The sequence below is a fragment of the Burkholderia sp. Ac-20345 genome, from assembly GCF_017104825.1.
Taxonomy (GTDB): domain Bacteria; phylum Pseudomonadota; class Gammaproteobacteria; order Burkholderiales; family Burkholderiaceae; genus Burkholderia; species Burkholderia lata_B.
Window position 1 is genome coordinate 1 of sequence record NZ_JAAGPO010000007.1, and the last position, 55973, is coordinate 55973.

Genomic DNA, 55973 nt, shown 5'->3' on the forward strand with positions numbered 1-55973 from the left:
TGGGGCCGCCCGCCTTCAGGAAGCCGCGCCGCGCGGGGCGTGGTGGCTGGTTGGAATCGTCTGCCATGATTGGCTCCATTACTTCGCGAGCAACAGCGTGTTGACGTCGTCCGCGACGTAGTAGAAGCCGTCGCCTTCAGGCGTCATTGCGATGCCGAACAGGTTGCCGTTGCCGGGGGGCGACTGCGCCTTGTCGGTATTGATCCAGCGCGCGTAGATCTGCTTGCCGGCGACCGGATCGATCTCGACGACCTGGCCGTTCTGCCCGTTGGTCGTGAGCAGGTGGCCGTTCGGAGCGGTTGCGAGCGCGAGCGGGCGGCGCAGGAAGCCGTCGGCGGTGATCTGGCGGCCGACGCCTGCGCTGGTCTCGCGCGTGAGCGGGTCGTCGATTTCGACGATGCGGTTGCCGATCGCGTCCGACACGTACAGCTTCTTCTGGTCGCCGGACAGCGCGAGGCCGGTCGGGCCGACCAGGAACACGCCCTTGTCGGCTTGCGCGCCGAGGCCGCTCGCGACGACCGTTTCCTGCTTGATCACGGGCGGCTTGCCCGCCGGCACGTCGAGGTCGAGACGCAGCACGGTCGCCTGCTTGTAGACGGGCGGATTGCCGTCCGCGCCGCCGACCCCGAAGCCGGCCATGCTGACGAACAGCGTCGCGCTGTCGCCGCGGTCGACCACAGCCATGTTGCCCCACGGGTCGTTGATGTTCGGGGTCGACCACGTCGATGCGATCTTGCCCTGCGGATCGAGCACGATCAGGCAGCCGGCGCCCTTGGTGTTGGTCGTGCCGTCGTTGCTCGGCGTGCTGCCGACGATCACCCAGCCGGATTTCAGCATCGTCATCGCCGTCGACAGGCCGACGCCGCCCGGGCACGCCTTCAGGTCGCGCGGGATCGATGCGAACAGGCTCAACTGCTTCGTCGACGGGCGGTAGTTGACGATCGTGCTGCCGGTACCTTGCAGGTTCGCCGAGTTGTTGAAGTTGTCGACGAGCACGTCGCCCGCCTGGATCGTGCCGGCCGACACCGGCGCGACCGCGATCGCGTACGGGTTCTGGTCGCCGTTGTCCGGCACCGTGTTGACGAGCGTGGCGTGGCGATGCAGCGTTTCGAGGAAACCTTGCGGCTCGGCGAGTGCGCCGGCGGCGGCCGTCAGTGCGGCGGCGGCCAGTGCGCCCGTCGCGAGGCGGCGAAGCGGGGCGGATTGAATCATGTGAGTCTCCAGGGAGGCGCGCCGTCCGGGCGGCGCGCGAAAATAGGCAGCGTGGGCGCGTCGCTCAGAACGTGATCGTCGTACGCGCGCCGACTACGAACGTGTTGCGCAGCGGCTGGGTCGCGTCGCTCGGGTTCTGGCCGGCGCCGGCATTGAACGTGTACTGCGCGTCGGCCTGGACGATCCACCACGGGTTGACCTGGTACTGGTAGGTCGCTTCGAGTGTCGTCTCGCGGGTGCGCACGCCGTACGGGCCGGTCGCGAACGTCCGCGCGGTCTGGTCGAGGTCGGTCACGTGGTTGCCGACCTGGATGTACGTGACGCCGAGGCCGACGCTGTCGTTGTCGCGGCCTTCGAACGGCGCCTTCAGCACGATCCCCGCGTTGGCCGAGAAGCTCACCAGGTTGCGGTCGCCCGGCGCGCCCATCACGCGTGCGAACACGCCGAGGCTTCGCGGGCCGGTCGGGTCGGGGCGCCAGATCATCTGGTCGGCCACCGCGTAGAAGCTGTAGTTGCCGTGACGCTGCTGCGCGTCGCCGCTCGACGCGGGATCCGAGAGCGACAGCCCGTCGGTGCCGACGTTCTGGTCCGCGAAGCGGCCGTTGTGATACCAGACACCGATCTTGTAGGTGCCCGGCAGCCCGTTCGAGCGGCCGGTGTCCATTTCGCCGTCGGACGGCTGGTTCAGCGCGTACTGCAGCTCGCCGATATAGAGCGCGCCGTTGTGCAGGTTGAAGTTGGTGCCGCGGAGGTTGTTCGGGTTGTTGCCGAGCGGATCGCCGTCGAACACGCCTGCGAGCGCGGTGAGCTTCGGCGTGATCTGTGCGCGCACGCGCACGCCGAGGCCCGCGAGCGGATAGGCGGGTCCGCCGTTCGGCAGGTCGTACGACGGCAGCGCGGGCCAGCCGAACATCGTGTTGATGAACGTGTTCGCATACGTGCTGACCATGAATTCCTGGTCCAGGCTCTGCTGGCCGATCTTCACGTCGACGCGCTTGTCGAGGAACGACTGCTGGTACCACAGCTCCCACAGGCGCGTCGTGCCTTGCGCCTCGATGCCGCTCGCGGTGTTGAGCGTGCCGAGGTTCCGCGCGCTCAGGTTGGTGCCGTGGATCTGCAGCGCGCTGACGTTGAACGTGCCGCCGGGCAGGCCGATCGCCTTCTGCGTGTCGACCGTCAAGGTGGCCGTCGTCAATCCGTCGTACGCGCCGCCGCGGTTCAGGCCGCCGCGCAGGTTCGCGAGGTATTCGCTGGTTTCGGTGATCTGCAGCGTCGCGCCGTACTTGCCGAGCCACGGGCGGATGCCGCCCATGTCGCCGAGCAGGCTCTGGCGCGTCCAGATGCCGGTCCACATGTTGGTCGGCTTCGCCTGGATCGCCAGATCGGCCTCGGGCGCTTCGGGCTGTGCGTCGACCGACACTTCGGCGAAAGCCGCGCCGCTCGCGAACGATGCGCACGCGAGGATGGCCGCGCACGCGGCGGGGCGCATCCGGGCCCGGATGTTGTCTCCCTGGAACGACGCAAACTTCATATCAAATCCCTGGTTTTATTTAGTCTGGAGTCCTGCTTTTAAGGCGCTGTCCGCAGGGGCGGCGCCGATCGGCCAGGGCACGAAGATGACTGCAATCCGGCGCATCGTAGGAGTGTCAAATGGGAAAGTCAATGTAAACGAGAATGATTCGCATCTGAATTACTGAATGTAATCCGGCGGCTTACGGATAGGGCGCGATGCGTGTTTAGCGGAGAGGTAAACCGTAAATATCGGTTAATGAAAATGAATGATTTGATGGGGTTCGATGGATCCGTGGGGCAGGGACTCGAGCGCATGCGAACCCGGGCTCGAATGTCGAGCCCGCCACGCGTCCGGCGACCGATCGGTGGAAATTCTCTCGGGTCGGAAACAGGACACCATCAACGGCGGATCCTGGTTTAGGATGGTCGGCTACCCGCTCTCGGTTAGCGCCACCGGTTCGATCGCGCCGCAGCAACGCGCGCCCGGGGCCTGTTTACATTCGATGATCTGTGCAGCATGAAGCCCCTGGATCTGACACGTTTCGATCTCAACCTCCTGGTTGTACTGGAGGCCCTCTGGGCCGAACGGCACGTCGGCAGAGCCGCTGCAAAATTGCATTTGTCCCAGTCCGCAACCAGCCACGCTTTATCGAGGCTGCGTACGGCTTTCGATGATCAGCTTTTCATTCGCAACCCCCGCGGGATCGAGCCGACGCCGCTGGCCGTCGAGTTGATGCCGCAAGTGGCGGCGGTGCTCGAGTCGGTGAGGCTCGTCGTCAGTCCGCGTGGCGCGTTCGATCCCGGTCGTTTTCAAGGGATGCTCTCGGTGGCAGCCACCGATCACGCCGTATTGACGATCATCAGCCCTGTTCTTGCCAGGATCCAGGCTGCTGCGCCGAGCGCGGTGCTGAAGCTCCGGCCGGCCGATTCCGAATCCGCCCTGCGCATGCTGGACAGCGGCGAACTCGACATCGTGTTGGGGGCCGGCTCTTTCTTTCAGGTTCCGCAGCGCTTCGAGTGCCAGATCGTCCATAAGGAGCGCTTCGTCGGCATTGCGCGCAAGGGGCACCCGGCGCTGGTCAAGCGAGGTAACAAGCTGCACATGGACCTGGACGACTTCGTTCGGCTGCCCCACATCCTGGTTTCGCCGCGCGGCGATGCACGGGGTGCCGTCGACGATGCGCTGGAGTCCCTCGGTCGTACCCGCAAGGTGAGCGCCACGTGCCCGAGCTTTCTGGCGGTTCCGTTCATGGTTGGCGCGTCGGAATCGATTGCCGTCGTCGCCGAGCGGGTCGCACTGCGGTTGCAGGACACCGCTCAAATCAGCCTTTTCGAGCTCCCGCTGGCGTTACCGACTTGGGAGGTGCTCGTGATTCGGGCCCGAGGGCGCGCCAATGAACCCGTCGTTCAGTGGATTACCAGCATGATGATTGCGGGCTGAGCATCGGCAGGGGCTCGCTGTCGTTGGTGCGGCCATGAGGCCATGAATCTCGTGCATCGACATCGTGTGCAAATGCCATTGGATCGAACGCCGCGGTCCTCCTAGAGTGGGGTCATCGTTTATTCAACCCGCCAGGAGTACCCCAATGAAAGAGCCCACCTTGGTCATGATTCCCTGCTTTTCAGGCGCCCCGTGGCATCTTGACGAGATGACCGCCTTGCAGAACCGCGCCATGCGCACCCTTCGTTTGCCGAACGACGTGAGCGAGCTGGAAACGTTGGCCGACTTCATCACCGACCAGACGAAGGACCTCGAGAGCTATGTGCTGGTTGGCGACTCATATGGCGCCGTCTCCTCGATCGCGGTTGCAACGCGGCGGCCGAAGGGCCTCAAGGGTCTCGTGCTTTCCGGTGGTTTTGCCAGGAGCCCGATCACGTCGCCCTTGCTCAAGACGCTGGCCGCGCTCGCCCCGTTTTTCCCCGGGCCCTTTTACCGACAGACGACCCTCCGCGTACACGCAGCGCAGTTGGCTTCGTCGTTTGACAGGGATGGGGAGATTTCATGGTCGACCGGAAAGACCCGCGCGCTCTTCGTCAAGGAGACGCCGCACAAAGCCTACGTCAACCGCATGCGGTCGATCGAAAAGGCGGACTATACGGCCCAGCTTAAAAATATCGACGTCCCCACGCTCATTCTGACGCCCGCGGATGACAAGCTGATCGGCAAGGAAGCCGCGGGGATCCTCCTGGATGGCATCAAGCACGCACAGGAAGTCGTCATGCCGCGCACGGGCCACATGTTCAGGTTTTCGCATCCTGGCGCCTACTCGCTCGAGATCAGAAAATTCATGGAGCGGGTGTCGCTATAAGGGCCCTCGCTACGACGGCCATTTTCCACGTGCTTTCGTTCGCATATCGAAATATAAACCGAACCCGGAATAAAAGCGCCGAGTAGCAAATTCGAATTTACCCGTGCCGGGTACACGTCTCGACTGCCAGTCCGATGCCCGGGTTCGTCGATGAGGAAGCGGGATTGGCTTGATGGCCCGTCCCGACAATGGCGAACACGGGTTGATCTTGATCGCGGCGCGCGCGTGTTCGGACAGGATAAGGCGGAAAGCCATGCGTATCGGGCGCGCTGGACATCAATAGCGACTGACGCTGAGTGAATCGGCAGGCAAACGGGCATAGGTGTGCCTCATGGCGACGATTGACCGGATGTCCGCCGATTCGAAACGCAGGCGACGTACCGAGTGGTGACGCAATGAACATCTTGTTGATTGAAGACGATCCGATTCAAGCATCGGTTTTCGAAAGAGCATTACGAGACCTGGATCAGGAGATATGCCGTGTGCGTGATGGTCGGCATGCCGTACGGTTTCTCCGGACCCGGAGTGTGGAACTGGTCGTGCTCGACAGGCATTTACCTGCGATGAGCGGTATCGAGGTGTTGCACTGGATCCGCGCGAATCTCGGCAACGAACCCAGCGTGCTGTTTCTGACTGCCCGGGTTCTCGAGACGGACGTCGTTGCCGCGCTCGAGGCGGGGGCCGATGCGTACATTGCCAAGCCGTTTCGGGAAGTCGAACTTGCTGCGCGCGTCATGGCGCTGTTGCGTCGACGCGGTCACGGACGGCGCCATACGACCTCGACGCGGATTGGCGCTTACGTGCTTGACCCGGCGGCACAAAGCATTTCGCGTCACGGCGAGACGATCGAATTGACCGCAAAGGAGTTCACACTGGCGCGGTGCTTGTTCGAGAATCCTGGCAGCTTGATGTCCCGGGACATTCTGGAGTCGCTGGCGTGGGGGAGGACTCACGGCGGGACATCGAGGAGCCTCGATACCCATATCTATCGACTTCGGCAAAAGTTGATGCTGCGTCCGGAAAATGGTCTTCGTCTGAGTGCCGTGTACACGCACGGCTATCGGCTCGATGAAATTGACGGAATGTCTTTGGCGGCCGATTCGGCAGGTTCAATGAAGAACAACAGAGGCGAAATTGCGGAGGACGCGCATCCTGTTTCGAGGCCGGGTATGTTGCATGCCGCATGATCCGGAGCGCGCAGCGTTGTCGAACAGTAAGCGCCGTCTGCCGTTCGCTCAAACGACACTTGGCGGCCGATCGTAAAGCGCGCGGCAGCGCTTCTCCTGGTCCCGCCACGCCGGCAGAACGAACCAGTACGTCGAAGGTGTGCCCGGACGGACCGAAAGCGCCGACGCTCTTTGCTTTAGTGCGGCGACGTCAAGATGCGCAGCCGCCGATCGGCGCATGAACTGCGGGCGTTGATTTCCCGCATGTACACAACGATTCACAGGGGCGGCACGGCCAGCCCGCCCCGCGTGCTTAGTGGCGGTTCATCGTGTGGTGGTGATGGCGATGGTGATGATGCACATCTGCCGCGCTCGCTACGCCAGCAAATGCAAAGGCGATAGCGGCAACGACGGTCATTTTCAGCAGCTTCATGGCAAAGGTCTCCGGCAAGTTGATCGATCAGACACGACGCTGTGTCTGATCGATCAACGATCCGCCGTTCGCTCTCGTTGACGCAAAATTCCCGCTTGATATTTGTTGTCAATGTACGCGCCTGCGGCCCGCTCGACGTACGCTCTCGCGGTTGTTCGATCGCACGGTGCCGACGAATGATCGACCCGGAAAATGATCAATATTACTAATTGTGACAATCGTTCAAATCTCGCCGTGTGCGGGCGGGTACCATCGTCACTGCTCTGTTGCTGGGGCACTTCCCCTCGGATTTGACGCCAAGCTCGCGCTTGGCTTTTTTCGAGCCGGTGAGTGATGCCACCGCAGATGCGATTGAGGTTTGTCGAAGGAACGGGTTTGTCGTCGCGACGCGCGAGCGTACAACGCGCGCACGTCACGTCATGCTGACGGTAGTTTCGTCGCAATCGGCGGCACCCGGGGCGATGCACCGGGGACCAACGCGCGAAGTGTCGCTGGCGATTGGGCGAACAAATTGCCTCGAGGCTGCCCGGTGCGATTCGAGAGTCCGTGATCTGATTCGCCAGTGCGAATCGATCGAAACATTTGGTCTGACGATGCAGTGACGACGCAATGAATAAAGCGATGCTCAGCCTGTGCGGTCTGGTGATCGGTGGACTTGTCGTGACACTGGTGATCGTCCTCGAAACGGTACCGACACCGCAGGCAAAAATCATGCAGGCTGCGGCAAAACAGGTGAAGGTGAAGTGACGATGCGTGTTTTGTTGACACTGTGGGGGAGCGCAATCGCACTGGCCGTCTGCGTGGCCTGGCTTGCCGATCGCCCCAGGCACGGTGAGCCCGCGCCGCTTGCGTCCCGACTGATTCAGGGCTCGACGAAGGTGATCACCAGGCCGCCGCGCGAGCAGGCCCGGTAACGACTGCCTGTACCGTCTCCCGCGCCGGTCGCGATCGTACCGATGCCGGAAACGCTGCTCTGATGTGAGGTTGAAAAATGCAACATTCCCTGTATCGAATTCTGAGCGTCACGGCGCTCGCCTGGAAATTGGCGGTACCAGCAGAGACGGAAGCCGTGGTCAATGGCGCATCGATCACTGATGTCGGCTGCCGTATCGTGCAAACAGCGCATGGCTTGCGCGGCGGTCAGCGTGACGCCATTGCCTGACCGCAAGCGCCCTTGCTCACCGGGCGGCCGAATCGCCGGTGGCGGCGCCAGGATCACGGAGGGCCGTCGCCGGCCCGGGTTGCCGGCAGCCGCTATTCGACATCGTGCGAGTGGTTGGCGTCGAGCAACTCCAGTCGATAGCCGTGATTGTAGACAGCGCGAAGTCGAACACCATTTTCGGGGCCGAGACGCAGTTTCGACCGCACACGATAAATATGTGTATCGAGCGTCCGGGAAATATGGTCGCTATGGCGCCCCCATATCGACTTGATCATTGCGTCTCTTGGTATGGCGCGGCCGCAGTTCTGGAACAGGGCAACGGCGACGTTGAATTCTCTCGATGTCAGTCTGATCGGCTCATCGCTCAAGAATACGGTTTCGGTCACAAGGTCCAGGCGATAACGACCAATGTTGATCGACGTTGGCGTCGAGTTCACTGGGTAGGCCCGCCGCAGGAGAGCACGTACTCGCGCGATCAACTCATGGCGACGGACCGGTTTGACCATATAGTCGTCAGCCCCTGCATCGAGTGCGACGACAAGCTGCTCCTCACGCACGCGATTCGTCAGGAACAACACCGGGAGATCTCTGCCGACTCGCGCACGAATCCAGGCGAGGACTTCCAGTCCAGAAATATCCGGCAGGTTCCAGTCGAGTACGACCAGATCGACGGTATCGGTTTCGAGGAGGCGTATGGCTTCTGCGCCCCGGGTGGCGCTTCGTACATCGAACCTTTCGGCGATCAGGGAATCGCGGATGAACGCTGCCTGTGCTGGCTCGTCGTCAACGGCAAGAATTTTCATTGGCACCATTTTTATCGTGTCGCTTGTATCCGTACATACCCTCGTGCATGGGTAGGTTGAAGTGTCGGACTTAAGCGAAAGTAAATTGAAACCATCCGCCTGAGCGTCGTGTGGCCGAAAGGCAGGATTGATTTTCGAAATAGAGTGGCATTTCCAGACTGTTCTTTTGTCAACTTTTTTGAACGAGCTGGATTTTGGGGTGCAATTGGTTCGTGACAAATGTTGTCAATTTTAAATATTCGTCCATATAGCATGCTTCATATGGATTGTCGGGTCGGGCGCGTTCCGGGTGTTTTAGTGATTGGAATTGTTTGCGCGACGGAGCAGGCGGGAGTCATTCGCTATCGCTGATATTGAAACTTGCCGCGATAGATGGCGAGGGTCGGAGCGAGGGGCGAGATGTTTTCGGGTTGTCGGCTCGATCGGTGCCTCATTTCGTGAATGGTGAGATGTAACTATATAAATGCGTAACCTGGACTCGTATCGGCGGTATTTGGAGAGTAGGGCGAAGCTGGAATCTCGGATTGCCGAAGAGCGGCGAGCCGCTGCCGAGGCGATTTTGCTTGAGATTCGATATTGTGTTCGCGAGTTTGGGTTTTCTCCTGAAGATATTTTTACAGTCGATACCTTGCGTCGAGCGACCAAACGGCGGCCGCGTTATTTCGATCCTGTCAGCGGGGCGACGTGGTCCGGGGTAGGGCGTGCGCCTGATTGGATTCGCGACAAGGATCGCAAGCAGTTTGAGATATCCGGTTTTGATCGCGAAGATTGAGTAATTTGATTTACGCAATGAAATGAAGGTCGAGTGGTTCGTGCTCGAGACATTTGCGTTATTTGAGAAATCGGGCGGCAGACTTTGTAACGCTGTCGATCGATCGCCTGTATCAGGAGATGCGTGCGCGGGTAACGGCTCTGCTGATGCTTGCGGACGGCAAGCTGCACCCGATAGCTGTTGTCGAGAAATTCGGCATGAGCGGTCAGTCGGTCTGCTGTTGGGGCCACATGTGGTGCTAACGGCGTGTGATTGGACTGATGGCCACGAGCCGTCGTTATGGTGGAAGGGCCGCAGGCTTTGAGCGACGAGATGATCGCCCTGATCCTGCGTATGGCCTTGGTCGAGACGCCGATGCGTGAGCAAATCGCCCGGTGCCTCGAAGCTGGGTTCAATTCGTTGTGGTTCAGGCATTTCGATACGCCGAGCGTAGTGCTCAACTGGGAGGGCTTTATGGTCAAACACAACAGGCTGTTGCACAAAGAACGCGACCAACAGGTATTTGTCGTGGAGCAGATCGGTCTCGACAAGCTATAGCGGGCCGTGCATGGCGCCCCATTCGCCGGCTCTATCTCCAGAGGCCAGCTTTTGCGGATCGTCGTAGGTTCAGCGCAGTTGGTTCTCGGGAGGCTTGCGTCAAGAAATCGAACCACACGAACTACCGACGTATTGTTCCTGGCGCTCCAGACCACGGCGCGAACGCATTGCTCCGTGCCACTCATGTACGCAGCACATCAAATGTCTCAACGTCGTCCGCTTCATTGGCGATCTGCTCGCGGCGGATGATGACCGTCCAACCGTGATCGTGATCGATCACGGCGTTGACGAAACGACCGGAAACCATTTGACGTTAATTAATAAGTTTTCCTGATTTGTAAGTGTGTCAAAACCACCGCGTCATAAAGATTGAGATCGTGTGGCGGAACTCGAAATACAGATGGTGACGCGTCACCCCATGAACCAAGAGAGCCGTTGACGCCGAGCATGCCGATCCGATGATCGGCCAGGACGTCAAATTCTAATAATGTAATATCGGATACCTAACAATATGAACAAGATCTATCGAAGCATCTGGAATGAAGCGCTCGGTGTGTGGGTGGCGACGTCCGAGTTGACGCACGCGCGTGGTAAGGCTTCCAAGAGCGCCTGCTTGCAGGAAAGTGGGAATGCGTCTGGTCAGAGCGCATCTTGCGTGCAGACGATGCGGTTCAGGCAGGGCGTCTTGGGATTCCTGGCCGTGGCGGGAATCTTGACGGCGGGAGTGTTGCCAAATGAGGCGTGGGCGGGTGCTATTGCGAACTGTAATGGCAATTCCGCGTCCACGACGAATCTTCAAGGGACAAACACTACTTTGACGACCGGTGGCTTTACCGCGGGTGAGGGGAACTGCGGAACCGGGACTGGGGTAATCATCGCGGAGAGTCCAAATGCGAATGCCGGTACATCTGGCACTAGTGCCTACATGTGGGTTGGGGCGACCGGAAATAATGCCGCGGGCGCGATTACGCTGTACGGCCCAAGCGGGATAACGCTGAATGCCGGTTCGAGCGGGACGATTACGCTGAAAAACACGACGTCGCTGAACAACAACAAGATCACGAGTTTGGCGGCGGGTACGAATCCGACCGATGCAGTGAACTTTTCTCAATTGACGTCGTTGTCGACGTCGACGTCGACGGGTTTGTCGTCGGCTGTTAGCTCGATCACGTCGTTGTCGACGTCGACCTCGACCGGTCTCTCGTCGGTCAGCAGCTCGATCACGTCGCTGTCCACGTCGACGTCGACGGGCTTGTCGTCGGCCAGCAGCTCGATCACGTCGTTGTCCACCTCGACCTCGACCGGTCTCTCGTCGGCCAACAGCTCCGTCTCCTCGTTGTCGACGGGCCTGTCGTCGGCGAACAGCTCGGTCACCTCACTGTCGACGTCGACCTCGACGGGTTTGTCGTCGGCGAATAGTTCGATCACGTCGTTGTCCACCTCGACGTCGACGGGTCTGTCCTCGGCGAACAGCTCGATCACCTCGCTGTCGACGTCGACATCGACGGGTTTGTCGTCGGCGAACAGCTCGATCACGTCGTTGTCGACGTCGACGTCGACTGGCCTGTCCTCGGCCAACAGCTCGGTTTCCTCGTTGTCGACGGGCTTGTCGTCGGCAAACAGCTCGATCACCTCACTGTCGACGTCGACCTCGACGGGTTTGTCGTCGGCGAATAGTTCGATCACGTCGTTGTCTACCTCGACGTCGACGGGTTTGTCCTCGGCTAGCAGCTCGATCACCTCGCTGTCGACGTCGACCTCGACGGGCCTGTCATCGGTTAACAGCTCGATCACTTCGCTGTCGACCTCAACGTCGACGGGTTTGTCGTCGGCGAACAGCTCGATCACGTCGTTGTCCACCTCGACGTCGACGGGCCTGTCATCGGCCAACAGCTCGATTTCCTCGTTGTCGACAGGCTTGTCCTCGGCCAACAGCTCGGTCACCTCGCTGTCGACATCGACCTCGACCGGTCTGTCGTCGGCGAATAGTTCGATCACGTCGTTGTCCACCTCGACGTCGACGGGATTGTCCTCGGCGAACAGTTCGATCACCTCGCTGTCGACGTCGACCTCGACGGGCCTGTCATCGGCGAACAGCTCGATTACGTCACTGTCCACCTCGACCTCGACCGGTATCAGCTCGCTGTCGACCGGCCTGAGCTCGACGGACAGCACGGTGTCGTCGCTGTCGACCTCAACGTCGACGGGCCTGTCGTCGGCCAACAGCTCGATCACGTCGTTGTCCACCTCGACGTCGACGGGCCTGTCCTCGGCGAACAGCTCGATTACGTCGCTGTCGACCTCAACCTCGACGGGTTTGTCGTCGGCGAATAGCTCGATCACGTCGTTGTCCACCTCGACGTCGACGGGCCTGTCCTCGGCGAACAGCTCGATCACGTCGTTGTCCACCTCGACGTCGACAGGGCTGTCGTTGGCGAATAGCTCGATTACGTCGCTGTCCACTTCGACCTCGACTGGTATCAACTCACTGTCGACCGGCCTGAGCTCGACGGACAGCACAGTGTCGTCGCTGTCGACGTCGACGTCGACGGGCTTGTCGTCCGCGAATAGCTCGATCACTTCGCTGTCGACGTCGACCTCGACCGGTTTGTCGTCGGCGAATAGCTCGATCACGTCGTTGTCCACCTCGACGTCTACGGGTCTGTCGTCGGCCAACAGTTCGATCACTTCGCTGTCGACGTCGACCTCGACCGGTTTGTCGTCGGCGAATAGCTCGATTACGTCGTTGTCGACCTCGACCTCGACCGGTATCAGCTCGCTGTCGACCGGCCTGAGCTCGACGGACAGTACGGTGTCGTCGCTGTCGACGTCGACATCGACAGGTCTGTCGTCGGCGAACAGCTCGATTACGTCGCTGTCCACGTCGACCTCGACGGGCCTGTCGACGGCGAACAGCTCGATCACGTCGTTGTCCACGTCGACGTCGACGGGCTTGTCGTCGGCGAACAGCTCGATCACGTCGTTGTCCACCTCGGCGTCGACAGGGCTGTCGTCAGCGAATAGCTCGATTACGTCGCTGTCCACCTCGACCTCGACTGGTATCAGCTCGCTGTCGACCGGCCTGAGCTCGACGGACAGCACGGTGTCGTCGCTGTCCACGTCGACCTCGACGGGCCTGTCGTCGGCGAACAGCTCGATCACTTCGCTGTCGACGTCGACTTCGACGGGTTTGTCGTCGGCGAATAGCTCGATCACGTCGTTGTCCACGTCGACGTCGACCGGCCTGTCGTCGGCAAACAGCTCAATCAGTTCGCTGTCCACCGGTCTGAGCTCGACGGACAGCACGGTGTCGTCGCTGTCCACGTCGACCTCGACGGGCCTGTCGACGGCGAACAGCTCGATCACGTCGTTGTCCACGTCGACCTCGACGGGCCTCTCGTCGGCGAATAGCTCGATTACTTCGCTGTCCACTTCGACCTCGACTGGTATCAACTCACTGTCGACCGGCCTGAGCTCGACGGACAGTACGGTGTCGTCGCTGTCGACCTCAACGTCGACGGGCCTGTCGTCGGCCAACAGCTCGATTACCTCGCTGTCTACGTCTACGTCGACGGGCTTGTCGTCGGCGAACAGCTCGATCACTTCGCTGTCGACGTCGACTTCGACGGGTTTGTCGTCGGCGAATAGCTCGATCACGTCGTTGTCCACGTCGACGTCGACCGGTCTGTCGTCGGCAAACAGCTCAATCAGTTCGCTGTCCACCGGTCTGAGCTCGACGGACAGCACGGTGTCGTCGCTGTCCACGTCGACCTCGACGGGCCTGTCGACGGCGAACAGCTCGATCTCCTCGCTGTCCACGTCGACGTCGACGGGCTTGTCGTCGGCCAACAGCTCGATTACGTCGTTGTCCACCTCGACCTCGACCGGTATCAGTTCGCTGTCGACCGGCCTGAGCTCGACGGACAGCACGGTGTCGTCGCTGTCGACCTCAACGTCGACGGGCCTGTCGTCGGCCAACAGCTCGATCACGTCGTTGTCCACCTCGACGTCGACAGGACTGTCGTCAGCGAATAGCTCGATTACGTCGCTGTCCACGTCGACCTCGACGGGCCTCTCGTCGGCGAATAGCTCGATCACCTCGCTGTCCACTTCAACGTCGACGGGATTGTCGTCGGCGAATAGTTCGATCACGTCGCTGTCTACGTCGACCTCGACGGGCTTGTCTTCGGCCAACAGCTCGATCACGTCGTTGTCCACCTCGACGTCGACAGGACTGTCGTCAGCGAATAGCTCGATTACGTCGCTGTCCACCTCGACATCGACAGGTATCAGCTCGCTGTCGACCGGCCTGAGCTCGACGGACAGCACGGTGTCGTCGCTGTCGACGTCGACGTCGACGGGGCTGTCGTCGGCGAATAGCTCGATCACCTCGCTGTCCACTTCAACGTCGACGGGCATCAGCTCTCTGTCGACTGGCCTGAGCTCGACGGATAGTACGGTGTCGTCGCTGTCGACCTCGACGTCGACGGGATTGTCGTCGGCGAATAGTTCGATCACGTCGCTGTCGACGTCGACCTCGACGAGCTTGTCTTCGGCCAATAGCTCGATCACGTCGTTGTCCACGTCGACCTCGACGGGCCTGTCATCGGCCAACAGCTCGATCACCTCGCTGTCCACCTCGACCTCGACAGGGCTGTCGTCGGCGAACAGCTCAATCTCGTCGCTGTCGACTGGCCTGAGCTCGACGGACAGCACGGTGTCGTCGCTGTCGACGTCAACGTCAACCGGTCTGTCCTCGGCGAACAGCTCGATCATGTCGTTGTCCACGTCGACGTCGACGGGCTTGTCCTCGGCCAACAGCTCAATCACGTCGCTGTCCACATCGACGTCGACGGGTCTGTCTTCGGCCAATAGCTCGATCAGCTCGCTGTCGACCTCGACGTCGACGGGCCTTTCCTCGGCTACCAGCTCGATCACGTCGCTGTCCACATCGACGTCGACGGGTCTGTCGTCGGCCACCAGCTCGATCACCTCGCTGTCCACCTCGACGTCGACAGGCATCAGCTCGCTGTCGACTGGCTTGAGCTCGACGGACAGCACGGTGTCGTCACTGTCGACGTCGACCTCGACGGGGTTATCGTCGGCCACCAGCTCGATCACGTCGCTGTCCACCTCGACGTCGACAGGCATCAGCTCGCTGTCGACCGGCCTGAGCTCGACCAACAGCACGATCTCGTCGCTGTCCACGTCGACCTCGACCGGTATCGGATCGCTGTCCACGGGCCTGAGCTCGACCAACAGCACGATCCTGTCGCTGTCCACGTCGACCTCGACCGGTATCGGCTCGCTGTCCACGGGCCTGAGCTCGGCCAACAGCTCGATCACGTCGCTGTCCACGTCGACTTCGACCGGCATCGGGTCGCTGTCCACCGGCCTGAGCAGCACGAACAGCACGATCCTGTCGCTGTCCACGTCGACCTCGACCGGCATCGGCTCGCTGTCCACGGGCCTCAGCTCGACCGGCAGTTCGATCACGTCGTTGTCCACGTCGACTTCGACCGCAATCGAAGCCGCGAAAACGCACTACTACAGCGTCAACGATGGCGGTGCGCAAGGGGCGAACTACGCGAACAGCGCCGCGACGGGTATGTACTCGCTGGCCGCCGGCGTAGCCGCAAATGCCGCGGGCGCAAGCAGCGTAGCCGTCGGTTACGGTTCGAACGCGCAATCGGACGGTGCGGTCGCGATCGGCCAGAGCGCATCGGCAACGGGCGGCAAGGCCGTGTCGATCGGCGCCGGCAATACCGCGAGCGGTGACGGCGCGGTCGCGATCGGCGATCCAAGCGTCGCGACGGGCACCGGTGCGGTCGCGATGGGTGCGGACGACACGGCGACCGGCACTGGCGCGGTTGCCCTCGGCAACGCAAGCACGGCAACCGGCAACAGCGCGCTCGCACTTGGCAATTCGAGCCAGGCCACTGCGGACAACACGATCGCACTGGGCAACCTGGCCACGGCCAGCGCCATAGGCGCACAGGCCTACGGCTCGGGCGCCACGGCCAGCGCGGCCAACGCGCTCGCGCTCGGATCGAACGCCACCGCGAACGTCGCCAACTCGATCGCGCTCGGCGCCAACTCGGTTACGGGCAACGCGGTCGGTGTGTCGAGCGTCACGGTCGGCGGCGTCACGTACTCGGTCGCCGGCGCCAATCCGGTGGGTGTACTGAGCGTCGGTTCGCCGGGTGCGGAACGCCAGATCACGAACGTCGCTGCCGGCCAGGTCTCGGCAACCAGCACGGACGCGATCAACGGCAGCCAGCTCAACGCGACAAACAGCGCGGTCAGCACGCTGTCGACGGGCCTGAATGCGACCAACAGCAACGTGACCGCGCTGGCCACATCGACCTCAACTGCGATCAGCTCGTTGTCGACGTCGACGGCGGCTAGCATCAGCGCGCTGTCCACAGGCCTGAACACGACGAACGCGAGCGTGGCATCGTTGTCGACCGGTGTGACGAACATCAACAACCAGCTGAATCAGTTATCCACATTGATGAACAACACACCGCAAACCGGGAACGCCGCCGGCGTTGCCGCCGACATGAACGGCACCGGTACCGACAAGCCGACCGTCACTGCCGGTTCGAACTCGGTGGCGATCGGCGCGAATTCGAGTGACGGCGGCCGCCAGAACGTGGTGTCCGTCGGCAGCGATACGCAGCAGCGCCAGGTCATCAACGTGGCGCCGGGTACGCAGGGCACCGATGCGGTCAACGTGAACCAGCTGAATGCGGTGCAGTCAACGCTGTCGACGGCACTGTCGGGCCAGCAGGCGCAGATCAACTCGCTGGGTTCGCAACTGCAGCAGACCGACCAGATGGCGAAGCAGGGTATCGCGGCCGTCGGCGCGATGGCCTCGATCCCGCAGCTCGATCGCGATGCCAACTTCGGGATGGGCGTGGGTACGTCGACCTTCCTCGGCCAGAAGGCAATGGCGGTCAACATGCAGGCCCGCATCACGGACAACCTGAAGGCGTCGATCAACGGCGGTTTCAGCGGCGGTCAGAAGGTGATCGGCGCCGGCATGCTGTACCAGTGGAAGTAATCGCATGTTCATGCACGGCCGACGGAAAGCCCGGAGCGGGAGCAAGGTCGTATCAGCAGGCACTGAAATCTTGAGTGCCTGCATTGGAGATCGCTGTGGATGGTACGGCCGTGCGTTGCAACACTAATGATCTTGTCGAAGACGCGGAGCGTGGATTGGTTCGGAAGGAGTTCTTCTTTGCCTATCAACCCAAGCTTCGCCTTCAGACCGGATTGCTGTCCGGATTCGAGTCTTTAATACGCTGGCATCATCCGGAGCACGGTGTGTTGATGCCGGCAGCGTTCATCGACCTTGTCGAGAATTCGCATCTGACATGCCGGTTTACCGACTATGTGATCGCGGAGTCCTCACGTGTGCTTGCCAGGTGGGCTAAGCTCGGTTATCGCGATTTATCTCTGTCTGTAAATTTGCCCGCTCATGAAGTTACGCGACCGGAGATGGCAGGAAGACTATCGCGTGTTCTGGATTCCTATGGTGTATGTGCCGGGAATTTTCAAATTGAACTGACGGAGTCCATCGATCCCGGTCCGATCGACGCACTTGCCGCTGCGGTGGCATCGATCCGGGATCTCGGAATGAGTGTTGCAATCGACGATTTTGGTTCAGGATGCTGGTCGCTGACCAAATTGCATTGTCTGGCAGTCGACACGCTCAAGCTGGATCGATCCTTCATGCGCGACGTTCATGAAAATGCTGAATCGAGAGCGATGGTCGAAACGCTCGTCGAGCTCGGGGTTCGCTTGAAGAAGAACGTCGTCGTGGAAGGTGTCGAAACCAGGGCGCAATTCGAGTGGCTGCAAGCATTCGCGCAGATTGATTGCCAGGGATACTACATCTCTGAACCCGTTCGAGAGGATCAGATGAATCGATTGATCGAAGGGTGTGGAATTCCGCGGTGAGGGGAGGCGTCGCGGTTCCGGGTGGGTAGGGATGGCGGGAAGGGGAGTAACGGATTTGGCACTCGGCCAGATGGATCGGCATGGGCGGAGTGTCCATGCGATCCCGCCGGAAGTGATGATGTCGTGCCGATACCGGCATGTGCGCGATCGATCTTGCGCGGCATTTGCCTGCCGTAAGTGCTTGCTCAATTCATCGAAGGCGCGCGATCAAATGTGCGATGTGGCGCATCAAAACACGCGGCGCAACCCTCGGTCGATATCGCAAATCGAAGCCGAAAAGTACGATCAGGCCGATGCTCGCGAGCGATGTGGCTCAAAGTCACGCGTAAAGCAGTCGCGTGTAAATGCGTCGATGTAGTCCATCATCATGTCGGATGCGCGTCCGGCTTCCTGTTCGTCACCGTCAGCGACTGCACGCGCGACTCTCGTGTGCTGCAGGCTTGCTGTCGGCAAATCATCCAGCTGCTTGTGATACATGAAATAGAAGCGCCGTGACAGCGCATGTAACGGCGCAATAGCCTCGGCGGCGAAGCGATTCCGAGAAAACTGCGCGATGAGCTGATTGACGGAATAGACGCCTCTCAAATAGCCGACGACGTCTCGTGATTCGCCTGCCGCGTCGAGTTTTTCGGCGATTTCGCGGATCTGCTCGCGCTCCTCGGGCAATGCCCGCCGTGCAGCGCGTTGTGCAATGAGACGTTCAAGTTCACGCCGCGTCTCGAGCACGAGCAACTGATCGTGAATATTCGGGACGGTGATCATGATGCCGTGTCGCGGAACGATCTGAAGGAGATGCGACGCGGCCAATCGTTGTGCGGCCTCGCGAACCGGCGTTCTCCCCGTATTCAGCTTTTCTGCGAGCGATGCCTCGGACCAGACGCTGCCGGGCGCAAGCTCGAGCGTGACGATGAGTTCTTCGAGGTTCTGGTGAGCCTGTTCGGCAAGGGTGCTGCCCGTCAGTCCGTTCATGTGCGTAAGTGATCGCTGCAGGAATATCACTAACATATTAGTCCGGTCGTCCCCTGTTTTCAACACAAGGTAAAAGGGGCACGGTCAAGGAACGGGTTTACCCCTCTTTGATCTTCGACAAGCGATTCGATATTCTACTGATATGTTAGTAACATCTGAGTGACATGCCTGATGGGTGAGCCATGTCGCGCCACGCCGCGGTGAACCTCCCGGCTCGTTGACAGCCAGTCAGGGTTGGAAGGTTGCGTGGCGATTGGGTTGTGAGGTTGGTGTTGAGGTGAGGTTGGTTTCAATCGATCGGCAGCGATTAAAAATAAGACGTCATGTTTGTACCTGTGTATGCAGGCGATCGATTTGGAGTGCGATGCAAATCATTCGAGTCGACGAAGGCTGGGGGTGTTATGAGTATCTTGTTGGTGGAAGGGGATCCGGGGCAGGCGTCAGCGTTTGAAATGGCGCTGCGAGGGGCGAATCGGGAAATTTCCCGCGTGTGCGATAGCGCGCGAGCCGTCCAGTTTCTGAAAAGGGAGATGGTCGAACTCATCGTGCTCGATTGGCGGATTCCGGATGCCAACGGCCTGAATTTATTGCACTGGATCCGGGCTAACGTCGGAGGCGAACCGGCCGTCTTGTTCCTGGCTGCGAGAACGCTTGAAGCAGATGTCGCGGCCGCGCTGGACGCAGGCGCCGACGAGTACATCGGTAAGCCGTTTCGCGAGATCGAGTTGGCCGCTCGCGTCAATGCGCTGTTGCGTCGAAAGGGCCGCAACAAAAAACTCGATAGCAGGGTCGAGGTCGGGCCGTATGTTCTGAATCCGCTTGCGCGCACCATCGCGCTGCACGGAAAAATCATTGATTTGACGGCAAAGGAATTTGCGCTGGCAAATTTCCTGTTCAATAACATCGGGAGCGTGCTTTCCAGGGATTCGTTGTCGACGCTGGCGTGGGGGCGGGCGCTGGATGGAACGTCGCGGAGTCTCGACACTCACATCTACCGGCTTCGACAAAAACTGGCGCTTCGTCCGGAAAACGGGCTGCAACTGTGTGCCGTGTATACGCATGGCTACCGGCTCGACACGGTCGACGAATGTTCGGCGGTGGAGAATTTTGCGGTCCCTGGCCAGGTGTCGCAGCGTGCCATTTCCGAGAGTCCGGCGCCCGCGCTGCTGTAGACAGTTCCGGGATATTCGTCCGTTCAACGGGGCGAGGGTGTCGCCGCGCGCCCACAGCGTGAGCGTAACGGAGTGTCCGAACCCCATTTAATTTGCTTGGGTGCACCTTGATGCACGGGATTTCCCTGAGGTACCGTGGTCGCCGGGGGAGATCCGTGACGACGGCTCGAGCAAGCGGCTCAGGGCATCTTCCAGGCTCGCTCTGGCTCTCGGGCGCGCGGCTCGTTAAGTAATTGTTTTTGCTGGATATGTTGCCGATTGCCTCGCGTCATTCAGAGCGTCTCAGGCACTGGCCCAAGTGAGCAAGGCTCAAGGTTGAGCGAGCCTCGCCGGCCCGAAAAAAACCGTCAATCCCCCTTCTTGAATTTGTCAAAACCCGTCCATATAATTAGCACTCGCTGCACGAGAGTGCTAACAATTCTCTGCCGGGCGATAAGCCGGGCAGATTCCCTAAGCGTTCTTCAATCTCAGTCAAGAGAGGAGTGAATATGAACCTTCGTCCTTTGCACGATCGCGTGATCGTCAAGCGCCTGGATCAGGAAACCAAGACCGCCTCGGGCATCGTGATCCCCGACGCCGCTGCTGAAAAGCCGGACCAGGGTGAAGTCCTGGCCATCGGCCCGGGCAAGCGCGACGACAAGGGCGCCCCGATCGCGCTCGACGTGAAGGTCGGCGATCGCGTCCTGTTCGGCAAGTACGCAGGCCAGACCGTGAAGGTCGACGGCAACGAACTGCTGGTCATGCGCGAAGAAGACATCATGGCCGTGGTCAACGCGAACTAAGCGTCATCCGACGGTACATATTCCCAAGAATTCAAGGAGTTAGAAGATGGCAGCTAAAGACGTCGTATTCGGCGATTCCGCCCGTTCGAAGATGGTCGAAGGCGTGAACATTCTCGCCAACGCAGTCAAGGTCACGCTGGGTCCGAAGGGCCGCAACGTTGTGCTCGAGCGCAGCTTCGGCGGCCCGACGGTCACCAAGGACGGTGTGTCGGTCGCGAAGGAAATCGAGCTGAAGGACAAGCTCCAGAACATGGGCGCGCAAATGGTCAAGGAAGTTGCTTCCAAGACCAGCGACAACGCAGGCGACGGCACGACGACGGCAACCGTCCTCGCGCAATCGATCGTCCGCGAAGGCATGAAGTACGTCGCATCGGGCATGAACCCGATGGACCTGAAGCGCGGCATCGACAAGGCAGTCGCAGCGGCTGTCGAAGAGCTGAAGAAGATCAGCAAGCCGTGCACGACGAACAAGGAAATCGCACAGGTCGGCTCGATCTCGGCGAACAGCGACACGTCGATCGGCGATCGCATCGCTGAAGCGATGGACAAGGTCGGCAAGGAAGGCGTCATCACCGTCGAAGACGGCAAGTCGCTGGCCGACGAACTCGACGTCGTCGAAGGCATGCAATTCGACCGCGGCTACCTGTCGCCGTACTTCATCAACAACCCGGAAAAGCAAGTCGCCGTCCTCGACAACCCGTTCGTGCTGCTGCACGACAAGAAGGTGTCGAACATCCGTGATCTGCTGCCGGTACTCGAGCAAGTCGCGAAGGCTGGCCGTCCGCTGCTGATCATCGCTGAAGACATCGAAGGCGAAGCGCTCGCAACGCTGGTCGTCAACAACATCCGCGGCATCCTGAAGACCGTTGCGGTCAAGGCACCGGGCTTCGGCGATCGTCGCAAGGCGATGCTGGAAGACATCGCGATCCTGACCGGCGGCCAGGTGATCGCGGAAGAAACCGGCCTGACGCTCGAGAAGGCAACGCTGGCAGAACTGGGCCAGGCGAAGCGCATCGAAGTGGGCAAGGAAAACACGACGATCATCGACGGTGCAGGCGAAGCCGTGAACATCGAAGCACGCGTGAAGCAAGTGCGCGCGCAAATCGAAGAAGCGACGTCGGACTACGACCGTGAAAAGCTGCAAGAGCGCGTGGCCAAGCTGGCCGGCGGTGTTGCAGTGATCAAGGTCGGCGCAGCGACCGAAGTCGAAATGAAGGAAAAGAAGGCACGTGTCGAAGACGCACTGCACGCAACGCGCGCAGCTGTGGAAGAAGGCATCGTGGCAGGTGGCGGCGTTGCGCTGATCCGCGCTCGCACCGCGATCGCAGGCCTGACCGGCCTGAACGCCGACCAGAACGCCGGCATCAAGATCGTGCTGCGCGCGATGGAAGAGCCGCTGCGTCAGATCGTCACGAACGGCGGCGAAGAAGCCAGCGTCGTGGTGGCGGCAGTTGCTGCAGGCACGGGCAACTACGGCTACAACGCAGCGACGGGCGAGTACGTCGACATGGTCGAAGCCGGCGTGGTCGACCCGACCAAGGTCACGCGCACCGCACTGCAGAACGCAGCTTCGGTTGCAGGCCTGCTGCTGACGACGGACGCAGCTGTCGCAGAACTGCCGAAGGAAGATGCACCGATGGCGGGCGGCATGCCGGGCGGCATGGGCGGCATGGGCATGGACATGTAATCGACTTCGATCGATTGTCCGGAGCGCGCAGCGATGCGCGTTCCAGCCAAAAGAAAGACCCGCAGCGATGCGGGTCTTTTTTTATGGATTCGCAGGGCGATCGTAATCAGAAGCCCGGCAGGTAGCACGAAGTGTCATCGTCTTCATCGTGAAGGCCGTAGCTGCACGCGAACGGATCGTGCCAGCCGTTGTTGCGACCGTTGTAGAGATAGACGGTGTTGTCGTTCGATGCCCATGTTAGCGACGCAGTGCCGCTGGAGTACGCGCGCCACCTCCCCGAACTACCGTCCGGGAACGAAATCGTGCCGTCCGAAAAGCAGGGCGAGTAGTAATCGTGGGCGACAAACTTGCCGTCAATTGGCGCGGCTCTCGAAAAGAACCGCTTCAGTTGCGCGACGGTCGGTGTGAAATTCTTGCACGCGCCCCTGGTCAGCGGGTCGTTCGGGGTCGACGTTTGGCCGGATTGCTCGACAGTCACGGCGCTCACCTCTCTGGCATGGCAGAGGGCGATCGGGACGCACAACACAACCGCTGCGACACATTTGGCTCGAACCATTGCGTTACTCCCACAGTGCCGTGCTTGTCTCGGTGGCGTTCTTGCGCCCGACTTCCGGATGCCGATATACCTCTCTCATCTCGACATTCAGCGTCTCGGACAATTCGCGAACTAGCCATTTGAGCGATGAATTCTGTTCGGTCGTGACGCTTTCATAAACCGGTTCCGCGTTTTTCTCGTCGGGGTAGTACATGCCAACGAGTTCGATTCCGATTGCGTCAGAGTTGGATGGATAGCGGTCTGGAAACGCTTTCCGGGATTCGTAACGATGGGACGCGGCGGGGCCGGTCTGATACGCACGCCTTGCCGCCCGGAGGTCAGCGGTCGAGCACTTGAGTGTGCTGATGCAGCGTGACTGCAACTTGCCGACGTGATTGGTGATTCTGTTCAGGGATGCGGTCTGATAGATCGTCCCATCTTTGTCGATCAGGAAATGGGCGCCGTTTGGTACGTGCTTGGCGTTGCTGTAGCTATTGAAGGTGCTTGAGACGGTGGCGCCTCCAGTTTGATGGACGACGATACCGTTCACGTGTTCCATCGGCCCACGTTCGATAGATGAATATATTCTGACGATCACGCGATCGGCATCGACATGGCCCTGCTTTGAAATGAAAAGCATGACTGACTCCGATCCTCAGGTCGTTTTGCCAGTTTTGATGCCGTATCCTGCTGCGACCGTTTCGCCGTTCCCACCCTGGGCATTCTGAACGACATATTCCTGCCGGATGCTGGCGAATGAAAGTTGGAACTCCTCTCGCGGCCTGACCATGTTCAAATTGGCGACCGAATTGATCCGCGTGATCAATACCTTATCCATCGTGATCTTGAGATATTCCAAGGGTATGCCGCCGCCGGCCTTGCGCATTACCAAAACGGCGTTCTCGATGTGATTTCCTTTCAGGCAATGCAGCATGAGGATCGGCGATGCACGATCAACATAATGTTCAATGGTCAGGTCATTGGCCGTGCACTTGCCGCCGGTGCGCGTGGTTGACGACTGATCTGCGGACCAATCCCACGCCAATACGTCGATCTCGTCCAGATGAAAGGCGTCTTGAGATTCACCCCTGATGCCGGTCAGTTTCAGGAAAATGTCCTGCGCCATCGCATACTCCTTTGCTCGGTTCACATTGAATGGAATGAACCGTAGCAGTGGATATTGCGGCCAATCTATAGGACCGATTCGATTTCCGGCGAGTTTTTGTGTTGGAATGTACGATGTTTGTTCATCGCTCAACCGAGAATGGATATGAATCGAGTCGGGTTGGCGAGAGCGTGGATTCGGCCGCGATGACTGCGGTCGTGTCGGGCTGAATGGGCGGGATCGCGCGCCGGATGGTTCGGATATCGGACTGCGCGGGGCGGGAAGCCTAAGGTTTAGAGGGAGTCGTGCGGAGCCGACGGTCGTTGTCGATACAGCGCGTGCATCATTATTGAATTCCCGATGCCGAATTCATGTGCGATTGACGGATGCTTGCAGTTGAGGGGTGACGGGCGCGCGGGTGTTTGATTGTTCAAACGCCCGCGTGGCCCCGGCACCTCAATGCCGGTGCGACGTCCTCGGCACCGGGTCGGCCTTCACGGCCGGCGGCGTGTCCGAGTCTTCGTTGCTGCGCGCCCAGAAGAACCGGTCGGGCAGGTGCGCGCCCATGCCGGGCCGGAACGCGTCGCGGACAGCCTGGTACAGGTACTCCTGCGCCTCACGGACCGCCTCGGGCGGCTCCTGGCCGTTCGCGAGCAGCGCCGCGATGGCCGCGCCCAGCGTGTCGGTGATGCCCATCAGCCGGTGCGGCGAGCGATCCCACATGTCCTCGCGAAGCTGGCCTTCCTCGCCGTACAGCGTGTTGACGAGCCGGTGCGATCCCATCTCGGACGACAGGATGTATTCGCAGCCCTGCGACAGCAGGTGCGAGACGGCCGCGTCGAGGTTCGGCGCCTCGGCGTCGCCGTCCGGCTGCGCGAGTGCGATCAGCGTGGCGTAGTCGGCAACCAGCAGCGTGGTTTGCGGCGCCAGCAGGTCGGCGATCGATTCGCGCAGGTCGTCGGCTGCGAGCACGTGCTCGTCGTCGAGCGTGAAGTCCGGTGCGAGCACGAGCGGCACGCCGTCGTAGTCGGCGACGACCTCGGCGATCGCGCTCACGACTTCCGCGCGCGTTGCCGCGCCGATCTTGAACGCTGCGACCGGCATGTCTTCGAGCAGCATGCGCGCCTGGGCGGCGACCACGTCGGGATCGAGGCCGGTCACTTCGTCGCAGGCGGCCGAGTCGCGCACGGTGTAGCCCGTCAGGACGGACACGCCGTGACAGCCCATGCTCGCCAGGGTCATCAGATCGGCTTGGAGGCCGGAGCCGCCGGTGGGATCGGACAGGCCGAAGGTGAGGACGATCGGAGGGGCGTTGCTGGACATGTAAAAATGGGGCAAGAGAAAAACGGGAAAGCGACGGACATGCGGACGGCGAGGCGAAATGGGCATTTTTGGCCCTGTGTTGCCCGGCAGGCCGCACTTTTCAGTCATTATGCGGCGGAATCCGGCCCGCACGACGGATTTTTTAGCGCAGCGCAACGTAGTCGCGTTACTCCAGCGCGATTGCTAGGCAGTCCGGCCCCGACACGGTACCATCATGGCTCCCGAATTTACCGACTTTCCCGACGCGGCTTAAGATGGAATACAAGAGCTGGATGTGCCTGATTTGTGGCTGGATTTACGACGAAGAAGCCGGGCTGCCGGAAGAGGGCATTGCCCCGGGCACGCGCTGGGAAGACGTCCCGATCAACTGGACGTGTCCTGAATGCGGCGCCCGCAAGGAAGACTTCGAGATGGTCCAGATCTGACCGGACCCTTGGCCCACGGACACACCGCTCAGGCCTCGCATCGGCCCGGCGCTTGCGCGTCGAGGCTTGCGCGAGCGACTTGACGATGACAGGCGCGCGTGTCCATGAGGCCCGAACCGGCGAACGTTCCCCAACCTGCCGCCCCGCCCTTCGCCGTGCCCGTACCCGTGCGCAGGCTCTGCGGTTCATCGATAATCATCGCGCGGAAGTAGTCCGTCGCGAAAATATCGGTCCACCCGAAGATCTGGCTGATCCGGAAAATGTAGACGTCCGCTGGCGGAAGGTCGTAGGGCTTGGCCTGCTTGATGATGTGAACCTTCAGGTTCGTGAATGCCTGGATCTTGTCCCTCCACTGTTTCTGCATATGGGGGTCACAAACGACGGCTGCGGGTAGCGCGCCCGGTTCCGCGCACAGGAAGCCGGCAGCGGTGTACGTCTTCCCAAGCCCACCCTCATCACCGAGCAACAGTCCGCGCCGTCGACGGAACAACTGGATAGCCTGCTGCTGGTAGTGGCGAATGACCTCGCCTTCCCGCAGACCAAGAATCGCCGGCGGAACATAATCCGGTAGGAGAATCCGCTCGAGTTCGGCTTGCTGGACGTCGAATAGCGCCTTGCCGGCCATCAGAGCGGCCTGATCCTCGACCGTCATATGCAACGGGTATCTGGCCAGGAACCACTCCAGATCCGCCGCAACCATCAGATCACGTGGCAGTTCGAACGGGCCGGCCGACTGCTTCGGCACACGGGGAAAGAGCTGCTTGAAGCGGATGGCCACATGCGGCTCGAGACGTGAGACTTCCCACGACTTGCCGTCCTTGATGAGCCGAAGTTCCCCGAACGTCCGCCGCATCAGATCCACCCCCGGCTCAAGGAAGCCGCATAGACGGGCTTGCCGTTGATCTCGGCGGGCAACCCCATTGCGATATTCGATGCGAGAACAATCACGGTCACGTCCGGGCTTTCAGCGTACCGCGAGATCTGCTTGAAGATGTCGATCTTCCGCGCCTTGTTGCGCATCTTGCATTCCACGGCGATGCCACCGGCAATCAGGAAATCGATAATGTCCTTGGGCGAAATGCGCTTCTCCCGCTCGAACGTCACCCCAGCTGCCGTGAAGGCGCTTTCGACACCCTCCTGCAGGTGCTTCTCTGTCGAGAGGTCGAACCGATGCCCGTGCAGCAGACGCACGATCTGCTCTGGGGTATGAGTCGGGGCTGACGTTGATTGGGACATGGGATGACTGTTCGATGTGCTATGCGGCGAGTTTGCGCGATCGCGTCGTGGATTCAACCCCTGGCACGCTTAGGCCGCCGCCACGATCAACTCGTCTGGTACGTCAAAGAAGCCTTGCATGCCGCGAAAAGGCACAGGCTCCGGAAGCAGACGTGCATCGGCCGCCATCCAGGCAAACCGACCAGGTGAAAAATCCCCGAAATTCCCGTGCCCTTCGGCCAGCTCTGACGGCACGCTTTCCTTGAACACCACGCTGCCGATGATGCAGCCAAGGGGCATCTCTCGGAGGGTACGAAAGCCCGCCGCCAGGATCGCGCGAACATACCGGTCGAAGGCTTCTTCGACCGGTGCACCGTCGTTGCGATCGCTCACGTACTGGGCGAGTTCCATCAGGTCCCCGGCCGCCTTCGCAGCATGAATGGCCACGCGCGTGCCGACGATCGAGCGTGGAAGCCGCCAGCCCCGCGTTTCGTAGCGCTTCGGGCCTGCGAGAAGGAGCGAGGCATGCGGCTGCCAGATGGAGATGGCTTTCATGGCGGAGGCTCAGATCTTGTCGGTACGCGTCGACGCCGCGCGCATGGCTCGAGGCTTCGTCTCGACCTGGATCATCGTGACCTTCTCCAGATGCTTCTTTTCGCGGGTCGCCTTGCGCTTGACACGTTTGTTCCGGTCCGCGCTGATCACGATTGCGCCGACACCCACTGCCGTACCTTTTGCCATGATCACTCTCCTTTCACGAAACTACGTTTGCACCAGAAAAGCATCGTCTCCGCTTATGCCGCGAACGAAGGCATCGATCGCGAAAAACTCCCGGAATCCGACCGAGAAATGACCGGACCACGTATCGGCCGGTAGCGATCGAAGCCCGTCCCTCTCGACCTGCCGCTGAAACAGCAGGAATTCCGTCATCGACGCGCGACCCAGGCGCGGGCCGTGACCAGTCAACACGCGGCCGCCTTTCATCGCTTCCACCGCTGCCTCCCATGACGCAAACCCGGCGCTCTCGGCGAACGCCGTACAGGGATGCGTATTGGAGAACCCCGTTGGCTTGCCATGTACGCACGAGATTACGGTGAGCAGCCCTGCTTGTTCCCTGCCCTCGATGCGAGCAGCAGAGGACGAGTCTGGTGATGACAGATCACTCCGATTTGCCATTACCGCACCCGTCCTGCGAGTTGTTTCAAAATCCGATTTCATTGCTTTTTCTGCGCTTCTTGCTTACTTATTATCCGGTCAGTCTATCCAGCGATCCTTCAGTTTCTAGCCCCGCGGTGGATCTCGCCGCAATCAAAAACCCGCGTGCCTTTCGACAACGCGGGTTCAGGGGTTCTCAACGCCTGACGGACGTCGAGCCCAACAGTTCTGCGATTGCAGCTTCGGGAAGAATCGCATTCACGGTCAGGTTCCCGATGGGAAAAACCCGATCCGCCCATATGGGAAACCCACCCTAGTTGATTGCGCTCGACCGTCCATGCTTTCTCAGTGACGCGTGTGAACCGGACGGTCCGCACGCAGGGTGCCGAGCTCGATCACGCTGAGCAGCACCTTCGCGAGGTTGCGATCGCGAATGTATGAGCGGATGACGTCCCGCCCGAGCTGGCCGTTGTGCTGCACCGTGATCGTGTAGCAACGCTCCGCCGGATCGTCCTCGATGCGCATGAAACCATCGATTTTTCCCGAACGGATGCGAAACTCCAGCCCCGCGTTGAACATGGCGAAGTCATCGTCAACGTCACGATAGACGACGCTATGTGCCTGCACACCTGCTTTCACCATCGCTGACCAGACCGTACAGGACCCCGGCGCGTCATGCGCTTCCAGGTGGTCGATGATGCCGATCAGCCGCTTCGACGTGATGTCGTCACGTTTGATCGGCAGGCACAGTTCCGCGAACTCAGCATCGGACAGAGCCGAAAGATCGTCCGCAACGGCCGCATTACCGAGACCAACTGCAAGGATGGATTGAATCGACATATCCTGCTCCTGAACATGTGTTCGCGAAGCAGGCCCCGCACGCGGGACATGCCCCGCGGGGTTGAAGAATTTGACTGCCGGGAAGCCGGCTGTACCGATAGACGCCAAGATGACGCGCCAGAGGCTGGTAACGTCCAGCTACCGGATCAAGGATCACTTAAAGTATAGCGGCATTTCCTGACAGGAAGCATATTCCCGCCGGTCACGCCAGCTGACTTTGTCGTTACTGCACGGTCTCCTTCGTAACGGTCACAAGGTACGGACCCGAAAGGAAACTGATGTGCTTCCCGTCGAACGAGCCAAAGATATCCAGGCCGGCGTTCAGGTCGACCGCAATGGAGGTGTCGAGAGCATCGCTGACCTGATTTTTGACGAATACCGTCGCCGTAATCACACGCCTCACTTCCGGCCCCTTGATGCAGAACTGCTCGCGCGTCGGCACGACTTTCTGTGCCGTCTGCACATTGCGCACAGGTCCGTAATAGCAGCCATCGCTTTCCACGACAGTATCGATCACCGGAACACTTTCGACGAACTTTTGCTGGTTCGTCAGATAGCTGGCCGTGACGACGACATGCCACTTTGCTGCGTGAGCTGCGCAACATGCCGCGCTTGCGAATAGTGCAACGAGAATTTTCTTCATCTAGTTCCCCGTAGCGGACAAATCTTGCCCGCTCTTCTTCGAATAATGGACGCCAACTTAACTGCGCCCCTCGGAATCTATGCCGCCTTGGATGGCACCAAATCGACTATTGCCTGGTATCGCTCCCCAAGATGCTCGGCCAGGGCCGACGTCGCCGCCCTTGCCCGTGTTCCGTCCTCCCGGTACAAGCGGGAGTCACTGGACACGGGGCGATCGGAGATCCAACTCGGATCTGCCTCAAGTCCCGCAACGCGGGTATCGGAATCAACTCGGCCGAGCATCACGCGCTCCTTGTTGAGGCCGTGTCCGTAGAAATGCAGTGCATCGATAAGCTGCCTGACGAGAGGAGCGGGAAGCGTCACAGCAGCATCGTCGAGTGACATGGCCTGAAGTGCGTTCTGGTCGATGCCTCGAATATGAGGAAGCGTGTCCATCCTGGCCGGTCCTATGCTGAATGGCCTGTCGGCGATTGACTTCCCCGCCAGATCAGGCCGGCCGGAGCGCAGACCCGGGAATTTCGGGAACGCCTCTACCCGGCCACAGCGGCAGGTTAGCTTTCGATGATGACGGGAACAATCGCGGAACGCGCGCTAAAACCGGGGGGTTTCCGGTCGCTTACAAGCACGCGGGCACTGAAGATACTTCGTTGCTCAATCAGCGGGCGCTCCCCACTCGCTCCCATTCAAGCAATGTCGAGTCCGTCTTGGAATCAACAACGCGGCAGTAGCTGCCGTTCGGACAGCAGAATGAGACGATCAGGGAAGCAAGCCAGTGCCAAGGTACGGCGTATTTCGGCGCACGGGTGCCACGCCGTACGAACACTTGATAGCGGTGCATGGTTAGTCCTTGTGTAGGGGAGAAGCCAAGTCTCCCCTCCGGTAGATCGCTTACGATTTGACCCGCGCGAACGCCCATCGGTCGTCTTCGTAGAAGATCATATCGCGACCGTCTTGGACCCGGGAAAGCCAAACATCCCCTTCTGCGGCCACGCCGAGCCGCCGGCGGACCGCAAGCGCGATCGCCTCGTCGAATTGACTGGTCAGGCTCAGATTGAAAACCCGCCCCGAAAAGCTCATCCGAAGTGCGACGCCCACCACCAGAAGGGTCATCCACATCCAGACAGCACCGGAGACGGACGCCGACAGTTCATCCGGCGATGCGTGGGCCATGGACGTGCAGATCGAAATGATCTCGTTCGGGGCGAACAACGCAAGCGCGATCGCGCCCAAAACGAGCGCGGTAGGCAGCGCCAAAACAGTTTGCTTGGTCAGATTCCAGAAGTTCTTGACGCCAGCAAACAACTGCGCGAGCCAGATCCGGTTGTCACGGAAAACGTAATAGCGAACCGCCGCATAGTCACTGTCGCTGATGGTGCCGACTGTGACCGAGTTGATCGTGACGTCCCATTCGAGCGGCCGATTCTCGTCGGACCTTCGAGCGAGGGAGTTGATATAGCGGTCACGACCAAGGGCCGAAAGCGAGCCAATCAGGCCGGCCAACACACCGACACCGATGTGCGCCAGGCGCGAATGATGTCCCTGCGACATGAAGAATAGGAAGATCGTCCCCAACAGGGTAGAGACCACCGCGCAAAACACGTACGAATTCGCGTCAGCCCGGAATCGAGCGACGACGTTGCTCAAGAATTTCATTCCCCTCTCTCCTATCGCGCGTAGCGGGCGCGGCCAGATTTATCGTCAGAATCAATTCCCGATAGGAACTTTTCGGACGGCTGGAACCGAAAATACGCGATGCCCAAACTGCCCGCAATGGGAAAAGGGCGAGCAATCAGGGGGGGAATGTGAAGGGATCCCGACGTAATCTCACCAAAACTCGGTTTCCGATTAGGAAATATCTGCGTTCCGAGTCCGCCGGGCCTTGTCCTGGATCGTCGAATGAGCGCCACTTTCCGCAGTTGACTCGCCCTGAACCAGCGCCGTCGCTATCTGCGCGAGATATGGATCGTCCCCCATGCACGCACTTTCGTCGAGGGGGTCCGTTTCGCCTGCGGCGGCTTTGCGAAATCTGGAAAGGAACTTGAACATGGTCGCCTCCATAATTTGATTTTGTGTTTGCGTCGGCGCCACGCTCCAAGCGCCATTACTGGTAGATCTTCAGTTCCCGATTCGAGGGCAGCACCGTCGACGCCGCGACATCGGCAAATACCGATATCGAAGGCGTCCATGACAGTACGCAGAGAAAAGACCGGGTGAGACCGTGCACGCGCATTTCCGATTCCGGGGTTGGATTGCTGGGAGCATTCAGGATATGCCCACCCTTTCTCGGGAACAACGGCAAAACGCGCGCTCAATCGGCCGTCTTTCAGCGACTGGAAGCAGTTAGGAACGGCGGCCGCTTCCAACCACGTAGCGGCGTGTTCACGCCACCATGCGGTTCGTATCACCGGAAACCATCTCGGCCTTGAGCCATTCCGGAACGGTCGGCCTCGATAATCGCTGGGTCTTCCAGTATTCGCGTGCGCAGGCTCGTACTGCCTCGCGGTGATACCGCCACCAGCCCTTGAACTTGCGGCGTTCGAGCGTGCCCGATTCGGCCCACTTGATGAGCGTGGCCCCGGAAACGCCCGCTTCCATTGCCGCGTCGGTAAGGAACAACCATTCGTCCGACAAGCTTCGGGTGCCCTTCTTCGGCTCGACCAGTGCCTGTCTCAGACGTTCGAGCATCGGCGCCGAAACGTATAACCGGCGCTGATCCCACTTGGCGCGGGATACCCGGAACGTGCCATCGTTCTTGCGAGCGATAACCCAATCCAGCGACGTGCCGAGCTCCTCAGCGGCCTCCTGGAGCGTGTATCCTTCGCGGGACTCCAGCCGCTTTTGCACCGCTTGAAATGTGCTCAATGGAATCCCCTCGGCGCCGCGCCAATTGACGCCGTCCAGCAGATGATCCAGGCGCTCGAGTGTCACGCCCAAGCGACGGGCCGCATTTTCCCTGGAAAAGCCGTGCTTCGCACGGAAATCAGCACACTGCTGCCGGAGGACGTATTCAACTCCCCGGGCCGCGCCCGCCGTTCCCATCTTCGACTTCAGGGTACCGTCTTCGATCAGATTCCGCAGTTCCCTGCTCGTGAAGTAGTACTGCTCGCATGCCGTTTCGACAGAGATCCAGGACTTCGCACCTTCCCCGCTTGGACACTTCCGCGCGATCCACCTGGTCACATCAGTCTTCGAGACATAAGCGCGCCGACCGACCGTCGCCGTGGCCATCATGCCGTTCTGGACTGCCCTCCGGACATACCCAACATTCAGGCCGGACTGCGCGGCGACCTCCTGAAGGGTAAGCCCCGGCGACCACTTCATGGTGAGGTGACGCTTGGCCCCATGCTCGATAGGTGGATAGCGACGAACGTAGTCCTCAAAAGTTTTCGGAGCGCCTTCCTCTCCCCAGATATGCCGGCAGGTCTCGCACACTTCCGGATGCTTGCGCTGTTGCCACAGCCGATGCGTGACCTTGAGGTTGTCCATGTTGGCCTGCCCATGCCATGGCATCGGCTTTCCGGCGCGTCGATCGGCGATCAATTGCTTGGCGACCACCGGATCGACCCACCATGTACCAAATTGCGTCGACGGTCCCTTCGTCCCGTACGGGTTGCAACGCACTGCAGACGGGACGTGACCGGCCCGGGCGAACTCCGACAGCTTGTCGCTCCGAATGGAAAGCGGCTCCTTCAGCGTCGAAAGCAGCACATACCCTTCCGGCGGGAAAGTGCGCCGACTCTTCCACGCCTCCCACTCGTCATAGGGGATCACCCAGCGATGCCCGACACGCACAGCCTTCAGATGCTTCTTCTCGATCGCCTGGTTGATGATCGCGAGCGAGCCGATTTCGTTTCCAGCCTGCTTCGTAGTCAGACCGCCGATCAGATCGCCGGCTTGCATGCCAATGACATTGATCCGGCACTGGACCGAGTTTTTGCTACGCGCGGCTTCAGGGTCGCCGGTCAGTTTCCGCAGCCTCGCCGTCAACATACGTGCGATCTCGGGCACGCTGAGCTGGCCAACCAACGTTGCGAGCAGCGCCAGTTCGGGCGGTTGCCATTCGTAGCCGTTGATGTTGAGCGGAATCGGCCAGTCTGACTCTAGCGGGGCGCGGCCGTGCCACAACGTGAAGAGCTCAGTGAATGTCTTCGAGGGCACATGGCGAACGCAAACGCCGACGCGCTTGACCTCGTCGACATCCTCACAAGCCTGGTCGACCACCGCGCCCAGGTAGTAGCTGCTGGCCCGATAGCCGTAAGCGAGAACAAAGGATTTCCACTCCTGCCGCGCCAAGGCAGGCCAATCACGCTTCATCCCGGACCTCGAGCTCGTTCTTCAGCGCCGCGGCGCCGGTGAGCATCTGCTGCGCCGAAAGCCCGGCGATCGCGCCGAGTACGTTGATCGTGTCCGAGTCGCGCAGCCGCAGCAGCCGGTCGGTAGAGATACCCCCCATCGCCCGATTCCACTGGCTGAACGTCGCCGGCAGCGAGCGGCGAACCGGCTTCGCACGCTGCGCGACCTGGCTCAGGGCCTTCGCCATCGGCATGCGCACGCGTTCCATGCCGCGCCGGCTGATGCAATAGAACTCGCCCGGCGCCAACGTGTTGAGGTCGGTGAACTCGATACCCGAGCCGCGGAACTGCGGCGCAAGTGCGAACCAGACCGTCGGGTCTTCCTGCGTACCGATGAGCGTCAGGTTCTTGTCGCTAAACACAGAACGATTCAGCGAGGACGTGTAACGCAGCGCCGTGATCATGATGTCGACTGCGCGCTTGCGGCCTCGACCGACGAGATCATTGATGATGTCAGTCGCCTCGCCGATGTCTTCCTTGCGCTTGCGCGTCGCGCTGAAAAGTTGCCCTTCGTCGATCATGATGAAGAGCGGCTTGCGGAACTCGTCGGCGCAATCGAGCAACACGCGGCCGTACGGGACGAACTCGGTGGCGTCTTTTGCTCGCACGACAACGATCGGCTTGTCGCGCTTCGTCAGTCGCTTGCTCAGTTCGTCCGGGTCGCTAACGGCCGCCCCGTACATGGACTCCATCTCGCTTTCGGGATCGATGAACACGCTCACCCAGCCCTGTTCGGACAGTTGCTCCCCGATCAGCATTCCGGCATTCGTCTTGCCGCTGCCGCGCGGCGCAACGGCCAGCGCCACAATGCCGGTCATGGCGTATTCCGAAAGATCGATGGCGCGACCGCCGAGCTTGAGAGTCGCATTGGCCATTTCCGGCCGTCGGATCACTGAGTGAGTCATACCCCGTCCTCCCGCGCGTCGAGAATGATTTCCTTGATGGTCAGAACCTGCTTGGAATTGAGCGAATAGACGACCGCGAAATCGTCGATCAACTGCTCGTCGATCCGATCCAGCGTCCCATCCCGCTTCGCCCTCGCCAGCATCTTGCGCAGGCTGGCCCAGTCTTTCCCGGCTTCCGACGTCGCGCCGCCGCCGAGTTCGGCCTTCAACTGCTCCATTGTGTAGGGCGCGGCGTCCGGGCCCAGATCGCATGCAAGACGCTCGTTCAGGATGCCGAGTACCTCCGCTATTGGCAGGTAACTGCTCATCTTTCGAGCGAGAGATTTTTCCGCCGGCGTGAAATCACGGGCCGGCGTCTGACTCGCGGTCCCTTCGGGCGTCACGAGCTTGAGCGGCTTTCCGAGTTTGCGCGCTTCCGGTCGACTCTCACATGACCCGCAGACCGCGATCTCGAAGTTGTCGCCTTCCCCGGCATCCAGCGTGCAGCCGCAAAGCCGGCAGCGCATTTGAGCTTGAGCGTTCGTCGCCATGATGATTCCCCAAAATGATCTTGCCGATTCGGGAGGAGCCACGGTCCACGCGCCAAAGCGCGTTCATGCAGGGGGGTGGACTACGCAACAAATCACTTCTTGGCAAGAAGTTAAGAGGTAATCTACACCGGCTCGCCGCGAAAACAAGTCTGAGAAAACAACGATTTGCGGGGGGAATGTAGCCGGAATCGCCCCCCGGTTTGGCGAACCGGTATGAAGCAGCGACTAAAGCGACGGTGAAATGCTGGCGGAATGATCCGCGTCCAATTCTTTCTCGACGCTGATCCTGCCTAGGCCGTCCATCTCGACGTGAACGCGGCAACCACACTGCGCGCAGGAACCATCTCCCTTGCAGCCCGTTCCGGCGCGGCGGCCGCGACGGTGAAGCTGCGACTCTCCGATCCAGATCCGCGCACCGCACCCTTCGCCAGGGCATGACACAACGATCGCGGATGATTCCCCTTCCGGGAAACCAGTTGCGGCTGGATCCGATGCGAGATGATTGTCCACGGGATTCCCTTCGGGTATCGAGTAGGGGTTGATACTGCTCACGGAACCAGCGTACTGGAGCGGCACCCCGATTCAAGGCACGTCGCTCACTCGCGAGCGAGGTTCCGTTAGTTAGGATGGGATCCGATATGCAAGCGGACGGACGTCGACGCGATCGAGGTAGTCGGCGATCTGCTCGTGGCCGAGTTCGCCACGCGCGAGGATGTCATCGGCCAGTTCGACCAACAAATCCCGGTTGCCGACGAAGAATTCGCGCAGATCTTTCCGCTGACGTTCCTGAAGGGCGTTGATCGTGTCCCGGTTGATCTGCCGTTGCCAGAAGGTAACCGGGCAACGGTAGAAGGCTCCCGCGCTTCCGGCGATGGCAAACCCCGTCGCCAGATTGATCCATTCGGCGTAGTCGTCAGTGCCCCCATTGCCGCGGGAGCCCAACACTGCAAATTCCGCCTCGAGGCCGGCCAGATCGATCAGCATCGCGACATAGGCGTATGTTGCCGGTACCTGCATTGGAGTCAGCAGGACCTCCCCGCCTCTTGAGCTCTCTTCGTCGATCACCGGACGGACCACGACACGCATGTCGCTGGGCCGTTCGGGGAGTAGCCTGTAAAGCAGCGTATGGCCGGCCTCATGGATTGCGACGCGCCGCATTTCCTGGGGGGATTGCGTGTAGGGCCGCACGGCCACTTTCTTGGCGACCGGAGTAGATCGACGCTTGGTCACCAAGGATTCCACCACAGCAACAACAGCAACGGCCGCCAGAGCTGGTATTGCCGCTCGTGGCGAGCCACTCAACGCGGACAGTAGCGCGGAGATATCCGGAGCGCCAAGGCTCAAGAAGAGAACGATGACCGCGAGTGCGAGAGCCCGGACCAGAGCCCTGCGGCCGTCAGGTTGGATCAACTGCGTCAGCCCGATCCACAAGAGGCCCACCAACACGATATCGGCACACAGGTCAAGCGTGAGGGTTCCCTGAATTGGGGGACGCGGAAGCAAGAGGAGAACTACCGCCGCGACTGCAAGCCATGACGCCCCATCGCACGCTATCCTCAGGACACGTTCATGCCATTTGGGTGCCAGCAGCGCGATCCGGTTGCCTAGCTTGCTCATAGAGACGTCCCAGAGAAAACGAAAAGCTGGCAGGAGGTCGCATTGCCCCCTGCCAGCCGACGACGAATCAGATCGCGTCGCCGTTCTTCGGATCGACGAGCTTGACCGTCACAGCGACGTCTTGCTTGCCGTTCGCGTCGGTCGCGGAGTTGACGACGGTTTCGACGCCAGCCTTGACCTTGACCGCGGACTTGAAACCATTCTTCGACACGTCGGGAAGCTGGATCGTGCCAAGGTCCGATTTGAAGTCGCGCATGGAGTTCAGACGGGCGCTGTCATACACGAGATCGAGGAGCACTTCACCGTTCGGCAGCACGCGCGGCAGCACGCCAAAGTCGAAGCCCGTCTTGAGATCCGCGTACGACACGCAGGTCTTGGCCGGATTGTCCTTGCACGGAGCGATCGCGCTGACGTAGGAGATGCTGGTGTGCTCGTCGACGTTGGTGCTCACGCCGTCGGCCGCGGTCAGCACGACCGAGGTCGCCTTGTCGCCCTTTATGCTCAGCGTGATCTGCACAACCTTGGCGTTTGCCGACACCGACGGAATGTCCGCCGACGCCGTGGCGCAGTAGCCGAACATCAGGGCGGCGCTCAGTGCGAAAAGGGCTCGGGTGGGTTTGCGATTCATGTGTCACTCCAGGTTAAGTCACGCCGGCGACATGCAAGCGCGCACGTTCCAGTTCAAAGCAGAGCTTGCTTGCGACTGGCAGATCACGGTGCGCGTCCGCCAGCCCGCTCGGATCACTGCGCAGTGGTCGAGTTTCTGTCGACCACCTTGGCCAGCACAGAAATGGTTTGCGCCATCGAATCGTGCGAACAGGTCTCGATGACCGTATCAACGTCCGGTTTCAGCCTCACTGCGGATTCGAAGCCGCACGTGTACGTCTTCGGAATCTGCACCGTACCCAGCTCGTTGGTGACGTTCTCCAGCGAGCTCAGTTGGCTGTTGGAAGCCTTCTGATCGAGCACGACGTCGCCGTTCTCAAGCACATGCGGCTCCGCGGCGATTTCCAGTCCAGTAACCAGCGGCGAGGTGGTCACGCACATTTCGTTACCGCTCGGGGACGTCCCGCCCGCAATCCCTCCGCCGGCCGTCGACGAATCTTCCTTTTTGCACGGCCCCACATCGCTGACGTAGGTCCCCTGGGTGACTGACCGGTAGTGAGCCGACTTCCCGTCACGCAGAACCAACGGGACGCTCGCCAGTCTCTCGTTCTTCGATTGGACGGTCACCGTGAGCATCACGACCTTGTAGCTTGCCGGCGACACGGCCCGAGCGGCCGGCGCCTCCCACTTCTTGTCCCGGCACTCGACGATGGCGCCGCTGGCATCCAGCGTGATAGTCCCGCTGACCGTACAGGCGCTGTCGAATTTCACATCGGTGGCGGCAGGTTTGCTGCTCGTCACACTTTGCGCATTCGCAGCAGCGCACATGCCGAGAGCGAGCACGGCCCCGATAGCACCGAGGCGACACGTAGCGTTCAACTTCATCACTTCACTCCTCAAAAATTGTTCATAGATGGCTGAGCAAATCTGGCCCGCTCAATCCGGGAAAACGTCGCGATTCGACACGAGGCCATCCAGATTCAAATCCCCGCCCGCCCACGCGACTTCCACTTCGTTCCGTTCATCCCACAACACCAGATTTGCCTTGCAGCAGTGGCTAACCCAGACCTTGCAGGTCTTGCTGCTCAGCAGAACGCCGTCCTGGGTTTCGTCTCGGGAATATTCAAAATCTGCCTGATCGGGGCGACAATTCCCGCAACCGTTCTCACAGGTCCACTGCTGACCTTCTGCCAACTCGGGCAAGACCACGTCCTCGACATGACGTTCTTTCTGGAGAGCGACAGCGGTATCCATTGGTGATCCTCATTAAGCTTGATGCGTGACCGCTCACCGACCGGCTGTAGCGGCTTGGTGCTCGGTCTGGACGAATTCGGTGATCTTCTGCCGCAACGGCGCCAACGCGGAGTTCACTTGCTGAACCTCGTTGGCCATGTCGACGCGATTTCCCGTGGTGTCGATCGGACTGTCGCCGATGCAGAGCGTCCATTGGCCGGTGCTCGACTGGCAGGGATGCGGCAGATCCGTCTGCTGTGTCTGTGCAGCGACCGGACCCGCGATCAGGAAGGAAACTGCCAGCGTCGCCTTCACGAATTTCATGGACAAGCCTTAGGCTGATGTGGAATCAGCCACCTATTATCGGGATCGGGAAAAATCCGACAATTCGGAAACAGGCTGCAAAATAGGGGGGATTTGCGCGATTGTGTGTGCTTTTTGCCCGCTTAGTCGGAAAGAATCGGGGGCACTCGCGCGCCGCCATCGCCGACGCGCAAAAATGAAACCCGTTCGGGATGCGTTCGCCGCCATCGCAACCTGCCGCTGCGTGCTATGCACCAGCCGCGTGTGCTCGTCGATCCGAAACCAGAGCTCTCACCGCAGAGAGGTACCGGTGCAACGTCGGGTGCAGGGAGTGCTCGCGGGTTCCACGGCCGTCAATTCGGCCCGAGCAAACGCATCCTGAACGGGTTGAGGCGGCTCGCCCGCCACGGAGGACATCTTCGAAACCGGAACAGGCGCATTCACGAGATAGACTACCGTGCCTGCCGGCTTCGACGACGAACCAGCCGCGGCGATCGGCATGTTCCACGCGTCATTTGCGCCATGCACCTTGCCCTGCTCGTCCACCCAAAGCAGCTCAGCCTCGCGGGGCGCATCTTCCACCGGCACGATTCGGTCCGTCACGATCAGGACGAGTCCCGGTTTACCGCCCACCGGCGCAGCACGGAACGACACCTCGCTGCGCTCCCCGTGGTATTCGAGAGGCAGGCGCTTTTGCGCTTCTCTCTTGGCATCGTTCATGTCACAGACGAACGCCACGCTCTCGCCCATCGTCCAACCAGGCATGTCGCAGGGGTTCGACCTCGCACCCGCCGGCGCCAGCCCCAGGAAAAGCAGCAACGCACCAATCATCAATCGTCCTTTTTGTTCTTTCGGGTCGTCTTACGGGCTTGCGCCAGCTTTGCCTCTCCCATCACCAGCACCTGGCGCAGAACCAGCAGTTTGTACCGGCATTGAGGCAAGATCACATAGAGGTGTTCGTCTTCCTGCGCCTGACCGACCGTCTGCTCCTCGATCGCGATCCGCAACGCGGTCTTGCAAAGATCCTCGATCGCGAACAACACGATGATCGACAGCACAGCAAACGCATTCGCATCGTCAGGAAAGCAGACACCCAGAAGCGTCATCAGCCCGGTGACGAAAACGGCTTCCTTCGCCTGCCATGGAATCCGGCGGATCGTGGACAGCACCTCGTCAAGCTCCGGTGGCCAGCACGGCGATCAGCGTCACATCGGACGGATCTCCGCCGCGAGCCTTCACTGCATCAACCCTCTCGTTGAAGTCTTGATCCGCGCCGTCGAAGTCGTGGCCATGATCTTCCACCGTTCCGGCAGAATCATCGCGGACTTCGTAGCGCTCGATATATACGGTTGCTGCTCTCAACATGGGTTCCCTCACTCTCTCCCGTCTAAACCGCGCGCCCACTGGCCGCTTCCTTTCAATTCTGGAGGATCCGGCAGGATTGGACCGCTCGAAAACGAAGCGCATCTGGGCGTACTTTCGCCTTCAGATTACCGGCGATCGAAGCCGATTCAAGGGGGATCAGTTGGAGGGAGGGTCGAACCGGAAACGGAGTTGCTCGCCGGCCTCAGCGTCGAGCGGCTGCAGGATGACGTCCTCGCGCCGAACCCATTGCGGGCTGACACGGCTCGACACGCCCTTCTGGAACTTGACGAAGTCACCGTTCGGGTGAACCTCGACGATGTAACCGTAGACGAAGCCACCCGTAGGCTCCGGCACCTTGCAGGCGCGACCCTCAGACTCAAGCGCCTCTTCACGGGTCAGGCTCAATCCGGCCTCCCCTTCGTCTGCTCGTAGCTTGCCCAGGCCAGGATCGCGTCGTCGATATCCTCGTTCCGGTCCGGAAACCTGCGGACAAGCTCAGCCCTCAACGCCGTTACCTTGCGGATCTGCTGGAACCGCGCGATGTTGACCGCTGCGCGCAGCATTTCGAACACGCCCTCAGTCATCGACGCACCGGATCGCCATTCGCGCTTCGGCGGTAATCTGCGCCTCGAGCTCGGCCACGGCTTCGGCGACGATTTCATCATCGCCAGCCCGGTAGCGTTCGCCGGCCTGGTCAATCGGAAGCACGACTGCCTTCGACCAGCCGAACTGGTCGGCGGTGATGTCCGCGACGAAGCTCACGCCGCCCGGTGTTTTCCCTTCTACCCAGTAATGGCCATTCCACATGCCAGCCTGGTCGATGGCGCCTTCACGGAGATCTCCATCGCCCCCGCGCACGGCCACCGCGCACTTGCCGAACTGATCGAGCGAGTTTCGCAACAGGATCGCGCCGTAAGCGCATGTCCCCCTAGTTCTCGCGATGTTGCTGGCAGAGAGCACGCGATCGAACACATCCCGCATCATTGTGGTGAGCCGTGCCACCTCTTGCAGGTCCGGGTCACAGTCAACGGCGATTTGAGGGCCCGGCCAGTGATCCTTGGCCGGCTTCCATTTCGGATTGTCAGGCTCGACCTTGCGCATGGTTTCCAGCGCGTCCGGATCCCGGTAGTCCGCCATGCACCGAACGCAATCACCGCCGCAGTCACCGGTGTCCGGTTTCCCGGGCTGGTCGAGATGCTGGCCGCAAATTCGGCAGGCATGCGGATCAGGCTGTTGCGGCATGACATGTTTCCGTGGCAATAGACGGCCCATGATAGCAGCGGGCACCGGCAGAACAAGCGGGTGCACAAACGCAAACAGCCCATCCACCGAAATGGTGAATGGGCTGTCTGGGTACGATTCAGACCTAGGTTATGCGGCCATGAGTCGTTTGATGATGCCGTCGGCATCGCCACAGAACGGCGCCAGCATGTCGAGCGTCAGATCGATAGCCCGTTTCCGGGCTTCGAGCGTCAGCCACGGCTTGCCGATCGCCGCCAGACTCGGGAGCTCCGCCATCGCTTCCAGCAGCAGATTTTCGGCCTGCATGCGGGTGTTCTCAGCTTCGAGCAGCGGACAGTTGTCCGACGCTCTGACCTTGAGCCCTGCCGCATCGCGTGCCTCGAAACACTGCTTGAGGAAGATCGCGAAGTCTGACTCTTCCAGCATGTACGATCGCTTCCGGTCGAGAATGACCACGTCCTCACACCCATGCCCGACATACTTCCTTGCGATGCGAAACTGATGCCGAGTCAGGATCTCCGTTTCGTACGCGACGACGACCGGGCGGACTACATCCTCATGAGCCATCGAGAGCAGCAGGTTCTCTGCCGCCCGGATCATGTTGACATTCGGGACAAACTCGCCTGACATGGCCTTCGTGATCTGCTCGTTGACCTGGGAATCGACCTTCTGCGCGATCGATTCCGGGAGATCCCCGATCTGGCTGTCGCAGCCCATCCAGTCACTATCGGCATGCCATGCCTGACTGCCGACAGGACGGAACTCGTGATGCTTTTCCGGCCGGCCCGACTCGCCTTGGCGAACGACGCATCGCCATTCGTAACCGTCGATCACGACCGGCGTCGATACGAAGAAATGCGTGCCGGCTTTGAGGCCAGACGATGCACCTTGAACTGCTTGAGTCATGTTCCTGCTCCTGAGTAACGCGAAGCAGGCCCCGTGGCGGGTGACTGCCCCGCTTGGGTAAAAAGTGACTTTCCAGATGTGGCCGGTTAAACCTCGGTTCCGCCAATCCAACAATCGCCGAGATAGGCATCCGCTACGTCGCCATCTACGGCATGCACAACGCCCTCATGGTTGAGCGACTGGACGATAGCGTCACCCGTCCATGGAACGGATGGCGAGACGCTGAAAACGACATTCCCGGTTGGCCCTCGCACAGAAAGGATCGCGTTTTCACGACCGATGAGCAGGTCCCGCTCGCCAACGTGGATCGGGCGCCCTACCAGCTTTATGCCGCATGCTGTCGCATCGTATGCGCCCTGCTCGATTCCACGGATCAGTACCGGCTTCGGATATCCGAACTTCTCGAAATCCGGAACGCCGCCACATTCCTTAAGGAAGGCGTCAGCGTCCACGCCGTTTTTGGCTGCGTGGCCTCGAAACTCATCAAGCCTTTCCATAGCCCGCTTGATCTTCCCTTCGCGATCTTGCAGTTCCAACGCCAAAATATGGCCATTCCCTCGCGCCAGTTGCACCCCGTGAAGAGCCGCCTCCTGCTCGCGCAAAACGTTCAACGCATGGTTGACGTAGAACTGAACAGACTGCGGGATCTTTGTTTCGTGCATTCTCTTTCTCCTTGCTTGAGTGACACGAAGCAGAAACCCGGGCGGGTAATTGCCCCGCCTGGGGTGACCTTCAGGCTACGACGCGTACGGCGGTGAGGATGACGCTCGAGTCGAAGTTGCGCTCGCGTCCGCTGACGAAGTAGACACAGACGGTTCGGCTGTTGATCAGCTCCACCCTTTTGACCTCTTCGTTCTGGTGATACGGCAGCACGTCCCCGGATTGGAGATCCGCCGGCTTTGCTTCGATATGGCGCCGCGATTGCTTCTGCTCGTGCGCGACCGACGCAGCCCACGACTTGTACTCCGCCGTGCCATTCTTCTTCAGCCATTCCTGATGCTCTCGCATTGCGGCGACGCTGTGGAAGCCGAGGGCTTTCGCCTGTTCGAGGCTTTGGCACACCGCCGTCCGCTCCCAGCCATCTTGTGGGAATTCCTCGCCCATCACCTCCGCAACTTCATCGACGAGATCGACGCGTTTTACGGCGATGAAGGTCGCCAGATCAAGCCGCGTTACGCCGTCGATGTTGTCTGCACGTACCGAACTGAGTACGCGATACACGTCCACCTTGCGCAACTGGTCGATCGAGTCAGCCGCGATCTTGATGAACTGCTCGAGGTCACTGGCTTGTCCGCGGTCGCCGTGCGCATGCACATAGACATCGACATGAGGCAGTTCACGCTGAAGCGCTTCCCATGCGGCATATTCCGCCGGCAGGGTTGCCTTCACGTATGCTCGGTCTCCAAACTGAGATGCTTTACATCCAATCCCTGCGGCGTCTCTCGTTGGAATTGCGGCACAATGGCCTCGGGAGTTTGTGTAAATGTCCCAATTGCCGTGGTTACAGATGAACGTCGGAAAGTTCTCGGTGTTATAGACACCATCCCTTTCGGGCTTGACCGTTGGTTCCGTCATTTTCCTGCTCCTGATGTCGCGAAGCAGGCTTACCCGTGCGGGTAACTGCCCCGCTTGGGTTGAGATACTGCCCGAGGGCAGATTGATGAGATTGCGGCGGTGCCGCCAGGCTGGGTGATGGTCCAGCTACCAGTGAAAGCGGGTCAAGTATATCGGAATTTCCAGACAGGAAGTAACGCGGAACCATGACCTGCTCGAGAAAGCAAAAAGCCACGGACCCGAAGGTCGGTGGCTTTCTGGTACAGCGTGGACTACGCCGCGGATGCATGCGGCTTCTTGATGGGCGTCGAGGTGCCGGTGAGATCCTCTACCGTCACGTTCGACTCGACGTTCAGCTCCTCATCGCGTTCCGGCTCGAACTTGGCATCCAAGATGGACGCAGCTTCCTGCTCGTTCGGTGAAGCCTTGAACCAGCCGATGTAGGCGGTAGCACCGAAGTTATGCCGGTGCGTGATCAGGAACGGCTGTAGGCCGTCGACCGTTGCCGCGCGGCGCAACAGGTCTGCTGCCTGGCGCCGTAGCTTGACCGCATCCTCTGCTGCCTGCCCTGCGGCTTCCACATCGAGCGGAGCGACTTCCGTGACCGTCCAGTTGCCTTCGAGGCTCACCATGCATTCACCGGTTTCGGTGGACGCCATCGCGTCTACGATTCGCGCCAGCAGTACCGCCGGCGGAGCCGTGCGAGACGCATTGTCGACGCTCGTGGCGTATACCCGCAACATAACGCAGACGAACACCTTGCGATCGGTCGGCTCCTGCGCATCGTCTTCCGAAATCCATCCCCGCACGACGGAAAGGATTCCGGCCGGGAACTGCCCCTCGGTCATAGCAACTTGGCTGAAACCTCGCGCTTCTTCGTCAGCGAACTCGCGAGTGCACAGATCGGCGTCGGTAAAGCCCGTCGCCTCGAACGTGACATTGAACGGGACCATGCCCCGACGGGAAACCACGGTGGATTGAGACATATCCTGCTCCTGAAAAGTGCGAAGCAGGCCCCCGGCGGGAAGCTGCGCCGCTAGGGTTGTGCACGAAATAGTGCGTTTTGGGCTGGTTTCGGTCCAGCTACCGTCGAAAATCAGGCATCAGTATATCGCGGAATTCCTGACGCGAAGTTCCTCGATGCCGCACAGGTCAGTTCGAGTCTTGCGTTGGCTGCGACAGATACTTGGTCACGCCGTCCGGCAGATGTACGACGCCGTCTTTCGACTCGGCAGCCGCCTTTTGCACCGCATCGACGTTCGCCTTGAGCTTGGCGCTCTCGCCTTGCACGTAGCTCGGCCACGGCACGAACGGCTGGGCGTAGTCGCGCCCCAGCCTGATCGATTTCGGGCACCGATAGACAGCGGTATCGGCCTTCAGGCGCACAAGGATCTCGTCGCCACTGCAGGTCATCTGCTCACCCGTGAAGCCGACGTCCATCGAGCCGGATCTGTTGACGTCACGAAAGAAAATCCAGTGGTCGATGGCGGTCCCGCAGACATAGAGAGCTGCGAAGACCGCCCAAAGCGACAGGCCGAACCTCAGATTCCCGCCCGACTGGCCGGCCCGCGCGGCCGAAACGAACTTGATCCCGAACAGGATCAGGCTCAGCAAGCCGACGACGAAATACGCCAGCGGCGTCCAGTTGTAGGCAGCTCCGCCGATGCCGCCAAACAGGTTGAACTGAATCAGCTCCGTTCCACCGAGGAAGGCGATCGATGCCACCAGGCACGTCAGCATGTGCGCGCCGCCGATCAGAGGTCCCTTCCCCGGCTTTCCGATTTGCCGGATGGCGGCAAAGATATTCGCGTACATCAGGAAGGCGGTGATAGCGAGAAACGGCATAGTGGCCTCAGAAATAGGTGATCCCGCTCACTCGAGCGGACTGCGCGCCGCACCGGAGCGATCCATGCGGCGCAACCAGCGGCTCGGCATTTTACTGCGCCGGGTTGTCATCCGGGTGGTACCACCGTATCAGGGGGAGATCCCGATTCAAGGGGGAGTGAGGATCCGGGTGTGTTCCCCACCGGTTACAGCTGCTCGATTCCCTTGGTCAAAGCCGGCCCGCCCGGGCAAGCACAACAGCATCCGCGTATTTGATGGGCTCGCCCAGAAATTCCGAAATCCGCGCATGGAGCAGCGTCGACTCTTCCCATGGCTTGTCACTGATGTGCTTCAGCGCCTCGCGCAGAAGCCCGACCGCCAATTCGTGTTGAACCGCATCGATCCAGTACTGCCCTGCCATGTCCACTCCGTGGCCAGTCGTTAAGCCGGAAGGCTCTCGACCGGAATCGTTTTAGGCATCTACTGCGGCGGAACGCCGAGGAAGTCGTCTCGGGAACCCGCCACATGTACGATGATTTTTCGCCACACCAGGCGAGCGCCCTCCCGCACCCAATCGAGGGCGTTGCGCGGGGGAACGGATCGGGGAGCGACGCTTTGCATAATGCGAAATTTTCCGTCAGACAGTTCACGTGAACAATCGATAAACGTTCACAAATAACGGGGGATTTCCTGAACGGAAAAGCCCGCGGCCTTCTCAAGAGAGAAGACGCGCGGGCTTGGTTTGCTGCGAACTGCTTTTCACATCACTGCGGACCGGCGCCCTGCTTGAAGGCTCCGGACGGCAGCGTCCAATCGGTCGTGGCGATCCGAATTGGCACCGTATATTCGGTTGAGAGCGCAAGGGCAGCGGTCTCTTCCTCATACCCGTACGGCGTGCCTTCATCGGCCAGTTGATGAACCGACTTCGTGCGGTGAATCGTGAGACCGAACTCACTTTCGAGATCGGCGATCCGCACGAAGCGCACCGGCATCAGCTTTCGCTCGGTCGCCCGCTGGTGGCAGTCCGAGAAGATGCAATGCGCGCAGGACACACGGTTGAAACCAAGGTAGTACGCCGGATGCGGACGTACACCGAAACGCTTCATGATGTCCCACACCTGCTCCTCGGACCACTGCAGTACCGGACGCCAGTGATCGACGTGCCGGCTCTGCGTGTGGCAACGATCCGGCTCGTTGGCAAGGTACTTCGACCGCGCTGCGGACTCTTGAGCGCGCTCCCCCGTACAGACGAGGGTGCGGATACCCAAAAAGCGATGCTGGTTCCGCATCGCCGCGGCGCCGACGTCGACCTTGAGGCTGGCTGAGCACCAACGCTGAGACAGAGCCGCCGTGACCTGCGGAAACTTGCGTCGCGTGTTCTGCGGCCCTGCTCCGCCGGCCTGAATCAACCCGTCCGGCGTTTCGGCCATGACCGGCGCGGTGGACTGGTTCTCGCGAAGCATCTCGCGAAGAAAACCGCCCTCTCGCCAACTGAAGTACAACGGCAAACCGAATTCCGCTGCGAACTGCCGGCAGTAGTCGCTGGTCACCGGCCAATCCATGAAGGATTCACCATGCCCGTCGACGTCGTGATGCCAGAGCTCGATGCGACTCGGATCGATGCCAATATCGAGCAGGTGCAGGACGGTAGCTGCCGAGTCCTTGCCCCCGCTGAACATGACGACATACTTGTCGTATGCATGCGGATCAAACGCGACCGGTGGGTCGGCATCCGCAGGAGGATCCACCTCGAACAGCAACTGCTGCTGTGGAGGCCGACCGTTTAGTGCTTCCAAGATGCTCTCCATGGCCGTGAGGCCGAATTCGCGAGCATCACCCCCAGCGGGAGCGAAATCCCGCGAGGGTTGAATGTGACTTTCCGTACCACTGCTGACAGGTGCCCTGCCTGAATCTCCAGACGGCAGCGCCCAGTCGGGTGGTCAGGAATACGTGCGGTTGACGTTGCGCTTCGCACTGCGTTCACGAATGAGGCGGCGGAACAACTTGACCGCGTCTCCCCGTTCTTCAAGCTCGAAGCACTCCCACACGCGCGCATGGCCGTTGTACGGCCGCGCTTTCACGTGATAGCAAGGCCCGTCAACACCCAACGAAATGGCCTGACGGTCGTCGTTCAGCGTCGCACTATCGAGGTACCCGCATGCGTGAGCGAATCGGGTCAGGAAATTGTTGGACCGGACGAACTTCGGTTGTTTTGCGGCTCTCATCTGCTTCTCTCAGAAAATCTGCGGGAAGCAGTCCCGGCAGGGAGCGCGTCCCCGCATGGGTAAAAGTGAAGCGAGCATCCCCCTTGCGGAAGCGATGTCCCGCCAAGGGTGGATGCAACTTATGCCGCGACAGCCTCGGCCCGCACAAACGACGTAAATGAAATCGACGTCGCTTGTTTGAACGCCAGCAACGCATGGCCGAGGGCCTTGAAAACCGATACGAAAGGCGGAACGCTGACGGCCTGGCCACATACTTCATGACCGAACGTCTGCGTGACTCCTTGCAAGAGATCCTCCCAAATCCCCTTGCAGCGAGCATGCTCGCGTACCGTGGGAATGCGGAGAAGATCCGGGTCGGCCGGATGCTGCAGGAAGGTTCCGGTGCTCTGACGCTTCGCGAGCGTCTTGTTGAGCGTCGGCACTTTGGGAGATTCTTCGTTGACGATCGTCATCTTGAATCCCTTCCCTGCCGCTTCGTCGCGTTCCTGCTTGTCCTTCAGGTACGTGAGAGGCGACCAGCACTTATCGTCCAGCGCGACGACCTCCATGATCTCGCCCAGCTTGCGAGCCTGAGGCTCGGGCCGCTCGACCAGATCGAAGGAGAACTCGACGCCCTGCGTGACCGCGATCATGCACATGCGTTCACGATGCTCGAGCATGTTCCATTCGGCCGCATTCAGCACCGTCTCGTAGACGACATACCCGAGGTCTCGGAACATCGAGCGCGCGATCGCGGCCGACGCCGTGTTCAGCCAGCCGGGCACGCACTCGATGGCAACAAAGGCCGGCGAGGTTTGAGCCACCGCCGCCAGTGCGGGTACGATCAGATGCCCAACGTCCGGGTGCGACTCCGGGAACTCAAGCTTGCGCTTCGTTCGCCCAGCGTTCGATGCCCCGCTGCACGGGATACCGAGCACCATGCCGTCAAGCTTGGGCAGTTGAGACATCACCCAGCTGTCGAACACCACTTCCTGCATCGGAGCCGTCAGCAGGATGGTCTGCGCGTCGAAAACCGGGTTGTGCTCGATCGCATGCTCCATGCAATCGTCCCGTATCTCGTTCGCGAGTGCCAGCCGCGAGCGGATGCCTGCCTCTTCCAGCCCCGTATGAGCGGCTCGATCGAGGATGCCGATTCCCGACGAGAACGAACCCATGAGCAGCGGTTCGTCATTCTCGAGCTTCGACTTCAGCCGGTCGAGCCGTTCCTTCGCGCGGACTTCCGATGCGATCGGAAGCACGAAGATTCGGCGCAGCTGCACCACGATGCGGACGGCCGTCAGGCCCATGCGAACGAAGATGCCGAGGAGGCTTTCATTCTGGATGTCGATCACCGGAACCTCGCGCTCACGCACGACCTTCTTGGATACGACACGCTCGCCGTCGTCCGACGCCTCGAGGACCAACATGCAGCGGTCCTCGTCGAGCTTGGCTTTGAGCTTCATGCCCGGCAGGAAGCCAGCACGGCTCGCCTGAGAGCCTTCGATCCACAGCCGCGGCGTGCCTTTGTTGCTGCCCAGCTTGCGAATCTCCATGCCTTGAAGGGATTTCATATGCTTCTCCAGGGGGACGTGCGAGAAGCGCTCCCTGCGGGAACGCATCCCGCAAGGGTTGAAAACAAGGTGGATTACTTCCTGAACCAGGCCGCCGTCTCGAAGAGGTGCCGCGCGGCGTGGTCGTGTTCGTCGAACGCGACCATCTTGCCGCCGTAGCCTTCCGCGACGGCACGCTCGATCGCGACGTCGTAGTGCTCGCCCTCGTCGATATCGACATCGGAAACGGGCAATTCGAACGTGCGGATCTCGGGAACGCCTTGCGAGTTTTCGCAAAGGACCGCCACCTTGATGCTGGTGCGCTCCTCGTCGACGTTCGCCTTCAGACCGAGCAGACGGTACAGATTGTCTTCGGCCTGATTGAGCTCGGCAGATTGCCGGGCACCTTCCGCGTGCCCATCGTCGGAAAGACGATGGTCGCCGCGCAGGAACGACGCTTCGCCGTGAGCCGCGATCGCCGCCTTGACGCGATCGGCCCAACTCGACGGATACGCGACCTCATCCCAGGCCTCGCCGCGGGTCAGTTCGGTCCCGTCGGGCAACACGGCCGTGGTGATATCGATCTGGTTCTGATTCGCCGGATCGCCGCGTTCGACCGTGGCCTGCTCGATACTCTGCCCCGGACGACGGAACGGGTATTCGATCAGCACGTGACCGTTTTCGTACATCAGTCCATTGGCCTCGTACTCACCCGGGCCATCGGCATCGGTTGCCTTGACCAAGACTGCGTACGGAAAGACCTTCCCCACGAGAATCGGGGCGATGAACGACTTGATGTTTTGCTGTTTCATGTGTGCTCCAATGAACCGCGAAGCACACGCCCACCAGGGCCGAGATGCCCCGCATGGGTTTAGAATCACCGGATGGTGAGAATCGACTGCGGTCAGACCGCACCGCAATAAGGCTAGATTTCGGACTAGCTGCCGTTGGGAAAACGGACTTATTTTGCCACAAACTTCCTGATGGGAAAATTCCCCAGCTCGGCACACAAAAAAAATCCCGCCGGCACTCCCCAAAGGGAGCACACGGCGGGCGGCTTTCAGGCTGATCGATTACACGTCGATCGATGGGGTCGACGGCTTGTGCCCAGGCTCCGACTCAAGTTCCGAGCTCGAAATCACTGCGCAGCTACGCACGTGTGGGTGCTCGTCATGCAAGAGCGTGTTTCGGGCGACGTCATCACATTTCGCATACAGCATGCTTGCGACGACAGCCCTCCCACCTCGATCAAGTTCGCGGAGGTCCGACTCCAAGATCACCGCTTGTTGACTCAGGGTGGATATCTCGGCCTCGCGCAGCTGATACAACTGATGCACGACCGCATGAGGCATCGAGCCTTTCACCGGATATTGCTCAGCGAGCATTCGCGACGTAACCGGCTTTTCCAGCAGTCCGATTGCGCTGTTACGACTCGCGCGAGACGCCACCAGATAACTCCGGGTCGCCTCGCCGGCTTCCTCCAATGCCTCCTGAATCAGACCGTCCTCGTCCGGGAACAGCCCTTTCATCTGGTTGACCTGAATCTCCAGTGAATCGACTGCACCGTAGAGCGATCCGGCCACTTCCTTCCAGTTCACCTTGGTAGACGCGATTTCAGGCTTGCGCCCTTCCCGCGCCGCCGGCAGTTTCCCCTCGTTTGCTCCGGCTTCGCGAGCCAAGGCATTTTCGAGAGCGACAGCCTCCTCTCTCAGCCAGGACGGTGTATCCCCGCCGAAAGCATCGAGCAGCGCCTTTGCAGCGTCGCGAACGGTCACTCCAGGCTGTTTCTGGTCCGGAACGTCATATCGGTTCCAGATAGCTTCCACGGCCGTCTCGATCCCCTCCAGATACGCGGGCAAGCGGATGTCGATTCCGGCCACAGCATGCGCCAACATCATCGACTCCAGGCCGTCAAGCGCAGCTTTGGCTTCGGAACTGTCATCGTCGTCGTGCAGCGAAGACTCGATCACACCGCCTCCCTGGGGCAACAGCGTAATCACGATGTCATAGGCAGCGAGCCTTATCTCTCGAGACCCATTCGCCCGCGGTTTCTCGTCGCGCTCCAGATACGCCTGAAGGGCACCAACGTCCAGCATCGGAGCGGTACCCTCGAGAATCGCCAATCGGGCCTTCTCACCAGCGTCCCGCGTGTCGAATGGTCCGGCGATGTTTTCCTGCCGGTCAACGTCGAAGACAACGAACGGTGCATTTTTGCCGTCACCAGCGAAATTGCCACACGGATCCGTTCCATCGACAACCAGACTTCTCTGAACAGTGGCCGAATTGATCGCGTGTCGCACCGTATCTGGCAATTCGATGAAGTCATCAAGGTAGCCTTCCACGATGAACGCTATCGCTTCGTCAAACGTCACCGTCTCGGCAAGGCTGACGTAGGCGCGGGCCTCCGAAATCAGGCCATCGGCACGCTCGCCCTCAACCGTGAAGATTCCGCCTTGCCGAACGTGCGGGACCGCGCGAGCGTCGATTTTGACCGACGGCGCTGTCTCATTGACCTCGATCACCACGTTCGACGCCTGCATGCGCTGTACCGCCGCCAGGATGCTCGTAGCAATGGGGTTCAAAGGGGCTTTCACCGCGGCGGAATCCGCTTCAGCCTGGAACCCACGGGGCCCGCGAAATGCATCAACGCGGAAGTCAGCCTCAGCAGCCAGTTTCCACGCAGAATTCCCGAGAGGATGCAGTTCGTCGCCGCTACAGGCTTCCTGATTCTCGGCAAGGCCGCATTCTACAAAGGCATCGAGCATCAGCATGTTCGCGTCACAGAAGTCATGGGTATGGCATACCCCTGCGCTTTCTTCGACGCGGTTCCGTTCACGGACGAGTGTGAGTTCCGCTTCCGTCAACGACAACGCCAATTGACGGCAGAAGGCGATTGCTACACGTACTGCCGCTTCGTGAAACTGGGCAACAACCGACTTGCCGCTTTGCTGGTTCATATGTGCTCCGTTGATTGAATCGCGAAGCACACAGCCCACCGGGACTGAGATGCCCCGCATGGGTTTGAAATAGTGGCCGGTGAACCCAGCCTAAGGATCAAATCCCGATCCCGGGCGACAGCGGAATTCCGCCATCGACCCGGTACCGGTATCTCGTCATCTCCTGACGTAGAGCCAGTAGAGAACGCACGCCACGAGCCACAGCAGCCATGCGACACAGAAGACGCCGTCGAACGCCGGCTTCAGTGTCTTGTGCCTGGCCGTAGCCCTGCCCAGTTGGGCGCCTACGAAACCACCTCCGAGGGTGATCAGATGCAGCCATGTTTCCTTGATGCGCTTCTCCCGCTCCACTGCCCTGCGTTTGTCTTCGACGAACATCACGAAGGCAACGACGTTGATGCAGAGGAACAGGATGCGGAACGCACCGGGAAACAACGGCGACAACACGATCAATCCTGACACGAAGGCAAGTCCGGTCAGTTCCCGAAACGGTTTCGGCTTTGCTTGAGTCTGCATACCCCTCCTTTCGGGATTGAACACGACGAAGCTCATCCCCGATCGAGGCCGGGAAGCTCGTCGAACTTGGTGAAACTGATGCCGGCGCCGGTGTAGGTAGCGATTTCGCCGTACACGACGACGCGATCGACCTGCAACTGCGCAGCACGCGCTTCCTCGATCAGCTTCTTGTAGGTAGCGCGATTCAGTACGCCGTTGACGACGAAGATACCGGTCCCCTTGGAGACGGCGGTAGCTCGTACGAAACCTGCGAGATACTGGTACCCATCCAACGGAGAGACCGCGGCGTAGCTATACATCCCCAGCACCTGCAACTTCAGTGATGCTGACGGCACATTGTCTGCCGCTGCGGATTCAGCTTGCTTCGCCGCCTCGCGGCGAGCTTCGTTCTTCGCCACCGTGTAGTCGCCATAAGCCATTCGATCGATTCGAGCAAAATCGAGCCCATGTTCGTCACACAGAAAGCGAAGGTCCGCCAGCATGCCGAGAACGGTCTGCTCGATTCCTACCGGAGTCGCCGGATCGGATTCGAACGTCTGGTCTGCAACACGCCACGTCTTGAGGGATTGCCCGACACGCACAACCCGCATGCGCGGGCTGTAGATCAGGTCCTCGGAGAACTCCGGCATCTCTGCCGGAACCTTGATGTCGACAGAAACCGTGTCTGCCGTGTTGGTCTGCATATCCTGCTCCTGATGACGCGAAGCAGGATCCCAAGCGGGAACGTGCCCCACATGGGTTGAGTAAAGGCGGCAAAGCCGCTTCTGGCTGGAAATGGCCCAGCTACCGTCGAAACTGCCGAGAATCTTACCAGAACAGCGGCATTCCGGGCCTAGTCGGACTTGACGTCACTGGTGGTGTCGGAATCCGGTGGCGATACGGGTCTGTTCTGGTGCGTCTTGGTCGTCGATCCGGATGTGCCGGTCAAAACCCTCCCAACGTCGGTGTCGACCTTCGGATCGAAGAAAACTACGCTGCCGCCTTCGGCGATGATCCGGCTCATTTCATCCATTCGCTCTTGCGTCAGTACGTCATTCTGCCGGCCATGCAGCACTTGATGGCTGGTTCCGAAAATGCTCGCCGGCGAAGGCCCCCAACTGCCATCCGCACCCTGCGTCCAGTGCTTCGGCGTGAACGAAACACCATCCTGGCGAGGATGAGTGTCCAGCATGCGCAGATCGTCGTGGATGGTCGGCATATTCGGGTCGAGGGGAATCTGTTCGCCCGACGACAATCGGCCAGCCATGAGGGTCTTCATATCCTGCAGGATGTAGCGGCCGACATCCTCGGGAGGGGGCATCCGAAGATTGGCGGGCTCACGCCATTCCTGCGAGAATTCCGGCGGCTCGGAGCGGTTCTGAAGTTCGGTCCATTTGACGATTTCCGCGACCCTCGGCTTGTCGCTGCGCTCCATGCGGACCACTACATCAATGGCTTCATGAATCGTTTCGACGCCTCGACCGCCCAACAATTCCGTCAGTGTTGGGATCACGTCCACTATGCTGCGCGCGTACAGGGTCCCTAGACCACCGCCATAAGCGGTCCAGGAGCGCAGAACGTTGAAGGCGATGCTGTCCCGGATCTCGTCGAAGGCCACTCGACGATGGCCAAAGTGCGGGTGTTCGTCCGGCCCGCGTTCAATCTTCACGAACCGGTCGACATTTGGCGGATATTCCGCGTCGCCTCGTGTCACCTCGCAGACGACGAATTCGTCCCCGGGAGCACGAATCGCCATTTCGTTGAGCAGCACATGCATCAGAAGCGATTTGCCCGACGAGGTAGCTCCGATGATCAGAACCGACTTTCGTTGGTCGATCATCTGATCGAAACGACGACGGTGCTCGAGCGAAATGATTCCGTCGGCAAGCAAGGCATCGAGGGTCGACGGAAAAGGTCGCTTCACCCTGAAGACATCCGTGACGCTGGAGAAATCTAGATCCCACGTCACGGCGTCCGAATACCCGAGTTCGGCGAGCCGTATGCGCAAGTCCTGGTAGGAGAACAGAAAGAAACGTACAGCGTTATCTTCACCAACCGCCAACGCGGCGTTCAGCGCAGCCAGGTTATTGTGGCCAAGCGCACGCGCGAGAGCTTCAAGCACATGGGAGTGTTGAACGCCCGGCAACTGTTGCCTGACCGCCCGCTTGAGTTGATTGAAGGAATTCCGGCTGAGAAATGCTGACGGCATGACGAGTCCTTTTGATCAAAGTCTACATACCGGCGATTCCATGCAGACCTGACAAAAGGTCGTCCTGCGAAGAGAGAGTAAGCCGCCTGTTTAACCCGCCGGCAGGTTGGGATGGCATCCAGCGGATAGCCTAGCACACGCCCCCAGGCGCAGCAATTCCCCGCGGAAATGAAAAACCCGCCGAACGCCCCGAAGATCGGGACGCGCGGCGGGTTCATTCAGAGCTGGACCAGCTTGTAGTCATTGAGCACGACGCTGCGTGCCTTGCGAAGTTCCGCCTGGATCTGAGCGTCCGTCGGGTCCTTCATGTAGTAGGAAACAGCGACGTCGTCGCCGGCGTCACGGTGAATCCATGCGTCGACGCGATGTGTGTACCCTTGCTTCTTGTACTTCTCGTCGT

60 protein-coding genes (1 of these 60 running past the window's edge) are annotated in these 55973 nt (G+C 60.4%); 13 read left to right on the plus strand and 47 right to left on the minus strand.

The genetic code is table 11. From position 1 onward, the window contains the following. Positions 1-78: 78 nt before the first annotated feature. Positions 79-1212 (minus strand): hypothetical protein, encoded by a 1134-nt coding sequence (locus tag G3O06_RS04560; RefSeq protein WP_174913094.1) that lies wholly within the window; start codon positions 1210-1212, stop codon positions 79-81. A gap of 64 nt (positions 1213-1276) precedes the next feature. After that, positions 1277-2743 carry a carbohydrate porin gene (locus G3O06_RS04565; protein WP_205815177.1) on the minus strand — a complete coding sequence of 489 codons (1467 nt, stop codon included), beginning with the start codon at positions 2741-2743 and terminating at the stop codon, positions 1277-1279. 498 nt (positions 2744-3241) lie between these two features. On the opposite strand from G3O06_RS04565, the gene G3O06_RS04570 reads away from it, so the two are divergent. The 5 genes from G3O06_RS04570 (at position 3242) to G3O06_RS04590 (ending at position 7794) form a co-directional block, all read left to right on the plus strand. Next, on the plus strand, positions 3242-4165 hold the full coding sequence (locus G3O06_RS04570) for a LysR family transcriptional regulator (protein ID WP_205815178.1): 924 nt from the start codon (positions 3242-3244) through the stop codon (positions 4163-4165). 145 nt (positions 4166-4310) lie between these two features. Beyond that, positions 4311-5033 (plus strand): alpha/beta hydrolase, encoded by a 723-nt coding sequence (locus G3O06_RS04575; protein ID WP_205815179.1) that lies wholly within the window; start codon positions 4311-4313, stop codon positions 5031-5033. Between the two features lie 395 nt (positions 5034-5428). Further along, positions 5429-6220, plus strand: coding sequence for a response regulator transcription factor (locus tag G3O06_RS04580; RefSeq protein WP_205815180.1), 792 nt, complete (start codon positions 5429-5431; stop codon positions 6218-6220). A gap of 1021 nt (positions 6221-7241) precedes the next feature. After that, the gene (locus tag G3O06_RS04585) at positions 7242-7379 is read left to right on the plus strand and encodes a hypothetical protein (protein ID WP_160313538.1); all 138 of its coding nucleotides are present in this window, start codon (positions 7242-7244) and stop codon (positions 7377-7379) included. A gap of 244 nt (positions 7380-7623) precedes the next feature. Next, complete coding sequence (locus tag G3O06_RS04590) at positions 7624-7794, plus strand: hypothetical protein (protein ID WP_160313537.1); 171 nt, start codon at positions 7624-7626, stop codon at positions 7792-7794. 92 nt (positions 7795-7886) lie between these two features. On the opposite strand, the gene G3O06_RS04595 is transcribed toward G3O06_RS04590, so the two are convergent. Next, complete coding sequence (locus G3O06_RS04595) at positions 7887-8597, minus strand: response regulator transcription factor (RefSeq protein ID WP_174968448.1); 711 nt, start codon at positions 8595-8597, stop codon at positions 7887-7889. A gap of 463 nt (positions 8598-9060) precedes the next feature. On the opposite strand from G3O06_RS04595, the gene G3O06_RS04600 reads away from it, so the two are divergent. Further along, positions 9061-9369, plus strand: coding sequence for an H-NS histone family protein (locus G3O06_RS04600; RefSeq protein WP_241019523.1), 309 nt, complete (start codon positions 9061-9063; stop codon positions 9367-9369). Between the two features lie 279 nt (positions 9370-9648). Beyond that, a complete protein-coding gene (locus G3O06_RS04605) occupies positions 9649-9906 on the plus strand; it encodes a hypothetical protein (RefSeq protein ID WP_205815181.1) in 258 nt (85 codons plus the stop codon). A gap of 181 nt (positions 9907-10087) precedes the next feature. Here G3O06_RS04605 and G3O06_RS49625 read toward each other — a convergent pair whose 3' ends face one another. After that, positions 10088-10213 (minus strand): hypothetical protein, encoded by a 126-nt coding sequence (locus G3O06_RS49625; RefSeq protein WP_257791819.1) that lies wholly within the window; start codon positions 10211-10213, stop codon positions 10088-10090. A 204-nt stretch (positions 10214-10417) separates the two neighbouring features. Between G3O06_RS49625 and G3O06_RS04610 the strand changes: the two genes are divergently transcribed. Continuing rightward, positions 10418-16972, plus strand: coding sequence for a YadA-like family protein (locus G3O06_RS04610; RefSeq protein ID WP_205815349.1), 6555 nt, complete (start codon positions 10418-10420; stop codon positions 16970-16972). A 95-nt stretch (positions 16973-17067) separates the two neighbouring features. Continuing rightward, on the plus strand, positions 17068-17871 hold the full coding sequence (locus tag G3O06_RS04615) for an EAL domain-containing protein (RefSeq protein ID WP_205815182.1): 804 nt from the start codon (positions 17068-17070) through the stop codon (positions 17869-17871). A gap of 285 nt (positions 17872-18156) precedes the next feature. On the opposite strand, the gene G3O06_RS04620 is transcribed toward G3O06_RS04615, so the two are convergent. Then, on the minus strand, positions 18157-18840 hold the full coding sequence (locus G3O06_RS04620; RefSeq protein WP_174988151.1) for a GntR family transcriptional regulator: 684 nt from the start codon (positions 18838-18840) through the stop codon (positions 18157-18159). A 401-nt stretch (positions 18841-19241) separates the two neighbouring features. On the opposite strand from G3O06_RS04620, the gene G3O06_RS04625 reads away from it, so the two are divergent. The 3 genes from G3O06_RS04625 to groL all read left to right on the plus strand — a co-directional run bounded on the left by G3O06_RS04625 (position 19242) and on the right by groL (position 22481). After that, complete coding sequence (locus G3O06_RS04625) at positions 19242-20012, plus strand: response regulator transcription factor (protein ID WP_205815183.1); 771 nt, start codon at positions 19242-19244, stop codon at positions 20010-20012. Positions 20013-20500: 488 nt separating this feature from the next. Further along, entirely contained in the window at positions 20501-20794 is a 294-nt protein-coding gene (locus G3O06_RS04630; RefSeq protein WP_174913053.1) for a co-chaperone GroES, read from the plus strand. A gap of 46 nt (positions 20795-20840) precedes the next feature. Next, the gene (groL, locus tag G3O06_RS04635; RefSeq protein WP_174913049.1) at positions 20841-22481 is read left to right on the plus strand and encodes a chaperonin GroEL; all 1641 of its coding nucleotides are present in this window, start codon (positions 20841-20843) and stop codon (positions 22479-22481) included. A gap of 106 nt (positions 22482-22587) precedes the next feature. Here groL and G3O06_RS04640 read toward each other — a convergent pair whose 3' ends face one another. The 4 genes from G3O06_RS04640 to G3O06_RS04655 form a co-directional block, all read right to left on the minus strand. Beyond that, a complete protein-coding gene (locus tag G3O06_RS04640; RefSeq protein ID WP_174988157.1) occupies positions 22588-23037 on the minus strand; it encodes a hypothetical protein in 450 nt (149 codons plus the stop codon). Between the two features lie 4 nt (positions 23038-23041). After that, on the minus strand, positions 23042-23656 hold the full coding sequence (locus G3O06_RS04645) for a peptidoglycan recognition family protein (protein WP_205815184.1): 615 nt from the start codon (positions 23654-23656) through the stop codon (positions 23042-23044). 15 nt (positions 23657-23671) lie between these two features. Further along, a complete protein-coding gene (locus G3O06_RS04650) occupies positions 23672-24142 on the minus strand; it encodes a type VI secretion system tube protein Hcp (RefSeq protein ID WP_205815185.1) in 471 nt (156 codons plus the stop codon). Positions 24143-24577: 435 nt separating this feature from the next. Then, positions 24578-25444 (minus strand): hydroxymethylpyrimidine/phosphomethylpyrimidine kinase, encoded by an 867-nt coding sequence (locus tag G3O06_RS04655; protein WP_174913045.1) that lies wholly within the window; start codon positions 25442-25444, stop codon positions 24578-24580. Between the two features lie 254 nt (positions 25445-25698). Between G3O06_RS04655 and G3O06_RS04660 the strand changes: the two genes are divergently transcribed. After that, positions 25699-25869 carry a rubredoxin gene (locus tag G3O06_RS04660; protein ID WP_004186709.1) on the plus strand — a complete coding sequence of 57 codons (171 nt, stop codon included), beginning with the start codon at positions 25699-25701 and terminating at the stop codon, positions 25867-25869. 28 nt (positions 25870-25897) lie between these two features. Here G3O06_RS04660 and G3O06_RS04665 read toward each other — a convergent pair whose 3' ends face one another. From G3O06_RS04665 to G3O06_RS04850, 38 genes are all read right to left on the minus strand, one after another. Next, positions 25898-26731, minus strand: coding sequence for a hypothetical protein (locus G3O06_RS04665; RefSeq protein WP_205815186.1), 834 nt, complete (start codon positions 26729-26731; stop codon positions 25898-25900). Beyond that, a complete protein-coding gene (locus tag G3O06_RS04670; protein ID WP_205815187.1) occupies positions 26722-27060 on the minus strand; it encodes a hypothetical protein in 339 nt (112 codons plus the stop codon). Before G3O06_RS04670 ends, G3O06_RS04665 begins: the two co-directional genes overlap by 10 nt. A gap of 114 nt (positions 27061-27174) precedes the next feature. Then, positions 27175-27639: a hypothetical protein gene (locus G3O06_RS04675; protein ID WP_205815188.1), complete on the minus strand. Its 465-nt coding sequence runs from the start codon at positions 27637-27639 to the stop codon at positions 27175-27177. 9 nt (positions 27640-27648) lie between these two features. Then, on the minus strand, positions 27649-27825 hold the full coding sequence (locus G3O06_RS04680) for a hypothetical protein (RefSeq protein ID WP_176000328.1): 177 nt from the start codon (positions 27823-27825) through the stop codon (positions 27649-27651). A 21-nt stretch (positions 27826-27846) separates the two neighbouring features. Beyond that, complete coding sequence (locus tag G3O06_RS04685) at positions 27847-28302, minus strand: hypothetical protein (RefSeq protein ID WP_205815189.1); 456 nt, start codon at positions 28300-28302, stop codon at positions 27847-27849. Positions 28303-28584: 282 nt separating this feature from the next. Next, positions 28585-29079, minus strand: a complete 495-nt coding sequence (locus G3O06_RS04690; RefSeq protein ID WP_205815190.1) for a hypothetical protein — start codon at positions 29077-29079, stop codon at positions 28585-28587. Positions 29080-29302: 223 nt separating this feature from the next. Continuing rightward, positions 29303-29722, minus strand: coding sequence for a hypothetical protein (locus G3O06_RS04695; protein WP_176000325.1), 420 nt, complete (start codon positions 29720-29722; stop codon positions 29303-29305). A 77-nt stretch (positions 29723-29799) separates the two neighbouring features. Further along, positions 29800-30156, minus strand: a complete 357-nt coding sequence (locus G3O06_RS04700; RefSeq protein ID WP_176000324.1) for a hypothetical protein — start codon at positions 30154-30156, stop codon at positions 29800-29802. Positions 30157-30609: 453 nt separating this feature from the next. Next, positions 30610-31374 (minus strand): hypothetical protein, encoded by a 765-nt coding sequence (locus G3O06_RS04705; RefSeq protein WP_205815191.1) that lies wholly within the window; start codon positions 31372-31374, stop codon positions 30610-30612. Positions 31375-31566: 192 nt separating this feature from the next. Next, complete coding sequence (locus tag G3O06_RS04710) at positions 31567-31767, minus strand: hypothetical protein (RefSeq protein ID WP_205815192.1); 201 nt, start codon at positions 31765-31767, stop codon at positions 31567-31569. Between the two features lie 333 nt (positions 31768-32100). Further along, entirely contained in the window at positions 32101-34035 is a 1935-nt protein-coding gene (locus G3O06_RS04715) for a hypothetical protein (RefSeq protein WP_205815193.1), read from the minus strand. After that, complete coding sequence (locus G3O06_RS04720) at positions 34025-34948, minus strand: hypothetical protein (RefSeq protein ID WP_205815194.1); 924 nt, start codon at positions 34946-34948, stop codon at positions 34025-34027. Before G3O06_RS04720 ends, G3O06_RS04715 begins: the two co-directional genes overlap by 11 nt. A gap of 26 nt (positions 34949-34974) precedes the next feature. Beyond that, on the minus strand, positions 34975-35508 hold the full coding sequence (locus G3O06_RS04725) for a hypothetical protein (protein ID WP_175026485.1): 534 nt from the start codon (positions 35506-35508) through the stop codon (positions 34975-34977). Positions 35509-36129: 621 nt separating this feature from the next. Continuing rightward, positions 36130-37125 (minus strand): hypothetical protein, encoded by a 996-nt coding sequence (locus tag G3O06_RS04730; RefSeq protein WP_205815195.1) that lies wholly within the window; start codon positions 37123-37125, stop codon positions 36130-36132. A gap of 67 nt (positions 37126-37192) precedes the next feature. Continuing rightward, positions 37193-37753 carry a hypothetical protein gene (locus G3O06_RS04735; RefSeq protein ID WP_205815196.1) on the minus strand — a complete coding sequence of 187 codons (561 nt, stop codon included), beginning with the start codon at positions 37751-37753 and terminating at the stop codon, positions 37193-37195. A 113-nt stretch (positions 37754-37866) separates the two neighbouring features. Beyond that, positions 37867-38616, minus strand: coding sequence for a hypothetical protein (locus tag G3O06_RS04740; protein WP_205815197.1), 750 nt, complete (start codon positions 38614-38616; stop codon positions 37867-37869). A gap of 51 nt (positions 38617-38667) precedes the next feature. After that, entirely contained in the window at positions 38668-38985 is a 318-nt protein-coding gene (locus G3O06_RS04745; protein ID WP_205815198.1) for a hypothetical protein, read from the minus strand. Between the two features lie 33 nt (positions 38986-39018). After that, positions 39019-39288, minus strand: a complete 270-nt coding sequence (locus G3O06_RS04750; RefSeq protein ID WP_205815199.1) for a hypothetical protein — start codon at positions 39286-39288, stop codon at positions 39019-39021. 270 nt (positions 39289-39558) lie between these two features. Beyond that, a complete protein-coding gene (locus G3O06_RS04755) occupies positions 39559-40098 on the minus strand; it encodes a hypothetical protein (protein ID WP_205815200.1) in 540 nt (179 codons plus the stop codon). Continuing rightward, the gene (locus G3O06_RS04760) at positions 40098-40436 is read right to left on the minus strand and encodes a hypothetical protein (RefSeq protein WP_205815201.1); all 339 of its coding nucleotides are present in this window, start codon (positions 40434-40436) and stop codon (positions 40098-40100) included. Before G3O06_RS04760 ends, G3O06_RS04755 begins: the two co-directional genes overlap by 1 nt. A 4-nt stretch (positions 40437-40440) precedes the next feature. Beyond that, a complete protein-coding gene (locus G3O06_RS04765) occupies positions 40441-40632 on the minus strand; it encodes a hypothetical protein (protein WP_205815202.1) in 192 nt (63 codons plus the stop codon). A gap of 156 nt (positions 40633-40788) precedes the next feature. After that, a complete protein-coding gene (locus G3O06_RS04770; protein ID WP_081712843.1) occupies positions 40789-41037 on the minus strand; it encodes a hypothetical protein in 249 nt (82 codons plus the stop codon). After that, positions 41034-41216: a hypothetical protein gene (locus G3O06_RS04775; protein WP_205815203.1), complete on the minus strand. Its 183-nt coding sequence runs from the start codon at positions 41214-41216 to the stop codon at positions 41034-41036. The genes G3O06_RS04770 and G3O06_RS04775 overlap by 4 nt, the downstream gene beginning before the upstream one ends. Continuing rightward, positions 41209-41874, minus strand: a complete 666-nt coding sequence (locus G3O06_RS04780) for a hypothetical protein (RefSeq protein WP_205815204.1) — start codon at positions 41872-41874, stop codon at positions 41209-41211. The genes G3O06_RS04775 and G3O06_RS04780 overlap by 8 nt, the downstream gene beginning before the upstream one ends. A gap of 129 nt (positions 41875-42003) precedes the next feature. Further along, a complete protein-coding gene (locus G3O06_RS04785; protein ID WP_205815205.1) occupies positions 42004-42780 on the minus strand; it encodes a hypothetical protein in 777 nt (258 codons plus the stop codon). 86 nt (positions 42781-42866) lie between these two features. Beyond that, positions 42867-43442, minus strand: a complete 576-nt coding sequence (locus tag G3O06_RS04790) for a hypothetical protein (RefSeq protein WP_205815206.1) — start codon at positions 43440-43442, stop codon at positions 42867-42869. A 70-nt stretch (positions 43443-43512) separates the two neighbouring features. Beyond that, the gene (locus tag G3O06_RS04795) at positions 43513-44169 is read right to left on the minus strand and encodes a hypothetical protein (protein ID WP_205815207.1); all 657 of its coding nucleotides are present in this window, start codon (positions 44167-44169) and stop codon (positions 43513-43515) included. A 437-nt stretch (positions 44170-44606) separates the two neighbouring features. After that, positions 44607-45320: a hypothetical protein gene (locus tag G3O06_RS04800; RefSeq protein ID WP_205815208.1), complete on the minus strand. Its 714-nt coding sequence runs from the start codon at positions 45318-45320 to the stop codon at positions 44607-44609. 166 nt (positions 45321-45486) lie between these two features. Beyond that, a complete protein-coding gene (locus G3O06_RS04805; protein WP_205815209.1) occupies positions 45487-46179 on the minus strand; it encodes a hypothetical protein in 693 nt (230 codons plus the stop codon). A gap of 208 nt (positions 46180-46387) precedes the next feature. Beyond that, complete coding sequence (locus tag G3O06_RS04810; protein WP_205815210.1) at positions 46388-46579, minus strand: hypothetical protein; 192 nt, start codon at positions 46577-46579, stop codon at positions 46388-46390. A gap of 343 nt (positions 46580-46922) precedes the next feature. Beyond that, positions 46923-47954 carry a phosphoadenosine phosphosulfate reductase family protein gene (locus tag G3O06_RS04815; RefSeq protein ID WP_205815211.1) on the minus strand — a complete coding sequence of 344 codons (1032 nt, stop codon included), beginning with the start codon at positions 47952-47954 and terminating at the stop codon, positions 46923-46925. Positions 47955-48502: 548 nt separating this feature from the next. After that, positions 48503-49933 carry a DNA cytosine methyltransferase gene (locus G3O06_RS04820; protein WP_205815212.1) on the minus strand — a complete coding sequence of 477 codons (1431 nt, stop codon included), beginning with the start codon at positions 49931-49933 and terminating at the stop codon, positions 48503-48505. Positions 49934-50007: 74 nt separating this feature from the next. Then, on the minus strand, positions 50008-50724 hold the full coding sequence (locus tag G3O06_RS04825; protein WP_205815213.1) for a hypothetical protein: 717 nt from the start codon (positions 50722-50724) through the stop codon (positions 50008-50010). A 261-nt stretch (positions 50725-50985) separates the two neighbouring features. Continuing rightward, on the minus strand, positions 50986-52869 hold the full coding sequence (locus G3O06_RS04830) for a hypothetical protein (RefSeq protein ID WP_205815214.1): 1884 nt from the start codon (positions 52867-52869) through the stop codon (positions 50986-50988). Between the two features lie 156 nt (positions 52870-53025). Next, positions 53026-53421: a DUF1294 domain-containing protein gene (locus G3O06_RS04835; protein WP_235996343.1), complete on the minus strand. Its 396-nt coding sequence runs from the start codon at positions 53419-53421 to the stop codon at positions 53026-53028. Continuing rightward, positions 53418-54068: a hypothetical protein gene (locus G3O06_RS04840; RefSeq protein ID WP_176000297.1), complete on the minus strand. Its 651-nt coding sequence runs from the start codon at positions 54066-54068 to the stop codon at positions 53418-53420. The genes G3O06_RS04835 and G3O06_RS04840 overlap by 4 nt, the downstream gene beginning before the upstream one ends. 149 nt (positions 54069-54217) lie before the next feature. Beyond that, the gene (locus tag G3O06_RS04845; protein WP_205815215.1) at positions 54218-55573 is read right to left on the minus strand and encodes a hypothetical protein; all 1356 of its coding nucleotides are present in this window, start codon (positions 55571-55573) and stop codon (positions 54218-54220) included. 218 nt (positions 55574-55791) lie between these two features. Continuing rightward, positions 55792-55973, minus strand: partial view of a hypothetical protein gene (locus tag G3O06_RS04850; protein ID WP_205815216.1) — the 3' portion only. The gene runs 388 nt beyond the window's last position; the window shows 182 of its 570 coding nt (coding positions 389-570); its start codon lies off the right edge, out of view; the stop codon is at positions 55792-55794.

Bases quoted from the DNA above. Each gene is read 5' to 3' on its own strand.
- G3O06_RS04560 (WP_174913094.1), bottom strand. From the start codon at position 1,212: ATGATTCAATCCGCCCCGCTTCGCCGCCTCGCGACGGGCGCACTGGCC.
- G3O06_RS04565 (WP_205815177.1), bottom strand. From the start codon at position 2,743: ATGAAGTTTGCGTCGTTCCAGGGAGACAACATCCGGGCCCGGATGCGC.
- G3O06_RS04570 (WP_205815178.1), top strand. From the start codon at position 3,242: ATGAAGCCCCTGGATCTGACACGTTTCGATCTCAACCTCCTGGTTGTA.
- G3O06_RS04575 (WP_205815179.1), top strand. From the start codon at position 4,311: ATGAAAGAGCCCACCTTGGTCATGATTCCCTGCTTTTCAGGCGCCCCG.
- G3O06_RS04580 (WP_205815180.1), top strand. From the start codon at position 5,429: ATGAACATCTTGTTGATTGAAGACGATCCGATTCAAGCATCGGTTTTC.
- G3O06_RS04585 (WP_160313538.1), top strand. From the start codon at position 7,242: ATGAATAAAGCGATGCTCAGCCTGTGCGGTCTGGTGATCGGTGGACTT.
- G3O06_RS04590 (WP_160313537.1), top strand. From the start codon at position 7,624: ATGCAACATTCCCTGTATCGAATTCTGAGCGTCACGGCGCTCGCCTGG.
- G3O06_RS04595 (WP_174968448.1), bottom strand. From the start codon at position 8,597: ATGAAAATTCTTGCCGTTGACGACGAGCCAGCACAGGCAGCGTTCATC.
- G3O06_RS04600 (WP_241019523.1), top strand. From the start codon at position 9,061: ATGCGTAACCTGGACTCGTATCGGCGGTATTTGGAGAGTAGGGCGAAG.
- G3O06_RS04605 (WP_205815181.1), top strand. From the start codon at position 9,649: ATGGTGGAAGGGCCGCAGGCTTTGAGCGACGAGATGATCGCCCTGATC.
- G3O06_RS49625 (WP_257791819.1), bottom strand. From the start codon at position 10,213: ATGGTTTCCGGTCGTTTCGTCAACGCCGTGATCGATCACGATCACGGT.
- G3O06_RS04610 (WP_205815349.1), top strand. From the start codon at position 10,418: ATGAACAAGATCTATCGAAGCATCTGGAATGAAGCGCTCGGTGTGTGG.
- G3O06_RS04620 (WP_174988151.1), bottom strand. From the start codon at position 18,840: ATGAACGGACTGACGGGCAGCACCCTTGCCGAACAGGCTCACCAGAAC.
- G3O06_RS04625 (WP_205815183.1), top strand. From the start codon at position 19,242: ATGAGTATCTTGTTGGTGGAAGGGGATCCGGGGCAGGCGTCAGCGTTT.
- G3O06_RS04630 (WP_174913053.1), top strand. From the start codon at position 20,501: ATGAACCTTCGTCCTTTGCACGATCGCGTGATCGTCAAGCGCCTGGAT.
- groL (WP_174913049.1), top strand. From the start codon at position 20,841: ATGGCAGCTAAAGACGTCGTATTCGGCGATTCCGCCCGTTCGAAGATG.
- G3O06_RS04640 (WP_174988157.1), bottom strand. From the start codon at position 23,037: ATGGTTCGAGCCAAATGTGTCGCAGCGGTTGTGTTGTGCGTCCCGATC.
- G3O06_RS04645 (WP_205815184.1), bottom strand. From the start codon at position 23,656: ATGCTTTTCATTTCAAAGCAGGGCCATGTCGATGCCGATCGCGTGATC.
- G3O06_RS04650 (WP_205815185.1), bottom strand. From the start codon at position 24,142: ATGGCGCAGGACATTTTCCTGAAACTGACCGGCATCAGGGGTGAATCT.
- G3O06_RS04655 (WP_174913045.1), bottom strand. From the start codon at position 25,444: ATGTCCAGCAACGCCCCTCCGATCGTCCTCACCTTCGGCCTGTCCGAT.
- G3O06_RS04660 (WP_004186709.1), top strand. From the start codon at position 25,699: ATGGAATACAAGAGCTGGATGTGCCTGATTTGTGGCTGGATTTACGAC.
- G3O06_RS04675 (WP_205815188.1), bottom strand. From the start codon at position 27,639: ATGAAAGCCATCTCCATCTGGCAGCCGCATGCCTCGCTCCTTCTCGCA.
- G3O06_RS04680 (WP_176000328.1), bottom strand. From the start codon at position 27,825: ATGGCAAAAGGTACGGCAGTGGGTGTCGGCGCAATCGTGATCAGCGCG.
- G3O06_RS04685 (WP_205815189.1), bottom strand. From the start codon at position 28,302: ATGAAATCGGATTTTGAAACAACTCGCAGGACGGGTGCGGTAATGGCA.
- G3O06_RS04690 (WP_205815190.1), bottom strand. From the start codon at position 29,079: ATGTCGATTCAATCCATCCTTGCAGTTGGTCTCGGTAATGCGGCCGTT.
- G3O06_RS04695 (WP_176000325.1), bottom strand. From the start codon at position 29,722: ATGAAGAAAATTCTCGTTGCACTATTCGCAAGCGCGGCATGTTGCGCA.
- G3O06_RS04700 (WP_176000324.1), bottom strand. From the start codon at position 30,156: ATGGACACGCTTCCTCATATTCGAGGCATCGACCAGAACGCACTTCAG.
- G3O06_RS04705 (WP_205815191.1), bottom strand. From the start codon at position 31,374: ATGAAATTCTTGAGCAACGTCGTCGCTCGATTCCGGGCTGACGCGAAT.
- G3O06_RS04710 (WP_205815192.1), bottom strand. From the start codon at position 31,767: ATGTTCAAGTTCCTTTCCAGATTTCGCAAAGCCGCCGCAGGCGAAACG.
- G3O06_RS04715 (WP_205815193.1), bottom strand. From the start codon at position 34,035: ATGAAGCGTGATTGGCCTGCCTTGGCGCGGCAGGAGTGGAAATCCTTT.
- G3O06_RS04720 (WP_205815194.1), bottom strand. From the start codon at position 34,948: ATGGCCAATGCGACTCTCAAGCTCGGCGGTCGCGCCATCGATCTTTCG.
- G3O06_RS04725 (WP_175026485.1), bottom strand. From the start codon at position 35,508: ATGGCGACGAACGCTCAAGCTCAAATGCGCTGCCGGCTTTGCGGCTGC.
- G3O06_RS04730 (WP_205815195.1), bottom strand. From the start codon at position 37,125: ATGAGCAAGCTAGGCAACCGGATCGCGCTGCTGGCACCCAAATGGCAT.
- G3O06_RS04735 (WP_205815196.1), bottom strand. From the start codon at position 37,753: ATGAATCGCAAACCCACCCGAGCCCTTTTCGCACTGAGCGCCGCCCTG.
- G3O06_RS04740 (WP_205815197.1), bottom strand. From the start codon at position 38,616: ATGAAGTTGAACGCTACGTGTCGCCTCGGTGCTATCGGGGCCGTGCTC.
- G3O06_RS04745 (WP_205815198.1), bottom strand. From the start codon at position 38,985: ATGGATACCGCTGTCGCTCTCCAGAAAGAACGTCATGTCGAGGACGTG.
- G3O06_RS04750 (WP_205815199.1), bottom strand. From the start codon at position 39,288: ATGAAATTCGTGAAGGCGACGCTGGCAGTTTCCTTCCTGATCGCGGGT.
- G3O06_RS04755 (WP_205815200.1), bottom strand. From the start codon at position 40,098: ATGATTGGTGCGTTGCTGCTTTTCCTGGGGCTGGCGCCGGCGGGTGCG.
- G3O06_RS04765 (WP_205815202.1), bottom strand. From the start codon at position 40,632: ATGTTGAGAGCAGCAACCGTATATATCGAGCGCTACGAAGTCCGCGAT.
- G3O06_RS04775 (WP_205815203.1), bottom strand. From the start codon at position 41,216: ATGACTGAGGGCGTGTTCGAAATGCTGCGCGCAGCGGTCAACATCGCG.
- G3O06_RS04780 (WP_205815204.1), bottom strand. From the start codon at position 41,874: ATGCCGCAACAGCCTGATCCGCATGCCTGCCGAATTTGCGGCCAGCAT.
- G3O06_RS04785 (WP_205815205.1), bottom strand. From the start codon at position 42,780: ATGACTCAAGCAGTTCAAGGTGCATCGTCTGGCCTCAAAGCCGGCACG.
- G3O06_RS04790 (WP_205815206.1), bottom strand. From the start codon at position 43,442: ATGCACGAAACAAAGATCCCGCAGTCTGTTCAGTTCTACGTCAACCAT.
- G3O06_RS04800 (WP_205815208.1), bottom strand. From the start codon at position 45,320: ATGTCTCAATCCACCGTGGTTTCCCGTCGGGGCATGGTCCCGTTCAAT.
- G3O06_RS04805 (WP_205815209.1), bottom strand. From the start codon at position 46,179: ATGCCGTTTCTCGCTATCACCGCCTTCCTGATGTACGCGAATATCTTT.
- G3O06_RS04810 (WP_205815210.1), bottom strand. From the start codon at position 46,579: ATGGCAGGGCAGTACTGGATCGATGCGGTTCAACACGAATTGGCGGTC.
- G3O06_RS04820 (WP_205815212.1), bottom strand. From the start codon at position 49,933: ATGAAATCCCTTCAAGGCATGGAGATTCGCAAGCTGGGCAGCAACAAA.
- G3O06_RS04825 (WP_205815213.1), bottom strand. From the start codon at position 50,724: ATGAAACAGCAAAACATCAAGTCGTTCATCGCCCCGATTCTCGTGGGG.
- G3O06_RS04830 (WP_205815214.1), bottom strand. From the start codon at position 52,869: ATGAACCAGCAAAGCGGCAAGTCGGTTGTTGCCCAGTTTCACGAAGCG.
- G3O06_RS04835 (WP_235996343.1), bottom strand. From the start codon at position 53,421: ATGAGCTTCGTCGTGTTCAATCCCGAAAGGAGGGGTATGCAGACTCAA.
- G3O06_RS04840 (WP_176000297.1), bottom strand. From the start codon at position 54,068: ATGCAGACCAACACGGCAGACACGGTTTCTGTCGACATCAAGGTTCCG.
- G3O06_RS04845 (WP_205815215.1), bottom strand. From the start codon at position 55,573: ATGCCGTCAGCATTTCTCAGCCGGAATTCCTTCAATCAACTCAAGCGG.